52 protein-coding genes, 2 tRNA genes and 1 pseudogene (2 of these 55 running past the window's edge) are annotated in these 57,671 nt (G+C 41.4%); 21 read left to right on the top strand and 34 right to left on the bottom strand.

From position 1 onward, the window contains the following. Nucleotides 1-653 carry the 5' portion of a DUF4145 domain-containing protein gene (locus ACMVDV_RS03325; protein ID WP_416157182.1) on the bottom strand. The gene continues 163 nt to the left of window position 1, outside the view, so only the first 653 of its 816 coding nucleotides appear in the window; it begins with the start codon at nucleotides 651-653; its stop codon lies off the left edge, out of view. A 41-nt stretch (nucleotides 654-694) separates the two neighbouring features. After that, on the bottom strand, nucleotides 695-1,723 hold the full coding sequence (locus ACMVDV_RS03320; protein ID WP_416157181.1) for a hypothetical protein: 1,029 nt from the start codon (nucleotides 1,721-1,723) through the stop codon (nucleotides 695-697). A 139-nt stretch (nucleotides 1,724-1,862) separates the two neighbouring features. On the opposite strand from ACMVDV_RS03320, the gene ACMVDV_RS03315 reads away from it, so the two are divergent. Continuing rightward, nucleotides 1,863-2,075, top strand: a complete 213-nt coding sequence (locus tag ACMVDV_RS03315; RefSeq protein WP_416157180.1) for a hypothetical protein — start codon at nucleotides 1,863-1,865, stop codon at nucleotides 2,073-2,075. Between the two features lie 33 nt (nucleotides 2,076-2,108). On the opposite strand, the gene ACMVDV_RS03310 is transcribed toward ACMVDV_RS03315, so the two are convergent. The 10 genes and pseudogenes from ACMVDV_RS03310 to dapB all read right to left on the bottom strand — a co-directional run bounded on the left by ACMVDV_RS03310 (nucleotide 2,109) and on the right by dapB (nucleotide 12,314). Continuing rightward, nucleotides 2,109-2,582 (bottom strand): hypothetical protein, encoded by a 474-nt coding sequence (locus ACMVDV_RS03310; protein ID WP_416157179.1) that lies wholly within the window; start codon nucleotides 2,580-2,582, stop codon nucleotides 2,109-2,111. A gap of 184 nt (nucleotides 2,583-2,766) precedes the next feature. Beyond that, nucleotides 2,767-3,516, bottom strand: a pseudogene (locus ACMVDV_RS03305) (protein kinase domain-containing protein); the annotation flags it as partial. 10 nt (nucleotides 3,517-3,526) lie between these two features. Further along, nucleotides 3,527-3,796: a protein kinase domain-containing protein gene (locus ACMVDV_RS03300; RefSeq protein WP_416157178.1), complete on the bottom strand. Its 270-nt coding sequence runs from the start codon at nucleotides 3,794-3,796 to the stop codon at nucleotides 3,527-3,529. Continuing rightward, nucleotides 3,796-4,260: a hypothetical protein gene (locus ACMVDV_RS03295; RefSeq protein ID WP_416157177.1), complete on the bottom strand. Its 465-nt coding sequence runs from the start codon at nucleotides 4,258-4,260 to the stop codon at nucleotides 3,796-3,798. The genes ACMVDV_RS03300 and ACMVDV_RS03295 overlap by 1 nt, the downstream gene beginning before the upstream one ends. A 171-nt stretch (nucleotides 4,261-4,431) precedes the next feature. Next, entirely contained in the window at nucleotides 4,432-4,842 is a 411-nt protein-coding gene (locus ACMVDV_RS03290) for a LexA family protein (protein ID WP_416157176.1), read from the bottom strand. Nucleotides 4,843-5,234: 392 nt separating this feature from the next. Further along, the gene (locus ACMVDV_RS03285) at nucleotides 5,235-6,281 is read right to left on the bottom strand and encodes a S66 family peptidase (protein WP_416157175.1); all 1,047 of its coding nucleotides are present in this window, start codon (nucleotides 6,279-6,281) and stop codon (nucleotides 5,235-5,237) included. A gap of 128 nt (nucleotides 6,282-6,409) precedes the next feature. Continuing rightward, nucleotides 6,410-6,886 carry a transcription elongation factor GreA gene (gene greA / locus ACMVDV_RS03280; protein ID WP_192542128.1) on the bottom strand — a complete coding sequence of 159 codons (477 nt, stop codon included), beginning with the start codon at nucleotides 6,884-6,886 and terminating at the stop codon, nucleotides 6,410-6,412. Nucleotides 6,887-6,937: 51 nt separating this feature from the next. Next, nucleotides 6,938-10,156 carry a carbamoyl-phosphate synthase large subunit gene (gene carB, locus ACMVDV_RS03275; RefSeq protein ID WP_416157174.1) on the bottom strand — a complete coding sequence of 1,073 codons (3,219 nt, stop codon included), beginning with the start codon at nucleotides 10,154-10,156 and terminating at the stop codon, nucleotides 6,938-6,940. Nucleotides 10,157-10,172: 16 nt separating this feature from the next. Continuing rightward, on the bottom strand, nucleotides 10,173-11,309 hold the full coding sequence (gene carA, locus ACMVDV_RS03270; protein ID WP_304178565.1) for a glutamine-hydrolyzing carbamoyl-phosphate synthase small subunit: 1,137 nt from the start codon (nucleotides 11,307-11,309) through the stop codon (nucleotides 10,173-10,175). Between the two features lie 207 nt (nucleotides 11,310-11,516). Then, nucleotides 11,517-12,314 (bottom strand): 4-hydroxy-tetrahydrodipicolinate reductase, encoded by a 798-nt coding sequence (gene dapB, locus ACMVDV_RS03265; protein ID WP_304178567.1) that lies wholly within the window; start codon nucleotides 12,312-12,314, stop codon nucleotides 11,517-11,519. Between the two features lie 265 nt (nucleotides 12,315-12,579). Here dapB and ACMVDV_RS03260 point away from each other — a divergent pair, with 265 nt between their 5' ends. Next, on the top strand, nucleotides 12,580-13,893 hold the full coding sequence (locus ACMVDV_RS03260; protein ID WP_304178580.1) for a Na+/H+ antiporter NhaC family protein: 1,314 nt from the start codon (nucleotides 12,580-12,582) through the stop codon (nucleotides 13,891-13,893). An 89-nt stretch (nucleotides 13,894-13,982) separates the two neighbouring features. After that, nucleotides 13,983-14,759, top strand: a complete 777-nt coding sequence (locus ACMVDV_RS03255; protein ID WP_416157173.1) for an outer membrane protein OmpK — start codon at nucleotides 13,983-13,985, stop codon at nucleotides 14,757-14,759. 55 nt (nucleotides 14,760-14,814) lie between these two features. Here the strand turns inward: ACMVDV_RS03255 and ACMVDV_RS03250 are convergent, their stop codons facing one another. From ACMVDV_RS03250 to pssA, 3 genes are all read right to left on the bottom strand, one after another. Beyond that, nucleotides 14,815-15,351 (bottom strand): GNAT family N-acetyltransferase, encoded by a 537-nt coding sequence (locus ACMVDV_RS03250; RefSeq protein WP_416157172.1) that lies wholly within the window; start codon nucleotides 15,349-15,351, stop codon nucleotides 14,815-14,817. Continuing rightward, entirely contained in the window at nucleotides 15,352-15,804 is a 453-nt protein-coding gene (locus ACMVDV_RS03245) for a GNAT family N-acetyltransferase (protein ID WP_416157171.1), read from the bottom strand. Nucleotides 15,805-15,950: 146 nt separating this feature from the next. Beyond that, complete coding sequence (gene pssA / locus ACMVDV_RS03240; RefSeq protein ID WP_416157170.1) at nucleotides 15,951-17,276, bottom strand: CDP-diacylglycerol--serine O-phosphatidyltransferase; 1,326 nt, start codon at nucleotides 17,274-17,276, stop codon at nucleotides 15,951-15,953. 290 nt (nucleotides 17,277-17,566) lie between these two features. Here pssA and trxB point away from each other — a divergent pair, with 290 nt between their 5' ends. From trxB to infA, 5 genes are all read left to right on the top strand, one after another. Continuing rightward, nucleotides 17,567-18,517, top strand: coding sequence for a thioredoxin-disulfide reductase (gene trxB / locus ACMVDV_RS03235; RefSeq protein ID WP_138562378.1), 951 nt, complete (start codon nucleotides 17,567-17,569; stop codon nucleotides 18,515-18,517). Nucleotides 18,518-18,853: 336 nt separating this feature from the next. Beyond that, entirely contained in the window at nucleotides 18,854-21,667 is a 2,814-nt protein-coding gene (locus tag ACMVDV_RS03230; protein ID WP_416157169.1) for a bifunctional aconitate hydratase 2/2-methylisocitrate dehydratase, read from the top strand. A gap of 186 nt (nucleotides 21,668-21,853) precedes the next feature. Beyond that, nucleotides 21,854-22,570: a leucyl/phenylalanyl-tRNA--protein transferase gene (gene aat, locus ACMVDV_RS03225; protein WP_416157168.1), complete on the top strand. Its 717-nt coding sequence runs from the start codon at nucleotides 21,854-21,856 to the stop codon at nucleotides 22,568-22,570. Beyond that, a complete protein-coding gene (locus ACMVDV_RS03220) occupies nucleotides 22,563-23,267 on the top strand; it encodes an arginyltransferase (RefSeq protein ID WP_416157167.1) in 705 nt (234 codons plus the stop codon). Before aat ends, ACMVDV_RS03220 begins: the two co-directional genes overlap by 8 nt. Before the next feature lie 90 nt (nucleotides 23,268-23,357). Further along, complete coding sequence (gene infA / locus ACMVDV_RS03215) at nucleotides 23,358-23,576, top strand: translation initiation factor IF-1 (RefSeq protein ID WP_002962494.1); 219 nt, start codon at nucleotides 23,358-23,360, stop codon at nucleotides 23,574-23,576. Between the two features lie 176 nt (nucleotides 23,577-23,752). Here infA and clpA read toward each other — a convergent pair whose 3' ends face one another. Together clpA and clpS are read right to left on the bottom strand one after the other, a co-directional pair. Beyond that, nucleotides 23,753-26,017, bottom strand: coding sequence for an ATP-dependent Clp protease ATP-binding subunit ClpA (gene clpA, locus ACMVDV_RS03210; protein WP_304182107.1), 2,265 nt, complete (start codon nucleotides 26,015-26,017; stop codon nucleotides 23,753-23,755). Nucleotides 26,018-26,086: 69 nt separating this feature from the next. Continuing rightward, nucleotides 26,087-26,395, bottom strand: coding sequence for an ATP-dependent Clp protease adapter ClpS (gene clpS / locus ACMVDV_RS03205; protein ID WP_304182106.1), 309 nt, complete (start codon nucleotides 26,393-26,395; stop codon nucleotides 26,087-26,089). A 209-nt stretch (nucleotides 26,396-26,604) separates the two neighbouring features. On the opposite strand from clpS, the gene cspD reads away from it, so the two are divergent. Together cspD and ACMVDV_RS03195 are read left to right on the top strand one after the other, a co-directional pair. Continuing rightward, on the top strand, nucleotides 26,605-26,820 hold the full coding sequence (cspD, locus tag ACMVDV_RS03200) for a cold shock domain-containing protein CspD (RefSeq protein ID WP_016709271.1): 216 nt from the start codon (nucleotides 26,605-26,607) through the stop codon (nucleotides 26,818-26,820). A gap of 460 nt (nucleotides 26,821-27,280) precedes the next feature. After that, nucleotides 27,281-29,503: an NADP-dependent isocitrate dehydrogenase gene (locus ACMVDV_RS03195; RefSeq protein ID WP_304182113.1), complete on the top strand. Its 2,223-nt coding sequence runs from the start codon at nucleotides 27,281-27,283 to the stop codon at nucleotides 29,501-29,503. Nucleotides 29,504-29,640: 137 nt separating this feature from the next. Here the strand turns inward: ACMVDV_RS03195 and ACMVDV_RS03190 are convergent, their stop codons facing one another. The 3 genes from ACMVDV_RS03190 to ACMVDV_RS03180 form a co-directional block, all read right to left on the bottom strand. After that, a complete protein-coding gene (locus ACMVDV_RS03190) occupies nucleotides 29,641-30,882 on the bottom strand; it encodes an amidohydrolase family protein (RefSeq protein WP_416157166.1) in 1,242 nt (413 codons plus the stop codon). Nucleotides 30,883-30,894: 12 nt separating this feature from the next. Further along, a complete protein-coding gene (locus ACMVDV_RS03185) occupies nucleotides 30,895-32,277 on the bottom strand; it encodes an amidohydrolase (RefSeq protein ID WP_304182112.1) in 1,383 nt (460 codons plus the stop codon). A gap of 105 nt (nucleotides 32,278-32,382) precedes the next feature. Further along, nucleotides 32,383-33,168, bottom strand: coding sequence for a hypothetical protein (locus ACMVDV_RS03180; protein WP_304182104.1), 786 nt, complete (start codon nucleotides 33,166-33,168; stop codon nucleotides 32,383-32,385). A 347-nt stretch (nucleotides 33,169-33,515) separates the two neighbouring features. On the opposite strand from ACMVDV_RS03180, the gene ACMVDV_RS03175 reads away from it, so the two are divergent. Next, nucleotides 33,516-33,887 (top strand): DUF3718 domain-containing protein, encoded by a 372-nt coding sequence (locus ACMVDV_RS03175; RefSeq protein WP_416157165.1) that lies wholly within the window; start codon nucleotides 33,516-33,518, stop codon nucleotides 33,885-33,887. Between the two features lie 70 nt (nucleotides 33,888-33,957). Here the strand turns inward: ACMVDV_RS03175 and ACMVDV_RS03170 are convergent, their stop codons facing one another. Further along, nucleotides 33,958-34,653 (bottom strand): DUF445 domain-containing protein, encoded by a 696-nt coding sequence (locus ACMVDV_RS03170; RefSeq protein WP_304182102.1) that lies wholly within the window; start codon nucleotides 34,651-34,653, stop codon nucleotides 33,958-33,960. A gap of 131 nt (nucleotides 34,654-34,784) precedes the next feature. Between ACMVDV_RS03170 and ACMVDV_RS03165 the strand changes: the two genes are divergently transcribed. After that, nucleotides 34,785-35,645, top strand: coding sequence for a fructosamine kinase family protein (locus tag ACMVDV_RS03165; protein WP_416157164.1), 861 nt, complete (start codon nucleotides 34,785-34,787; stop codon nucleotides 35,643-35,645). Nucleotides 35,646-35,828: 183 nt separating this feature from the next. After that, nucleotides 35,829-36,032 (top strand): CPXCG motif-containing cysteine-rich protein, encoded by a 204-nt coding sequence (locus ACMVDV_RS03160; RefSeq protein WP_016709262.1) that lies wholly within the window; start codon nucleotides 35,829-35,831, stop codon nucleotides 36,030-36,032. A gap of 7 nt (nucleotides 36,033-36,039) precedes the next feature. On the opposite strand, the gene ACMVDV_RS03155 is transcribed toward ACMVDV_RS03160, so the two are convergent. Next, nucleotides 36,040-36,672: a riboflavin synthase subunit alpha gene (locus tag ACMVDV_RS03155; RefSeq protein WP_416157163.1), complete on the bottom strand. Its 633-nt coding sequence runs from the start codon at nucleotides 36,670-36,672 to the stop codon at nucleotides 36,040-36,042. A 162-nt stretch (nucleotides 36,673-36,834) separates the two neighbouring features. Between ACMVDV_RS03155 and ACMVDV_RS03150 the strand changes: the two genes are divergently transcribed. From ACMVDV_RS03150 to ACMVDV_RS03115, 8 genes are all read left to right on the top strand, one after another. Continuing rightward, nucleotides 36,835-38,190: an MATE family efflux transporter gene (locus ACMVDV_RS03150; protein WP_416157162.1), complete on the top strand. Its 1,356-nt coding sequence runs from the start codon at nucleotides 36,835-36,837 to the stop codon at nucleotides 38,188-38,190. After that, on the top strand, nucleotides 38,168-39,235 hold the full coding sequence (locus ACMVDV_RS03145) for a DUF3080 family protein (RefSeq protein ID WP_416157161.1): 1,068 nt from the start codon (nucleotides 38,168-38,170) through the stop codon (nucleotides 39,233-39,235). The genes ACMVDV_RS03150 and ACMVDV_RS03145 overlap by 23 nt, the downstream gene beginning before the upstream one ends. 111 nt (nucleotides 39,236-39,346) lie before the next feature. Next, nucleotides 39,347-39,423 (top strand) — tRNA-Val (locus tag ACMVDV_RS03140). A gap of 354 nt (nucleotides 39,424-39,777) precedes the next feature. Continuing rightward, nucleotides 39,778-39,854: transfer RNA gene (locus ACMVDV_RS03135), tRNA-Val, on the top strand. Between the two features lie 501 nt (nucleotides 39,855-40,355). Further along, nucleotides 40,356-42,926 carry a nitrite reductase large subunit NirB gene (gene nirB, locus ACMVDV_RS03130; RefSeq protein WP_416157160.1) on the top strand — a complete coding sequence of 857 codons (2,571 nt, stop codon included), beginning with the start codon at nucleotides 40,356-40,358 and terminating at the stop codon, nucleotides 42,924-42,926. Further along, nucleotides 42,913-43,269, top strand: a complete 357-nt coding sequence (gene nirD / locus ACMVDV_RS03125) for a nitrite reductase small subunit NirD (RefSeq protein ID WP_416157159.1) — start codon at nucleotides 42,913-42,915, stop codon at nucleotides 43,267-43,269. The genes nirB and nirD overlap by 14 nt, the downstream gene beginning before the upstream one ends. A gap of 14 nt (nucleotides 43,270-43,283) precedes the next feature. After that, a complete protein-coding gene (gene cobA, locus ACMVDV_RS03120) occupies nucleotides 43,284-44,147 on the top strand; it encodes a uroporphyrinogen-III C-methyltransferase (protein WP_416157158.1) in 864 nt (287 codons plus the stop codon). 283 nt (nucleotides 44,148-44,430) lie between these two features. Continuing rightward, a complete protein-coding gene (locus tag ACMVDV_RS03115; RefSeq protein WP_416157157.1) occupies nucleotides 44,431-45,702 on the top strand; it encodes a nitrate- and nitrite sensing domain-containing protein in 1,272 nt (423 codons plus the stop codon). A gap of 167 nt (nucleotides 45,703-45,869) precedes the next feature. Here the strand turns inward: ACMVDV_RS03115 and ACMVDV_RS03110 are convergent, their stop codons facing one another. The 12 genes from ACMVDV_RS03110 to ACMVDV_RS03055 form a co-directional block, all read right to left on the bottom strand. Then, entirely contained in the window at nucleotides 45,870-46,211 is a 342-nt protein-coding gene (locus ACMVDV_RS03110; protein WP_416157156.1) for a PDZ domain-containing protein, read from the bottom strand. 116 nt (nucleotides 46,212-46,327) lie between these two features. Further along, nucleotides 46,328-46,876 (bottom strand): hypothetical protein, encoded by a 549-nt coding sequence (locus tag ACMVDV_RS03105; protein WP_304184469.1) that lies wholly within the window; start codon nucleotides 46,874-46,876, stop codon nucleotides 46,328-46,330. Nucleotides 46,877-47,148: 272 nt separating this feature from the next. Then, on the bottom strand, nucleotides 47,149-47,610 hold the full coding sequence (locus ACMVDV_RS03100; protein WP_416157155.1) for a molybdenum cofactor biosynthesis protein MoaE: 462 nt from the start codon (nucleotides 47,608-47,610) through the stop codon (nucleotides 47,149-47,151). Next, entirely contained in the window at nucleotides 47,610-47,882 is a 273-nt protein-coding gene (gene moaD, locus ACMVDV_RS03095; RefSeq protein ID WP_304184473.1) for a molybdopterin converting factor subunit 1, read from the bottom strand. Before moaD ends, ACMVDV_RS03100 begins: the two co-directional genes overlap by 1 nt. Further along, nucleotides 47,860-48,330: a cyclic pyranopterin monophosphate synthase MoaC gene (moaC, locus tag ACMVDV_RS03090; RefSeq protein ID WP_416157154.1), complete on the bottom strand. Its 471-nt coding sequence runs from the start codon at nucleotides 48,328-48,330 to the stop codon at nucleotides 47,860-47,862. The genes moaD and moaC overlap by 23 nt, the downstream gene beginning before the upstream one ends. 2 nt (nucleotides 48,331-48,332) lie before the next feature. Further along, the gene (moaB, locus tag ACMVDV_RS03085) at nucleotides 48,333-48,866 is read right to left on the bottom strand and encodes a molybdenum cofactor biosynthesis protein B (protein WP_304184477.1); all 534 of its coding nucleotides are present in this window, start codon (nucleotides 48,864-48,866) and stop codon (nucleotides 48,333-48,335) included. Further along, entirely contained in the window at nucleotides 48,859-49,467 is a 609-nt protein-coding gene (mobA, locus tag ACMVDV_RS03080) for a molybdenum cofactor guanylyltransferase (protein WP_416157153.1), read from the bottom strand. Before mobA ends, moaB begins: the two co-directional genes overlap by 8 nt. 4 nt (nucleotides 49,468-49,471) lie before the next feature. Next, a complete protein-coding gene (gene moaA, locus ACMVDV_RS03075; protein ID WP_416157152.1) occupies nucleotides 49,472-50,455 on the bottom strand; it encodes a GTP 3',8-cyclase MoaA in 984 nt (327 codons plus the stop codon). 48 nt (nucleotides 50,456-50,503) lie between these two features. Further along, the gene (locus tag ACMVDV_RS03070) at nucleotides 50,504-53,200 is read right to left on the bottom strand and encodes a molybdopterin-dependent oxidoreductase (RefSeq protein WP_416157151.1); all 2,697 of its coding nucleotides are present in this window, start codon (nucleotides 53,198-53,200) and stop codon (nucleotides 50,504-50,506) included. Between the two features lie 9 nt (nucleotides 53,201-53,209). Further along, on the bottom strand, nucleotides 53,210-54,703 hold the full coding sequence (locus ACMVDV_RS03065; RefSeq protein WP_416157150.1) for an FAD-dependent oxidoreductase: 1,494 nt from the start codon (nucleotides 54,701-54,703) through the stop codon (nucleotides 53,210-53,212). Nucleotides 54,704-54,868: 165 nt separating this feature from the next. After that, nucleotides 54,869-56,641 (bottom strand): protein kinase domain-containing protein, encoded by a 1,773-nt coding sequence (locus ACMVDV_RS03060; RefSeq protein ID WP_416157149.1) that lies wholly within the window; start codon nucleotides 56,639-56,641, stop codon nucleotides 54,869-54,871. A gap of 10 nt (nucleotides 56,642-56,651) precedes the next feature. After that, a protein-coding gene (locus ACMVDV_RS03055; RefSeq protein WP_416157148.1) for a NarK family nitrate/nitrite MFS transporter crosses the window boundary here: on the bottom strand, nucleotides 56,652-57,671 show its 3' portion. It continues 450 nt past the right edge of the window; only the last 1,020 of its 1,470 coding nucleotides appear in the window; its start codon lies off the right edge, out of view; the stop codon is at nucleotides 56,652-56,654.

The following is a 57,671-nucleotide window of genomic DNA, read 5'->3' as shown; positions in this document are numbered from 1 at the left end:
GCATGAGTCGCCTCATTACCTACAAGCCGAAGGGATTGAAGCCAACGACCTTCTACAGGGAAATCTTTTGCCATAGTCTCAATATTTTGATAGAGATTTTTATATCGTGTATAACCCAACTCTAAGCATAGTTTTTCAACCGCCCTTCTTAGGCGATTACCCGAAGAACAAGTGTCAGAAAAAAAATGATTAAACGAACTTAATAACTCTTCATTTATTGAGTTCGGTGTTGTATCGCTCAATGGAAACAAGGGTAAAGGTGGGTTGAAGCTTTCAACTTTAATTTGTCTAACCGATGTATCATTATTTGGTATTTTAGCTAAGCCAGTAGAAGATACACTCTCTTTACACATACTACACTTGAAAAAAGCAATAAATTGTGAAGGTTGATACATTGCTCCATCAGCGACAGTAAGAACAAGCGCTGCTAACTTAAGGAAGCTATTATCTTCTTTATTTGCGAAATCCATTAATTCATTGTCTTTAAACTGTTCCTTATAGGCTTTTCTTGCTTGCCAAGATAATTTCCTAGCAGTAAAGCTTTCAGTATCTAAGTTAAGGTTCATACTTTTACAGTATGGGCATGGTAAGGCGGGGTAACTTTCCAAAATATGAAGCTTTGAAACATCGCCCCACAATTGCTTATTAAACATATGATTCCCTAAATATTTTAATGTACCAGTCAGGCTAATAATTATCTACTTGGAACACCCAACATTCTTAATATTTCATTTTTAACGCTTCGTAGCTCATGAGCTGGTAACGAGTTTGGCGCTTTGTTAAATATACTATACCCTTTAGCATATCTTTCTCTATAGCTATCATAAGAATCTGAGGTATAGCTATTCATCAAGTACATATTAGGATTACCCGTTAAACTATTAAAAAGCTTCAGCAACTCTTCTTGGGCTAATTGGTCTTTTTCTTGCTGTTCATAATAAAAATCTCTTCGCTCTTCATAATCATCAGCGCTTTCGTCAAACAAACTATAATAACCAGGGCTAAATGCATAGTCTGTTGAAACCGCAACCATCAATAAAGCGAATTTAGTTTTGCCATTTTTTTGCTCTGAGAATCTTTTAGCTAAATTTCTCAGGTTATAAAACGCTCTTACGTTGCGATCTTTAATCTCATTGATTTTCGCAGGCCCTATTATCAAATCAGGTTCTAAAACATCAAAATACTTTTCAGCCATCATAAAACCAATATCGATAAATACGAAATCATAGTTATCTATTATCGGCTTTAATGCTTTAGGAGAGGTAGAACAAGGCAAATTTACTAAGTCATTCGTAAAACTCAAATTATTTGAGCTTTCAACCTCTATCGTTCTTGGAAATGGATAGTTATGTTTAATAGACATTTCGCCAAACATGGCGCAACCATTACGCTCAGAGATTACAAGTACCTCATACCCATCTGCCATTAACGCGGTGCTAATATCAATAGTAAGTAATGTATGCCCTGCTCCACCTTGGCCACCATAAAAACTGACGAGTTTTCCTAATTTACCTTGCTTATTTGGCGGGTAAGGTAATCCATGCTTCAAACAAAACAACTCAAGTGTTGCTGGCGGTATGTTCAAGCTGCTACCAGCAGTCACCGGCGCTTCATACCTTTGCCATAATCGCCGGTTCTTATAAACACTATCTGCCGCTTGTTGACTCGATAAGCCTAATTTTTTACGTAACTCTCTTAAGTTTTCGGGGGTAATTCGCTCCATTTAATACGTCCTTTTAGTCTAAAATACCCAAATACGAACTTCACGACGTAATTTGTAACACAGGACGTATATCTTTTCACTTTTTAACAAACAAAATTACTTGTATCTTTTCCTCAACGAAAACAGCAGGAAATACCTAATGCAAAACAACAAAGCGCTACAACTTAAAAACGAACTAGATAAAAACATTTACCAAGCAGAAGCCGCAATTAACGCGCTGTGTATTGAAGACCACTTTGAAGCAATGGATAAAGACACCCTAGCAGGCATATTATGGGTAGTATCAGACAACCTTGAAAAGATAAAACGAAGTGTGAGGGGTATTACAATATATAAAAATCCGCTTAATTAGCGGATTTATAATGTAGTTTGCTACGCTTTGCTTTTAGATATAGTGAAGCTTACTATTAATAGCATCGATTTCTTCAACCCTCAACTTACGACTTTCTTCAACTACATTACCATTGATCATTTTTAAGTTAGACCAAGAGTACCAATTTTTAGAATCCATGCGGCCAGAATCCCTGCTGGTGTCTTCAATAAATAAAACCTCAGTTTCAATAATAGAATCACAGGGGGTGATATCGATTAGTTCACCATCTTTCTTCAAAACACAATGAAATTCGGCTTCAATAAATTGCTGTTTCTTACTCTCCCAGATGAGCCAACCATAAACAGCTTCTCCACCATTAACGGATATTTCATTTTCACAATTGTTAAAACAATACCCAAGTTTATAATTGTTATTTTTATGTTTATACTTTAAATATTTTGGTTTTCTATCTGATATACCCAATTCTTTAACTAACTTTTTTACTGCTGAATTAATTTTTTTAGGGGGTTTTGGTTTTAAATTCATAGCTCACCATTTCTAGGAATGCTCATATCTATGAAGCCTGAACAACTTGTATTAAAGTCTGGGAGATTGTCATATATTTCTTCTTTAATTTCTGGCAATTTATCCAAATACGAGCTACATCTTCTTTTACTAACAACTTTAGATCTGCTTAACAGTTCAGGTTTTGAGTTTGCCTTTACTTTTTTCATTTTTCTAAAAATTCAACTATCTTTTTATCTTCAATATCAGCGATACAAAAATCAGTCGCTCTTCTTACAGCAGATTTTGCATTGTGCTTGTAGGCTTTTGAGGTACCCTGACTACACACTTCAATCATTTTAACTATTCCATTAACTTCTTGTCGCCAAATTCTATTTCCTTTTTCAGCAATATACTCCCAGTCGAGAATTGTTCCATCAATGTCAGCAAGTCCGTTTACGATCTCTACAGGAGAATCAAAACGATCTCCAGGATTAGGCTTTAAACATTTATTTATAACTGTTTTTAATTTTTTAGGTATATGTAAAGGATATGCTTTTCTATCTGGAAAGTTGCCGACTCTGATAGCACGACCAAGCTCCGGCCACGCTTTGTACTTGCTATGCTGCCGATCAAACTCTTTATCTCCTACACACATACGATACATTGTTAATCCAGCTTGATAAATATCAAATCTATTGTCAAAAACAAATTTATCATTACCGAAATACTCTGGAGGAAGTTGTTTTGCATATAGCATAGGTTGGTGTGCTAGCCCTTCTATATTCATTGGTTTTGCTTGACCAAAATCGGCCAATAGTGCTTCATTTCTATCAGAAATGAGAACATTATCAGGCTTGATATCAAAATGAATTAATCCTTTTGAATGGACATTATGTAGGCCGTTTAAAAAATGCGTTGAGTATCGAATTATTTCTCTAACAGTAAGCCTCTTATGTGCCATCCTCTTTTTTAGAGAGCCATTGCTATAAAAAAGGCGAAGCTACATATACTTTTTTGTCATCTTCGCATGCATAGCAAATCTGCACTATATTAGGGTGCGTACTTTTATAAAGTGCCTGTGCTTCTTTGAAGTAATCTTTAGAAGAAAACCCATCTTTTATTTTTATTTCTTTAATAACAATCTCTGCATCTAAATTTTGATCGTGGGCTAGATATACTTTTGAGTTTCTTCCTTCTTGCCCAATTTCTTTTAATTTTTTAAAAGATACTTGCGCTTTTTGATATGCAAACATTAAGCTAGTGCCCCCATAGCTGTCAAAACCGACTCTCTTGCTGGCCTTGTCTTACAAATATCCCAGTTATCGATCAATTCAAACCCCTTATCTCCATTGAAAAAAGATTCTAGCTCTTTACATTTAATATTTAATTTCGAAGCGATTGAGTTTTTTCTACCAACAAAATATTGTTTAACATTACTGCTAGAAAATGCTTCTTGAATTACTCCCTCAATGTGCAGCCTTGTGACATCTAAGTTTTGAGCATTGCTCTCTGCAACCCTAATTCCTGCAATTGAAATATCATATTCACGCAAGATATCTAAAACACAATTTCGAATATATTTTAGTTTCTCAGGAAAATCTAATGCCGCTGGTATTTTAATAAGCTCAATGTTTACTATTTTGTGCTTACCATTATCTGTTCTAATAATCGAAAATGTTGTTTTTTTAGGTTCTACTCTAATTCCTAAAGTGTTCATAAAATTCCTTTTAAATGGATGGAAAGTCTGTCAGGGAAATAGCTCTCATTTTTTATTAAAGCCAAGAACAAAATATTACATACTAGCAAACGGTTACTAAATCACAAACCATGAATATTTATAAGCAAGCCTCCCACAAAGTATAACTATTTCTGTTGCAATACAATATTTTTAGGCGGTATATGCAAGCTCTGCACAAGGCTTATGTAGCCTAATACTTCTGGTAACCACTCCTTCTAAGCAGAAATCATCTTCAGGTGATATATATACTGGTGCATAGTCATCTGATGCAGACATCAACAAACGCTTTTCTTTATGGATTATTTTACAGACAAAGCAGCCATTGTAAGTGGCAACCACAATATCACCTGTACTTACATCAACAGCACGATCAACAATTAACAAGTCGCCATCAAATATCCCTACTCCCTGCATAGATTGCCCCGACGCTAAACCTATAAAGGTAGCATCAGGATGCTTAATAAGTAGCACATCCAAAGTTAAGCCCAGCTCTTTATATTGCGCTGCCGGCGATTCAAAACCAGTAATACCCGCCTCAATATAAATAGGAATAACAAACATACACACACCAAAATAAAACACTGTTTATTTGTACAGTATAAAGCTAGTGAGCGAGTTTGGAAAGGTAAAGTATCTTGCTAAGGAAAGTGAAGCTTTTGATTAAGATTTTCTAATGGGTTGTTTATATTGAGTTTTACTGATAACTTAAATACTCGATTTGTAACAAGCGCCCTAACCGCTTGATTTTATTGAATTGTAAAAATGATAAAAATTGCAAAATTAACTGTATATAAAATCAGTTAATTGCATTTATAATGTATAAATTACAATAACTTAACTCGATATAGCGTCACATCATGGGGTGGCAGGGGTCGAGAGTTCGAATCTCTCCATACCGACCATTTAACTGCCAAATCCTATAAAAATCAATCTCCGCTCAGGTTTTAAATAAATCATCCAAAATACGTTGTTATTTGCGCTTTACACACCACTCTATTTTCAAGCTTCGCGAGCATTTTTACTGTTGCACCATTCACTAAACATAAATTGGGTGCGACATGTCCGATATCAGCGTCGATAATAACTGGGAATAAGCATTCACCAAGGGATAACTCAAGTGCTTGGTAATAATCACTTTGTTGCTCTGGGTTATTACTTGCGCCGTTTCTGCCAATAATTAGGCCATTTATATCACTAAAAATACCATTCAATTTCAGCGCAATTAAAAACCGCGTTAATGCATTGGCATTAAGCTCGGCATTTTCTAAGTATAAAACCAGCCCATGCGGCGCAAATTGCTTTTTAAATTCATCCAGCGCTACAAAGGATGATGGCAGTAATACACCAAGGGTGTCTAAGCAGCCGCCAAATAACCGCCCAGATAGCTCTACTTCGCGGCTATCTTTGACGTTTAAACAACGCCATTGGCTCGGTTGCGTGAGTGAAAATAGCGCATCAGGTACTTTGGCGTAATTAATTGCATCAGCTTGATAACACGGCGCGGGTGTTTGCGTAAATTCACTGCCCGCTTCGAGCTCAAGCGTTTTAAATACTTGTAAGCAGTGAGTATCTTGCTCGTTTGGATGCAGTTGCATTAAGTTGGTACAATGTAATGTTGCCCAGCCGCAACGTGCGGTTAATACACAAGCAAGCGTACTAACGTCTGAAAAGCCAACGAGCCATTTCGGGCGAGCTTGTTTAATTGCATTAAAATCCAGGTATGGCAGCACTTCCATGGCAAGTTCCCCACCCCAAGGCGGCATAATTGCCGCGATGCTGTCATCAAGTAAAAACGCCATCAGCTCATCGGCGCGTTGTTTTGCTGGGCTGCTTTGTTGTCTTACACATTCGCCCTCCACTACTTGGTAACCACGGCGTGTTAAACCGCTAAGTACGCGCTCAAGGCGTGGCTGGAAGGCGCTATCAACACCGGATGAAAAGGCACAAATGGCGATTTTATCGCCGTTTTTTAATGCATCTGGAAAAGTAATGGCTGTCATCAACATCTACAAATTATCAATACGCTAGCTTAACGTACCCAATTTATTAAAGAATGTCGAGGTTGTTTGAGGCATAAAAAAACCGATGCTGGCATCGGTTTTTAAAAGCGTGAAAATGAGTAAAGTAATTAAATGTACTGCACTTCAATAACTTCGTATTCAACATCACCATTTGGCGTTTTAATGATCACAGCATCGTCTGCTTGTTTACCAATTAAACCGCGAGCTATTGGTGAGTTAACCGAAATACGGTGGTTTTTAATATCCGCTTCATCATCACCAACAATTTGGTAGGTTACTTCAGCATCGGTTTCAACATTTACAATCGTTACCGTAGTGCCAAAAATAACTTTACCGGTGTTTGGTAATTTAGTTACATCAATAATTTGTACATTTGAAAGCTTGGCTTCAATTTCTTGAATGCGGCCTTCACAAAAACCCTGTTGTTCACGCGCAGCATGATATTCAGCGTTTTCTTTTAAGTCACCGTGTTCACGTGCAACCGCAATATCGGATACAATTTTAGGACGGGTAACTGTTTTTAATTCGTTAAGTTCTTTGCGCAGTAAATCAGCGCCACGAACTGTCATCGGAATTGATTGCATACTTTTCTCACTTAATCCCAAGGCCGCACATAACGGCCTTGGCACATTTCCTTAGTTCAATCTCAGGTGTAGTTCTTGAACTGACGTTACTTTGCTACGGTCGTCTGCTTGGTTAGCAGTACAGTTAGCAAATGCCGCATTAAGCGTCGTCGTATAGTTAGTCTTGTGTTGCAATGCACCACGACGTAACACCTTCGAATCTTCGATCGCTTGGCGACCTTCGGTGGTATTAACGATATAGCTATACTCGCCATTTTTGATTCTATCAAGAATATGCGGGCGACCTTCAAATACTTTGTTTACACGGCGTACCGCAATTCCAGCATCTTCAAGGGCTGCAGCTGTGCCACCTGTTGCATCTAGTTCAAAACCAAGATCAGTCATGGTTTTAGCTAGTTCAACAATACGTGGTTTATCGCTATTACGCACAGATAGTAACGCGCGGCCACCGCGTGGTAAAGTGTTGCTTGCACCTAATTGTGCTTTTGCAAAGGCTTCAGCGAATGTATCGCCCACACCCATTACTTCACCGGTTGAGCGCATTTCAGGGCCACGGATTGGATCCACGCCTTGGAACTTAGCAAACGGAAGTACAACTTCTTTTACGCTGTAGTAAGGAGGAATTACTTCTTTAGTAATGCCTTGACTTGCAAGCGATTGACCCGCCATACAACGCGCCGCTACTTTAGCAAGTGCTACACCGGTTGCTTTTGATACAAACGGTACAGTACGCGCAGCGCGTGGGTTTACTTCGATTAAGTACACTTTGCCATCTTTAACAGCAAACTGAGTATTCATCAAACCAACTACGCCAAGCTCAAGTGCCATGTCAGTTACTTGCTTACGCATTACGTCTTGCACTTCTTGTGATAACGAATGTGCTGGTAATGAACAGGCAGAGTCACCAGAGTGAACACCGGCTTGCTCAATGTGTTCCATAATACCGCCGATGATCACTTGCTCGCCGTCGCAAATTGCGTCAACGTCAACTTCAATCGCGTTATCTAAGAAACGGTCAAGTAATACTGGCGCTTCATTTGATGCTGATACTGCTTCGGTCATGTAACGACGTAGGTCTTGCTCGTCATAGACGATTTCCATGGCACGGCCACCTAGTACATACGAAGGACGTACAACCAGTGGGAAACCGATTTCAGCTGATTTTAAAATCGCTTCTTCAGTTGACGTTACCGTTGCATTTTCAGGCTGAAGCAGGTTTAAACGCTCAACAAGTTGTTGGAAACGCTCACGGTCTTCTGCGCGGTCGATTGCATCTGGTGAAGTACCAATGACTGGCACGCCGTTGGCTTCAAGTTCACGAGCAAGTTTCAGTGGTGTTTGACCACCGTATTGCACGATAACGCCTTTTGGCTTTTCAACACGTACGATTTCAAGTACGTCTTCAAGGGTAATTGGCTCGAAGTATAAACGGTCTGAGGTATCGTAATCGGTAGACACTGTCTCAGGGTTACAGTTAACCATGATAGTCTCGTAACCGTCTTCACGCAGTGCAAGCGCTGCGTGTACACAACAATAGTCAAATTCAATACCTTGGCCGATACGGTTAGGACCACCACCGATAACCATGATTTTGTCACGATCTGATGGATTTGCTTCACATTCTTCATCGTATGTTGAATACATGTAAGCAGTGTCTGAACTAAATTCAGCGGCGCACGTATCAACGCGCTTGTAGACAGGCATGATGTTTAATTGATGACGCTTTTTACGAATTTCAGCTTCAGACACACCCGCGATCTCAGCGATACGAGGGTCTGCAAACCCTTTGCGCTTTAATTTACGTAGGAAGTCTGCATTTAAGCCGGCCATGCCAACGTCGCTAATTTTCGCTTCGTCTTTTAAGATGTCTTCAATTTGCACTAAGTACCAAGGGTCAATCTTAGTGAGTTCAAACACATCATCAACACTCATACCATGGCGCATTGCATCGGCAATGTACCAAATACGCTCTGCACCTGGCTCACGTAATTCGCGGATGATTTTTTCTTTCGCTTTCGGGTCATCAAGTGCCACAATCGGGTTAAAGCCCGTTGCGCCTACTTCAAGGCCACGTAATGCTTTTTGTAATGACTCTTGTTGGTTACGACCAATCGCCATTACTTCGCCCACTGATTTCATTTGCGTGGTTAAACGGTCGTTTGCACCGGCAAATTTTTCAAAGTTAAAGCGAGGAATTTTTGTTACTACGTAATCGATTGACGGCTCAAATGATGCTGGTGTTTTACCGCCAGTGATATCATTTTGTAACTCGTCTAACGTGTAACCTACCGCCAGCTTAGCTGCGATTTTAGCAATCGGGAAGCCCGTTGCTTTTGACGCAAGAGCAGATGAACGTGATACACGTGGGTTCATCTCGATGATAACCATACGGCCATCAGCTGGATTTACACCAAACTGTACGTTTGAACCACCGGTTTCAACACCAATCTCACGCAGTACTGCCATAGAGGCATTACGCATGATTTGGTATTCTTTGTCGGTTAGGGTTTGTGCTGGAGCCACAGTGATTGAATCCCCTGTGTGCACGCCCATTGGGTCAAAGTTTTCAATAGAGCAGACGATGATACAGTTGTCTTTTTTGTCGCGAACAACTTCCATCTCATATTCTTTCCAGCCAATTAATGATTCATCAATCAATAGTTCGCTAGTTGGCGATAAGTCTAAACCGCGTTCACAAATTTCTTCGAACTCTTCTAGGTTATATGCAACACCACCACCGGTGCCGCCCATAGTGAAAGAAGGACGAATGATACATGGCAAGCCAATGCGCGTCATAGTGTCGCGGGCTTCTTCCATTGAGTGCGCGATTTCAGCACGTGGACATTCTAGGCCAATGTTTTTCATCGCCTTATCGAAACGTTCGCGGTTTTCTGCTTTGTCGATTGCATCTGCGGTTGCGCCGATTAGCTCAACGCCGTGCTTAGCCAATACACCGTGCTTATCAAGTTCTAATGCACAGTTTAATGCAGTTTGACCACCCATAGTGGGCAATACTGCATCAGGCTTTTCTTTTTCAATAATTTTTTCAACAACTTCCCAGTGAATTGGTTCGATGTACGTCGCATCGGCCATATCAGGGTCAGTCATAATTGTTGCAGGGTTTGAGTTAACTAAGATAACTCGATAGCCTTCTTCTCTTAGTGCTTTACACGCTTGAGCACCAGAGTAGTCAAATTCACAGGCTTGGCCGATTACAATCGGGCCTGCGCCTAGGATAAGAATGCTTTTTATGTCGGTACGTTTTGGCATTGTTACTCCGGTATAATTAGTTGTTACGTGCTTGCATCAAGTCGATGAAGTGATCAAATAATGGCGCTGCATCGTGCGGACCTGGGCTTGCTTCTGGGTGACCTTGGAAGCTAAACGCTGGCTTATCAGTACGATGAATACCTTGCAATGTACCGTCAAATAACGATTTGTGCGTTGCACGTAGGTTATCAGGTAGGGTTGCTTCATCAGCAGCAAAACCATGGTTTTGTGCAGTGATCATGACTACATCGCGGTCTAAGTCTTTCACTGGGTGGTTACCACCGTGATGACCAAACTTCATTTTTACTGTTTTTGCACCTGAGGCGAGCGCTAACAATTGGTGACCTAAACAAATACCAAAAATTGGTGTGTCTGTTTCTAAAAAGGTTTTAATTGCATCAATCGCATAGGTACATGGCTCAGGATCACCAGGGCCATTTGATAAAAAGATACCATCTGGATTAAGTGCTAACACGTCGGCTGCCGAGGTTTGTGCAGGAACAACGGTTAATTTACAACCACGGTCTACAAGCATACGTAAAATATTACGTTTTACACCGAAGTCATAAGCGACAACGTGAAATTTCTCATCTTCTGCGTGCAAGGTTTTAAACCCTTCACCCAGTGTCCAGCTTGACTCGCGCCACTGGAAGTTTTCCTTGGTTGAGACTACTTTTGCTAAATCCATGCCTTTTAAGCCTGGGAAGGCTTGCGCAGCTGCGAGCGCTTTGCTTTCGTCGATATCATCACCTGCTATAATACAGCCGTTTTGAGCGCCTTTATCGCGCAAAATACGAGTCAGTTTACGAGTGTCGATATCTGCAATACCTAAGATATTGCGTTGTTTCAAGTAATCATCTAACGATTGCTCGTTACGGAAATTACTTGCTAGCAGTGGCAAATCACGGATCACTAGGCCTTTCGCCCAAATGTGACTCGCTTCTTCGTCTTCGCTGTTAGTACCCGTATTACCGATATGTGGGTACGTCAAAGTTACGATTTGTTCCGCGTATGAAGGGTCGGTCAGAATTTCCTGATAACCAGTCATAGACGTATTGAATACTACTTCACCGACTGACATGCCGTCAGCGCCGATTGCAGTACCGCGAAACACTGTGCCGTCTTCTAGAACTAACAGAGCGGATTTAGTCAAGTTAACCTCCTAACAGTAAAAAACGGGAGTAAAGTCATTTGCTTTACTACCCGTTTATAGCGATTGGAAACACGCAATTATGAATTTTTGGCAAATTGGCGCTATTTTATAGTAATTTGCCTTTTAGGTCTAACCCTATTTCAATAATTACTAAAAATAAGCGCTATTAGCTAAAAAAACCACCAAAGCGCCAAAAAACCAAGAAAACTACTTCAAGTCAAGCACATCTTGCATATCATAAAGTCCCACCGGCTTATTTTTCAACCAGCCTGCAGCTCTTACTGCGCCTAATGCAAAGGTCATTCGAGAACTTGCTTTATGAGTTAATTCAAGCCTTTCGCCAGAAGTTGCGAAATATGCGGTATGTTCACCAACTATATCTCCGCCTCTGAGCACCGAATAACCGATTTCATTTTGCGATTTTTCTGTTTCTACTTTGCTACGATCAAACACTGCAACTGCATCGTGATCCCAGCCTTTTGCAGCAGCAATGGCTTCACCAATGGCTAAAGCAGTACCCGATGGTGCATCAATTTTATGGCGGTGATGCGCTTCAAAAATTTCAATGTCTAAATCATCACCAAATTTAGTCGCGGCGGTTTGCACTAAATTCAACAGTAGATTTACGCCCACACTGTAATTACGAGCAAACACAATAGGAATGTGCTTAGCCGCCGCTTGTAACGCCAGCATATCGTCATCATTTAGGCCTGTTGTGCCAATTACCATCGGGATGTTTTCTGCAACGGCTGTTTTTAAATGCTCACGCATGCCCGCAGGAAGAGTAAAATCAATCAATACGTCAATATTGCCTACATTACGCTCATCACTGAAGTTAACGGTTGGAGGTGCGGCACTATTTAATTGATTAACAGCAATATTTAATAAAGGTGAACTGCTTCGTACATAGGCTGCTCCCAGCTCGGCATGATTATTTTTATGTGCGGCTTCAACTAATGCCAGCCCCATTCTTCCATTTGCGCCAAATACGCCGATTCGATTCATTTTAATTAACCTTTGCTTTTATGTTGGCTAGATTTTATCTAAAACTCATGTAATAGTCAGGTACGCCTTTTAAAATAATAATAACAGATACCCATAGACTTTAGCCATCTATACATTTAAACTTCTTTCTTTGCGCCGATTTGGTCTTTGGCTTGCGGGCGCTGTTGAGTTACTTATCACTTTGATAAGCACACAACTAAATGCTGCTAAAAGAAGGATGTTTTTGCTGCACTAGTTGTTTATGAGTTATCTAACGAGGAATATGATGCAGCCATCATTTAATAAAACTAATGCAAAGTTATCTTTGCTGCCGCTACTTACTTTTGTCGCCTTATTTTTAGGCGCGGGTTTATACCTGCAATCTCAAGGGGTTGATTACGCTTTTTATCAACTCCCTGCCCCTGTTGCGATTTTACCGGCGATTATGCTGGCGTTTATCCTGAATAAAAACACCATTAACCACAGTGTTGAAACCTTTATAAAAGGTGCAGGTCACAACAACATCATTACCATGTGTTTAATTTATTTGCTTGCAGGTGCTTTCTCCGCGGTAGCGGGTGCTACAGGTGGTGTTGACGCGGTTGTAAATGCCGGTTTATCACTTATTCCTTCAGCATTATTATTGCCTGGTTTATTTTTAATTGCAGCGGTTGTATCGACCGCCATGGGTACTTCAATGGGTACGATTGGTGCAATTGGCCCGATTGCTTATGCGGTATCGATTAAAACAGGCATTGATCCTGCATTAATGGCCGGTACGATTGTATCAGGCGCCATGTTTGGTGATAATTTATCTATTATTTCTGACACAACCATTGCCGCAACCCGTACTCAAGGTTGTGAAATGAAAGATAAATTTCGTGAGAATTTAAAAATCGCCTTGCCTGCGGCTATCCTGACTATTGGTTTATTATTGTTTTTAACCCCAGCAGCACAAGCGGTCGAAACCAAAGATTACGATATTCTATTAGTACTGCCTTATGCATTTATTTTAGTGCTGGCGGTCATGGGCTTTAATGTATTTGTAGTACTGTTCAGCGGTATTATATTTGCAGCATTGATGGGCTTTACTGGCAGCTATGAAGGCGCCAGCTTTGTGAAGGACATTTACAAAGGCTTTACGGATATGCAGGAGATCTTTTTACTGTCGATGTTTATTGGTGGCCTGTCTGAGTTTATTCGCATTAATGGCGGCTTAGATTACATAGCGCAAAAGATTCAAGCGATCACTAAAGTAATTGCTAAGTGGCACCGAAAAGTGGCTGATCAACTGGGTATTGCGGCATTAGTGATGACCAGTAACCTGTGTATTGCCAATAATACCGTGTCTATCATAGTTGCAGGTCCTATTGCTAAAAAGTTGGCTGATGACGGTGAGATAAGCGGTAAGCGCTCTGCCAGCTTACTGGATATTTTCGCCTGTGTTACGCAAGGCTCTCTTCCTTATGGTGCACAAGCGTTACTGCTTGGCGCGACATTTAAAATTAGTCCGTGGCAAGTATCTACTTCATCATACTACTGCTTTATATTGGCATTTACTGCGATTGCGGTGATTTGCTTACGTCGTAATAAAGCATAAATTTATTAAGCAGATACGCCAACTTTAGGCGTATCTGCTATAATCTCGTTTTTGGATTACTTAACAACCTTTAAATTCGAGATAAGACATTGAAAAAAACCGTCGTCTTCGCTGCCATTTGTTTGGCAAGCACCTCTAGCCAAGCGGCTAACTGGAGCAACACAGCATTACACCTTAACAATGGTGATTTTAAAAACCCATTCACAGGTCAAGAATCAAATACCACAATCGCATCACTGCAACATGCATCAGCCTATGATTATGGCGATAACTTCTTTTTTATTGATTATATTAATGACGCCACTGATGATGGTTATCAAGATAAAGACTTCTACGGCGAGTGGTACTCAACATTTAGCCTATCAAAAATATCCGGCAACGATATGTCTTATGGAGCGATTACTGATATCGGCCTAACGGCGGGTTTTAACGCAGCCGGTGATTCTAAAGTATTAAAATATTTACCGGGTGTAAAAGTAAACTGGCAAGCGCCGGGCTTTACCTTCTTATCAACCTTAGTGACGGCCTATATTGATGATAATGATGGCGTTGCTCGTGGTGGTGCGCCTATTGAGACTAACAGCTGGATGCTTGATGTGGCTTGGGGTTACCCGTTTTCGATTGGTTCGCAAAAATTTAATGTTACCGGTCATGTTGAATATATTGCTGAACGTGAAAATGAATTTGGTGAAGACGTAAAAGCGTGGATCTTAGCGCAACCTATTATTACTTGGGATTTAGGTCACGCCATCAGTATGAAAGAAAATACGCTATTACTTGGCCTTGAATGGCAATACTGGCATAACAAACTAGGCACTGATACCACAGAGTCGGTACCGCAATTTCATGTTGAGTGGACGTTTTAGCGAGTTAGCGAGAATAATAAAGCGCGATATCAATTGTATTGCGCTTTTTTATTACTTACGCCCTTAGCTTTATTTCATAAACACCTAAACGCTGATACTGATGCTGATTAACAAGGAAGATTGATGTCTCTTGTTGATAATATTTGAACTTCGCGCCTGCGCGTTGCACCACTTTGATACTTGCTAGGTTTTCCTCTAAACAGCAAAACTCGATGGCGTTTGCGTGACTATGCTTTTTTATATAAGGCACCATTTTAGCAAGCACTTGCGTGATGACTCCTTGCCCGCGTGCAAAATCAGCTAACCAATAACCGCATTCAGCAACTTTACTGTCAGGAGCAATGTGTTTAATGCCAAATACACCGCTTAAGCGCTGCTGAACATATATCGCAAACCACTGAGAACCGGCTTTATTGCTGTGGAGTCGTTCATATATATAACGTTTAGTTGAATTAACATCTATTACGTCATCCACCCAAGGTAAAAATTGACTCAGATTTTTCCGGCTACCGGTAATAACGTGGTAAAGTTCAGCGGCAAAACTGATATCTAATGGCTTTAAAGTTATTGCGTCTGAAATCACTAGTTCCATTTACTCAACCTCAGCTACTTTTGCTAAACGCATATGGATCAGCGGAAACGGCTTTCCTTGGCCGTCTAATTCTGAGCGCCCTATTTGCTCAAAGCCTTTACTTAAATAAAAACCATGGGCTTTAGGGTTTTGCTCGTTAACATCAACATGCGTTGCCGCTAAATTATCAATCGCGTAATTGATTAATAACGTGCCCACCCCCTTCGCAAAGAAAGTGGGCTCCACAAACAGCATTTCAATATTGCCGTTGGCAACACCAATAAAACCCATAATTTTATCATCTCGGTTTTTACAGCAATACAAAGTCACGGCATCAAAATAGTGCGCCAAAATCAGTGGTTTTAGTTCATCAATATGGTGTTGGCTTAAAAAATCGTGGGTTTGAGAAACCGAAGCCTGCCAAATATCAATGAGCGTTGGATACTCTTTTTTCTCTGCGGATTTAATAAGCATTGTTAGTTCCTTTGAATATTAAAATAATCGTCATCAATTTTGCAAAATATTGTAGCGGAATTGGGCAACAGCTCCGAGGCTAAATCAACAAAAAGCAGCGTAAACGCTACTTTTATAGTACTTACATTTTAGTCTCTAACTTTGCGTCAAATAAAACGCTTAATAATAAAATCAACTTTGACACGCTTTGCTTGGCCTAACAGCTTTTTAACTGCTGGCGGATAATCATCCATGGTTTCTAAATCTTCTGCACCATTTAAACGACGACAATGCTGTAATATCTCGGCTCTTTCATTATCAATTGCTGGCATGAGACTTTGCTCTGGATCTTCTAATAAAATACCGTTTTCGATATCTAAACCCCAGGCGCGCGGATTTAAATTATGACCACTTAATAAGTGATATTTACGATCAGAGCATATACCTTTTAAGTGAAACGAGTTGCTTTCGTGCTGCCACAGATAGACATTTAAATTACCGTTGTTGATGTGGCGTTTTTGTGATTTTAAAAATTTATGCAAAATCGTTTCATATAAATACGGTAGCGCACCAATTTTGCTAAATGGTTCGCTTGGCGGCAGGTAAAAATCATTTGCGGTTTTATCACCCACTACAATGGTTACTTGCTTGCCTTGCTTGAGTAAGCGCCGTAATGACCGCATTAATGGCGCAGGAAAATTAAAGTATGGGGTATACAGTACTAACTCTTGCTCGGTGGCATCAAATAACGATTTGATCACCCGATTGAGCTCATTATTACGACGGCCAAGTCCTAAAAATAGTCGTACGCCCAGTGCTTGCTCATTTTGCACAGTACTGTGAGCATAGCCCGCTTGTTTTAATGTACGCATCAATTGTTTTTGTACAATTTTAATATCATTAAACTTTGTTAATGGCCGCGTATCAATACGTGGTACAGCCTCAGAGCTCAACAGCTCTTGTTCAATAAAGTTAATGATAGAATCACATAACGAAGCCTGCTTAAGCAAAAAGTAGCGATCTAATCGGTAACGGTCTTGGTACTGTAAATACACATTGTTTAAACTCGCACCGCTATACAGCAGCGTGTCATCAATTACAAAACCTTTTAAATGTAGTACCCCAAATAGTTCTTTGGCTTTTACTGGCACGCCAAATATTTGTACATTGGATTGATACTTTTCTTGGTATTCACAATATAAGCTGGCGTTTCCGTCTGACTTTGCAGCACCAATTAAACCGCGTTGAGCGCGATGAAAATCAACCAACACTTTGACCTCTAATGCTGGATTGGCTACTGACGCCAAATGTAACGCTGCTAGCACTTCGCGCCCAGCTTCATCATCCTGCAGATAAAGCGTGGTTATATAAATGCGGGTTTTTGCCTGCGCAATTAGTGCCAATAAATGTGTGCGATATTCTTGTGCATTGGTTAAGACGTTAACGTCTTTTGAAGTCAACCCGTACGCGGGTTTTTCCTGCCAAAATAACATAGTTGCCTATTCACTTAGGTCACCCGATTATAGGGTCACAAATCAAAATTAGTTAAAACATATCAAAAAAACACAGTTTGGTCATGAATTAACGTAACATGCTTCGTTAATACTCAATTAATAGCTCAGATATCATACAAATCGTACACTTATCACAATTCTAGTACACAATATTTGACAGCTTTGCGATTTAGAAAAAAAAATAATCGTCGCTTTTATTTACTTCCCCCTTGTTTCTCTTAAAATCGAGCGCATTAATACGCTATTGAAACGTTTAGGATAGAAATAACATGAGTGAAGTAAAACATTGTAAGTTACTAATTTTAGGATCTGGCCCTGCAGGTTACACCGCAGCAGTATATGCAGCGCGTGCAAACTTAAACCCAGTATTGATCACGGGTATGCAACAAGGCGGTCAACTTACAACAACGACAGAAGTTGAAAATTGGCCGGGCGATGCTCATGGTTTAACCGGTCCGGCATTAATGGATCGTATGAAAGAGCATGCCGAGCGCTTTGAAACTGAAATTGTTTTTGACCATATTCATACTGTTGATGTGTCTAAACGTCCATTTACATTAACGGGCGATCAAGGCACTTATACTTGTGATGCGTTGATCATCGCAACGGGTGCTTCAGCTAAGTACTTGGGCCTGGAGTCTGAAACTAACTTCCAAGGCCGTGGCGTATCAGCCTGTGCTACCTGTGATGGCTTTTTCTACAAAGGTCAAAAAGTGGCGGTTGTTGGTGGTGGTAATACCGCTGTTGAAGAAGCACTTTATTTATCAAACATTGCTGATGAAGTTCACGTAATTCACCGCCGTGATAGCTTCCGCAGTGAAAAAATCTTAGCCGATCGCCTCGCTGAAAAAGCCGCAAACGGTAACGTAGTCATGCATTATAACCGTACGCTTGATGAAGTACTGGGTGACCAAATGGGTGTTACCGGTGTTCGTATTAAAGATGCAAACTCAGAAGCAACTGAAGAAATTGATTTAGCGGGCGTATTTATTGCCATTGGTCATAAACCAAATACTGATATGTTTGTTGGCCAACTTGAAATGAAAGACGGCTACTTAGTGGTTGAGTCAGGCCTAAACGGCAATGCAACACAAACTAGCGTGCCAGGCGTTTTTGCAGCAGGTGATGTGTCTGATCATATCTACCGCCAAGCAATCACTTCAGCTGGCACTGGCTGTATGGCTGCCCTTGATGCAGAGCGTTTCTTAGATAACCTATAAATTTATATATACTTGTATAATGGGCTGAATTTTCAGCCCTTTTTTGTGGGCAAAGATTAATTCAATGGTAAAGGCTCACCCAACGCCGAAAAGTACTCATTGCACTCGCACAAACATTCACCACACTTATACTCGAAATCAATCATATTTATACAATTAATGGCTTAGGTGCGATAGGATCTAAGTCCGAGCAATGAATATCGTCAAAGTATAGTAAGTAAAACTAGCTATAATTATAGTCAGGCACAAAAGCTTTATTCATTTAGGCATTACTAGAGGCTGTAAAATCAGTTAAAATGCTTAACTTCATATCAAGTAAAATACCGAGAGTTTTCTATGAGTTTGTATACAAAATATATGGAAGAAATCCAAACCCGTAAAACGGAGCTTGGATTAAACCCACAACCAATCGATAGCGCTGAACTAGTATCAGAAATCATTAATCAAATTAAAGATACTAATAACGAGCACCGTAAAGATTCACTGCATTTCTTTATCTTTAATACCTTACCAGGAACAACCAGTGCTGCGGGCGTTAAAGCACAGTTTTTAAAAGAAATTATTTTGGGTGAAGAGCAAGTTGCAGAGATCACTCCAGAATTTGCATTTGAACTGCTTTCACACATGAAAGGCGGCCCGTCAATTGAAATGCTAATTGATTTAGCATTTGCTGATGACGCAAAAATCGCAGCACAAGCTGCTGAAGTACTTAAGACTCAAGTATTCTTATACGATGCAGATATGGCGCGCATAAAAGCGGCATACGAAGCGGGTAACGCTATTGCAAAAGAGTTACTAGAGAGTTTCGCACAAGCTGAATTCTTCACAAAATTACCTGACATCGAAGAAACAATCGATGTAGTAACCTATATTGCCGGTGAAGGCGACATCTCAACTGATTTACTGTCTCCAGGTAACCAAGCACATTCACGTGCTGACCGTGAATTACACGGTAAATGTATGATCACTGAAGAAGCGCAACAAGAAATTGTTGAACTTCAAAAGAAACACCCTAACGCTAAAGTAATGCTGATTGCTGAAAAAGGCACCATGGGCGTAGGCTCATCACGTATGTCTGGTGTGAATAACGTAGCACTTTGGGCTGGTAAACAAGCAAGTCCATACGTGCCTTTTATCAACATTGCACCGGTTGTTGCAGGTACTAATGGTATCGCACCAATCTTCTTAACGACGGTTGATGTAACCGGCGGTATTGGTCTTGACCTTAAAAACTGGGTGAAAAAAGTAGATGCCAACGGTAACACGGTTACTGATGAAAATGGTGATGCAGTGCTTGAAGAAGCGTACTCTGTTGCTACAGGTACTGTGTTAACAATCAATACTAAAGAGAAAAAACTTTATAACGGTGATAAAGAACTAGTTGATATTTCATCAGCGTTCACCCCACAAAAAGTTGAATTCATGAGAGCCGGTGGTTCTTACGCTGTAGTATTTGGTAAGAAACTACAAACGTTTGCGGCTGAAACGCTCGGCATTGAAACCCCACTTGTGTATGCACCTTCAAAAGAAATTTCACATGAAGGCCAAGGTTTAACAGCGGTTGAAAAAATCTTTAACCGTAATGCGGTAGGTGTATTATCAGATACGCCACTTCACGCAGGCTCAAATGTGCGCGTTAGAGTGAACATCGTTGGTTCGCAAGATACAACGGGGCCAATGACAGCACAAGAATTAGAAGCGATGGCTGCTTCAACGATTTCACCACTTGTTGATGGTGCATATCAGTCTGGTTGTCACACTGCATCAGTATGGGATAGCAAAGCACAAGCGAATATTCCAAAACTAATGGCGTTCATGAATAAGTTTGGTTTGATCACAGCACGTGATCCGAAAGGCGTTTATCATGCAATGACCGACGTTATTCACAAAGTATTGAACGACATTACCATTGATGACCGCGCGATCATCATCGGTGGTGACTCGCATACCCGTATGTCTAAAGGTGTTGCCTTTGGTGCTGATTCAGGTACTGTTGCAGTTGCACTTGCAACTGGTGAATCAGCGATGCCAATTCCTGATTCAGTTAAAGTTACGTTTAAAGGCACAATGGCTAAGCACATGGATTTCCGCGACGTTGTACACGCAACGCAAGCGCAAATGCTGAAGCAATTTGGTGGCGAAAACGTGTTCCAAGGTCGTATCATTGAAGTACATATTGGTACGCTTATGGCTGACCAAGCGTTTACCTTCACTGACTGGACTGCAGAGATGAAAGCAAAAGCATCAATCTGTATTTCAAATGATGAAACGTTAATTAAGTCAATTGAGCTGGCTAAGAGCCGTATCCAAATCATGATCAACAAAGGTATGGATAACGAGGCGCAAACGCTGCAAGGTCTAATCGATTTAGCTGATAAGCGTATTGCAGGTATTCAATCTGGTGAAGAGCCAGCACTTTCTCCAGACGATAATGCTAAATACCATGCAGAAGTTGTGGTTGATTTAGACCAAATCGTTGAGCCAATGATTGCCGATCCAGACGTAAATAACGATGATGTTTCTAAGCGTTATACTCACGATGTGATCCGCCCTGTTTCTTTTTACAACGACAAGCCTGTTGATTTAGCTTTTGTTGGTTCGTGTATGGTGCACAAAGGCGATATGAAAATTATTGCTCACATGCTACGTAACCTTGAGAAGAAAAACGGTTCTATCTCATTCAAAGCGCCATTGGTAGTTGCGCCACCAACATATAACATTGTTGATGAGCTTAAAGCGGAAGGCGATTGGGATATCCTTGCTAAATACGCAGGGTTTGAATTTGACGATGCAAAACCAAAAACGGCTGCACGTACTAAGTATGAAAATATCTTATACCTAGAACGCCCTGGTTGTAACCTATGTATGGGTAACCAAGAAAAAGCTGAACCTGGTGACACTGTTATCGCAACGTCAACACGTCTGTTTCAAGGCCGTGTAGTAGCCGATACATCTGAGAAAAAAGGTGAGTCACTACTGGGTTCAACGCCAGTTGTAGTACTTTCTTCTGTGCTTGGTCGTTTCCCGACTATCGAAGAGTATAAGTCTGCAGTTGAAGGGATTGACCTTACATCGTTTGTACCTGTTGCAGAAGCGATGACAACTAAGTTCAACGCAGGTCAAGCAGTACCCGTAAAAGTGGTTAGCTAATTCGCCGAATTGACACTAATTAAAAGCGCGTTTCCAACGCGCTTTTTTTTGCCTATCAGAAACATTGCGTTAGAATGCACGCCCTGTACGGCGCTATGTCCTGTATACTCTTCATATTTGTTGTTTGTGAATTTAAAGCAACAGGTTACACTTTTCATCTGATCTTTCAGTTACTAAATCGGTGTTATGACTAAACAACTCTATCAGCTTTCTAAAAACCATTTCATTTTTCCTGATCCAACTCACGCATTAGATGATCCTGATGGTTTACTTGCTATTGGTGGCTGTTTATCCATAACGCGGTTAAAAAACGCGTATGGGCAAGGTATTTTCCCCTGGTTTAGCGAATACGAACCTATTATGTGGTGGTCACCCAGTGAGCGCGGCATTATCGAGCTAGATGAATTTCATGTCAGCCGAAGCCTACGTAAACATTTAAAAAAGAATCCAGTTACAGTTACAATCAATACAGCGTTCACTCAAGTGATTGCAGCCTGTCGCCAACAACGCTTAGCAACCGATGGCACTTGGATCACCAAAAAAATGCTCAATGCCTATAAAGATGCACATAGATCGGGCCTCGCTCATAGCGTAGAAGTTTGGTCAGACGATAAACTGGTCGGTGGCTTATACGGCATTATGCAACACGGTGTATTTTGTGGTGAATCAATGTTTCATCATCAAGCAAACTGTTCAAAATTAGCCATGTGGGCACTGGTTAATTGGTTAAAACGCCATCAGGCGCATTTTATAGATTGCCAGCTTGAGAACCCTTATTTAGTTACTTTAGGTGAAAAAGTGCTACCACGCTCAGAATTTTTAACTAAGCTTAAAGCAGCAGAAGATTTTATTATGCCAACAACAATGTGGCAACCTCAGGAGCTTATCGCAATTTATGACTGAACACTTACCTGCTCGTTTAGGATTAAGCCAACAATTTGATTGTAGCTACCTTGCTGATCGCCAAGAGCAATTATTAGTCATTTTGGATCCAAGTTGTTACACCCCAAATAAATTTGAGCAGTTACTGGCGCTTGGTTTTCGCCGCAGTGGTGACCAAATATACCGCCCACACTGCCCAGCTTGCAGCGCATGTAAGTCTGTACGTGTATTAGCTCAGGCATTTTTGCCGACAAAATCGCAAAAACGTAAACTTAATAAAGCAAAAAATACCTTTCGCGTGAAATACTCAGATCAACAGCGCCCCGAATACTTCCCGTTGTACAGTAAATACATTACCGAGCGCCATCAAGATGGCTCGATGTTCCCACCCGATCAAAGTCAGTTCAACAGTTTTATATTTTGTCATTGGTTACCCATTACTTTTATTGAGTTATGGGATCAAGAAAAACTCGTTGCTGTGGCGGTAACTGATTGTATGCACAAGGCTGTTTCCGCTATTTATAGTTTTTTTGACCCTGATTATGAGCACTACAGTGTCGGCACTATTATGATTTTAGAGCAGCTCAAATTTGCCAAGCAATACGATAAAGAATTTGTCTATTTAGGCTACCAAATAGATGAATGTGCAAAAATGCGCTATAAAACTCAGTTTTTACCGGCCCAAAATAGGGTTGCAGAGCAGTGGTTGGCTATTTAATTTGCAAAAAAGCCTGCTGTGGCTTTACTTATTGCAGTATTTTCGGCAGAATCTGCATCGTTTAACTATTAAAGAGGTGTTACGCTAAACATGGCGAAAGAAGACGTAATCGAAATGCAAGGGACGGTCCTTGATACTTTACCAAATACAATGTTCCGAGTTGAGCTTGAAAATGGTCACGTAGTTGTGGCTCACATTTCAGGTAAAATGCGTAAAAACTATATCCGCATTCTAACCGGCGATAAAGTTACCGTAGAAATGACCCCATACGATTTATCAAAAGGTCGCATCGTATTCCGTGCTCGCTAAGTTAGTGCGTTAACGAAATATCAAGTTTTTAGCTAAGTTGTCTGAGTAACTTAGTTACTTTCTACACTAGCTTGAAGCGTTTATTAAATGTAATTGATAGCTAAACTAACAATTACATTTAATAAACAAAAAGCCCAGCAATTGCTGGGCTTTTTGTTTTCTATTTAACGCTGCGATTATGCAGGCGTTAAATTCGTTTCATAATCAAAACATAATTTCTTATCTTTGATAGACACTTTCACTGTGCCACCGTCGATAAGTTGCCCAAATAAGATCTCGTTAGCCAGCGGCTTTTTCAATTGCTCTTGGATCACGCGGCCCATTGGGCGTGCGCCCATGGCTTTATCGTAGCCTTTATCTGCCAACCATTCTCGCGCTTTATTAGTAAGCTCAAGGTTAACTGACTTTTTATCCAGCTGTGCTTGTAGCTCAACAATAAATTTATCAACCACCAGTAAAGTAACATCACGATCAAGGTGATTAAACCAAATGATGTTATCTAGACGGTTTCTAAACTCTGGCGAAAATACTTTATTAATTTCACTCATCGCATCATGAGAATGATCTTGATCAGTAAAACCAATCGACTTACGAACGGTCTCTTGTACGCCCGCGTTAGTGGTCATCACCACCACCACGTTTCTAAAGTCCGCTTTACGGCCGTTATTATCGGTCAGCGTGCCGTGATCCATTACCTGCAATAAAATATTGTAGATATCAGAGTGGGCTTTCTCAATCTCATCCAATAATACAACCGAATGTGGATTTTTGATCACCGCTTCCGTTAGCAAGCCGCCTTGTTCAAAACCCACATAGCCAGGAGGCGCACCAATTAAACGGCTCACCGCGTGACGCTCAACATACTCAGACATATCAAAACGGATAAACTCAACGCCCATGCATTTTGCAAGCTGTTTAGTCACCTCAGTTTTACCGACACCGGTTGGCCCTGCAAACAAGAACGAACCGACTGGTTTATCTTCATTTGATAAGCCTGAACGTGATAAGCGAATAGCCGAGGTTAGTGCATCGATTGATTGATCTTGACCAAATACCAACATCTTCAAATTACGATCAAGATTTTTAAGGGTCTCTTTATCACTCGATGACACACTTTGCTGCGGAATACGCGCCATTTTCGCCACTATCAATTCGATATCTGCCACACCAATGGTTTTTTTGCGTTTCGAAATCGGTTGTAATCGTTGACTGGCACCCGCTTCGTCAATCACATCAATGGCTTTATCCGGTAAGTGACGCTCATTAATGTACTTAGCACTGAGCTCCGCTGCCGCTTTTAACGCTTTTTGTGTATAGCGAATACCATGGTGCTCTTCATAACGCTCTTTTAAGCCATTAAGAATTTTGGTGGTATCAGCCACACTTGGCTCAAGCACATCAATCTTTTGAAAACGGCGCACTAAGGCACGGTCTTTTTCAAAGATATTTTTATACTCGTTATAGGTTGTTGAACCCATGCAACGTAACTTGCCACTTGATAACAGTGGTTTAAGTAAGTTAGAGGCGTCCATAACGCCACCAGAGGCTGCACCGGCACCAATTATGGTATGGATCTCATCAATAAATAAAATCGCGCCTGGTTTCGCCTGAAGCTCTTTTAGTAAGGCTTTAAAGCGCTTTTCAAAATCACCGCGGTATTTAGTACCTGCAAGTAATGCCCCCATATCTAACGAGTACACCACAGCATCGGCAATCACGTCGGGTACTTGTTCATGCACAATACGATACGCTAAGCCTTCAGCAATGGCGGTTTTACCTACCCCTGCTTCGCCAACTAATAACGGGTTATTCTTTTTACGTCGACACAATACTTGCACCGTACGCTCAACTTCACTATCACGACCCACCAATGGGTCGATATTCCCTTCACGGGCGAGCACATTCAAATTAGAGGTAAAGTTTTCTAATTTACTTGGCTCTTCGCCTTGTACTGCTTGTACTTCTTCATGGATGTCATCAGCATCTTCACCGCCCATGTCATCGTCTGCTTTAGAAATACCATGCGAGATAAAATTCACGATATCTAATCGTGAGATATCAGCTTTTTTCAGCAAGTAAACCGCTTGGCTTTCTTGCTCTGAAAAAATAGCCACCAGTACATTAACGCCCGTTACTTCGTTTTTACCCGATGATTGCACATGAAATACGGCACGTTGTAATACCCGCTGAAAACCGAGAGTTGGTTGTGTTTCGCGTTCTTCTTCTAAATCAGGAATGACTGGAGTGGTTTCATTTATAAATTCTGATAACTCAGCTTTTAGTGCTGCCATATCAATCCCACAGGCATGCAGCGCTTCTCCAGCCGATGGATTGTCTAGTAGCGCGAGTAATAAGTGCTCTACAGTCATAAATTCATGACGACGTGTACGCGCTTCACGAAACGCTGCGTTTAAAGTTAGTTCTAAATCTTTGTTTAGCATTAGCAACCCCTTACTGAGATAAAATATATATACCGTTGTGATGGGTATTTTGATCACCCTACCTTGGTATTATTCCTGCTCACAACTACATAGCAGTGGATGCTGATTATCCCGTGCATAACGGTTAACTTGTTCAACTTTGGTATACGCTACATCGGCGCTATAAACGCCACATATTGCGCGACCATTTTGATGAACTTGCAGCATCACATCTGTTGCTCTATCGCTATCCATATTAAAAAACGTCGTTAGTACTTCTATCACAAAGTCCATAGGCGTGTAATCATCATTATTTAAAATGACTTTGTATTTTCGCGGTGGTTGCAGTTTTTGCTTCTCACTATCGCGAACTGTGTCTAAAACACCTGAATCTTTCATGCCACTCATAATTAAATATAGTCTTGTCTTTGGAACTCAAGCAAACTTGAATAAAAAAATAAATTAAATGTTAAAAAATAGTTTAAAACACTTGACTGATCGGCGAAATAAACTACAGTCAATTGTAGATTGATTAAACCTTAGTCAGTCTATCAAACTATACGGTTTAGAATAACTAAATTAGTCAACTTATAGAAGGATGTAGAAGTATGGCTTGTGGTAAAGTCAAATGGTTCAATAATGCCAAAGGTTTTGGTTTCATCGTAGAAGACGGCTGCGAGAATGATATATTCGCCCATTACTCAACGATTGTGATGGACGGTTATAAAACACTTAAAGCTGGTCAAGATGTAACATTCGAATTGCAGCAAGGCCCAAAAGGCATGCATGCGACTAACATAGCTCCTAACGAAGACTTAGTGTAGTTGTTTAGAGGTTCGACTAAAGCGAGCGACCTGTAAAGATCCTCGCTTAATTCCTTTGCTAATTACTACTTTGTAGTGCATTCACCTATACCCTCAACTTTTTGTTATCAATTAAATGTTCAGTATGAACAAAAACTGTCCTTGCTCTTGAAATTCTTTTTTAATACCCCAATCTTGTAAATGTTATATTTGTTATTAGCCCTTTTGTGCCAAGCTTGTTACACTCTTTGTGCTTAAAATTAGCTAACTACGGCCCTTTAAGCGGTAAAATTAGGCTAATGGCTAATTTACTTAGTTTATAAATAACATAAGATTAAATACAGTTCGTCAGGTGTGATTATTTAATCAACAGTATTAACACCTAACTGACTGATCATTGTCACGTCGTGCACGCATGATGGCGATGATATTTCTTTGCATTGTTGAATATGGCTCTTATGCCTACTATCTAGGAATGATGATGACATCAAAAATTATCTATACTAAAACAGACGAAGCTCCGGCACTAGCAACTTACTCTTTGCTGCCGATCATCCAAGCATACACTAATGCCGCTGGCGTTGAAGTTGAAACACGCGATATCTCTTTAGCGGGTCGTGTTATTGCTAACTTCCCTGAGTATTTAACGCAAGAACAACGCATTGGTGATGCCCTTGCTGAGTTAGGCGAGCTGGCTAAAACACCTGAAGCAAACATCATTAAACTGCCAAATATCAGTGCATCAGTGCCACAATTACGTGCTGTTATCAAAGAATTACAAGAAAAAGGTTACGCACTGCCAGACTACCCTGCTGAACCTAAAACAGATGAAGAAAAAGCAATTCAAGCCACTTACGACAAAATCAAAGGTAGCGCAGTAAACCCAGTATTACGTGAAGGTAACTCTGATCGTCGTGCGCCAGGCTCTGTAAAAGAATATGCACGTAACAACCCACATTCAATGGGCGCGTGGAGCAAAGATTCGGCTTCAAACGTAGCGAGCATGAGCGAAGGCGATTTCTTCGGCTCTGAGCTATCAGTCACCCTTGATGCCGCCACTGATGTACGTATTGAGCACGTTGCTGAAAATGGTGATGTGACCGTGCTTAAAGCAAGCACGCCACTACTAGCAGGTGAAGTGATTGATGCATCTTCAATCAGTGTTAAAAAGTTACAAGCTTTCTTAGCTGCTGAAATCGACGCTGCTAAAGAAAAAGGCATTTTGTTTTCATTACACATGAAAGCAACCATGATGAAAGTATCTGATCCAATCATCTTTGGTCATGCGGTAAAAGTATTCTATCAAGACGTTTTTGCTAAGCACGGTGAATTATTCGCTGAGCTAGGTGTCGATGTTAATAATGGTCTTGGTGATGTTTACGCTAAAATTCAAACCTTAGATGACGCTAAACGCGCTGAAATCGAAGCTGATATTGACGCGGTTTATGCAACACGCCCTGCAATTGCAATGGTTGATTCTGATCGTGGTATCACTAACTTACACGTACCAAGTGATGTGATCATCGATGCCTCTATGCCTGCAGCCATTCGTTCAAGCGGTCAAATGTGGAACAGTGAAGGTAAATTACAAGATACCAGCTTTGTCATTCCTGATCGTTGTTACTCTGGCGTTTACCAAGCAACTATCGACTTCTGTAAAGAACACGGTGCATTTGATCCAACCACTATGGGTAGCGTACCTAACGTTGGCCTAATGGCACAAAAAGCGGAAGAATATGGTTCACATGACAAAACATTTGAAGCACCTGCAAACGGTGTAATTCGTGTTGTTGATAGTGCTGACAACGTATTGCTACAACACAGTGTTGAGCAAGGCGATATCTGGCGCATGTGCCAAGTTAAAGATGCACCAATCCAAGATTGGGTAAAATTAGCGGTAAACCGTGCACGTGCGACTGGTAACCCTGCTATTTTCTGGCTTGACGAAAACCGTGCCCACGATGCACAGTTAATCAAAAAAGTGAATGCGTATTTACCAAACCACGATACATCGGGCCTTGATATCCAAATTTTAGCACCGCTTGAAGCAACTCTGTTCTCACTTGCGCGTATTAAAGAAGGTAAAGACACAATTTCAGTAACGGGTAACGTATTACGTGATTACCTAACTGATTTATTCCCAATTCTTGAGCTTGGTACGAGTGCTAAAATGCTATCAATTGTACCGCTTATGAATGGCGGTGGCTTATTCGAAACTGGCGCAGGCGGTTCAGCTCCTAAGCACGTACAACAATTTGAAAAAGAAAATCACTTACGTTGGGATTCTTTAGGTGAGTTCTTAGCACTTGCTGCGTCACTTGAGCACCTAAGCGTGACTACAGGTAACAACAAAGCACAAGTACTTGCTGACACACTTGATAAAGCAACCGGTACTTTCCTTGCTGAAAATAAATCACCGTCGCGTAAAGTAAAAGAAATTGATAACCGTGGTTCTCATTTCTTCTTATCTTTATTCTGGGCGCAAGAGCTTGCTAAGCAAAACGACGACAGTGAATTAAAAGCACAGTTCACGCAGATCGCCAGTGATTTAGAAAGCAACAAAGAGCAAATCGTTAGCGAGCTTAACGATGCACAGGGTCCAGCTGTAAACATCGGTGGTTATTTCCAACCAAATGATGATGCAGCATTTAAAGCAATGCGCCCTAGCACCACATTTAATGATATCTTAGCTAAACTAGTCTAAGTATCGATTTAAATTTAAAAGGCGCTCACTGTTACAGTGAGCGCCTTTTTTGTGGCTTTTAATCTTCACTGACACAAAAGCAAAAAGACCGCAAATGCGGTCTTTTCAATTGTTCAAGTTACTTACCTTGGAGCTGATTACTTAGTGTATGCGCGCGGCATATCTGAGTCAGTAGTATAACGTTTGCGGAGTTTATCTTGGCGTGCTTCGGTTGAAACCTCTTCGCCGTTAATAAACATTTTAGTTACGTGACTAGTAAAATCAAACGGGTCATCATTCCACATCACTAAGTCAGCGGCTTTACCTACCGCCACACTGCCGGCATTAATACCAAACACATCGGCAATGTTCGCGGTGATCGCTTTTAATGCACCTTGTTGCGTCATACCATAAGATACCGCATTACCCGCATCAAAACGTAATTGGTAAACATTGTGACTGGCATCACCCGCGATTGATAACAATACCTTCACGCCTGCTTTTTCAAGTTTGCCAGCATTGTCTAAACTCGCATGCAGCGAATCAAAACTACCTGGTAAACTTTCCATCGCGCTGACAATAACAGGAACATTTGCTTGTGCTAACTGCTCTTTCACAACCACGGCATCTTGAGCGCCTGCAATCACTAAATTAACTGAAAACTGCTGTTTAAGTTTGATTAGCTCAATAATGTCAGCGGCACGTGAAGCGGTAACTAGCAGTGGCATGTCACCCGCTAACACTTTAGTCAGTACTTTATCTTCAGTACTTGGTGTAGCATCGTCTTTTTTAGCTTTCATGTTGTTTTTTTGTTGCTGCGCTTCAAGCTTATCAACAAGGTTTTTCAGTGACATAGCACGAGAGCCTTTGCTCTTCTCGCCTAAATGCACCACCAGCGCAACTTGTGTTTGCTTTACACTGTCAAACTCACCGCTTAAATCAACGACGCTGGCAAGGCCTGCAAAAATGCTTTCTCCGCCATGAGGGGTGATCACATCACGGGTAATACCGCCTTTGCGTGCGTATGGGATCAAGCTTGAATGGGCATTAAATGCTAGGCTTGGATCAAAATCGATCCCTGCTTTATCATCACCACCATCACGAGAGCCTGCAACGGCGCCCACTTCAACTAGACCTAATTGATTCATGCTACCAATAAAGCCTGCAGTGACAATTTGCCCTTTGGCATCAATAATCGTATCCGCTGCAACTTTAGTAGGATTAATGGCGGTAATTTTGCCTTCATCCATAATAATGCTAGCGCCTTGTAAAATACCTTGCTCAGTTGAAGTATGCACAGTAGCATTGATGATCGCCACAGATTGGGCGTTCACCGCAGTACTTGCTAACAAACCAGCAGCAACTAGCGAGAGCGAAAATGAATGTGTTAATTTTGTCATCCTAGTTACTCCTTATTTTTGACCTAACATAAAATCGCTTTGCGCTTGGAATGTTTCATCGTAGCGATCATACACTTTTGCACCATCTACAAATACTTGCTCAGCTTTAGCATAAACACTAAATGGGCTTTGATTCCAAATTACCACATCGCCTTGTTTACCTGCTTCGAGTGAACCGGTTTTATCAGCGATACCCAGCGATTTTGCAGCATTTGAGGTGATCCATTTAATCGCATGCTGTTCTGAGATATTAAAACCATTGTCGTTGGCGCGGTACATTACTTTGCCGGCTTCTTGGTTTAAGCGCTGGATAGTGGTATCAGAATCAGAGTGAACAACAGCACAAGAGTTTTTCACCGCATCAACAATCGCTACGTTTTCTTGTACCATGTCATAGGCTTCCATTTTAAAGCCCCACCAATCAGGCCAAAGCGCAGCACATGAACCATTTTCAGCGAGTAAATCGGCAATTTTATATGCTTCAATACCGTGATGGAAAGTACCGGCGTGATAACCAAACTCTTTTGACAGGTCGATCATCACTGCCATTTCTTCAGCTTTATAGCAATGATTGTGGATCATTACTTCGCCTTCTAAGACACCACGTAATGTATCGTACTTAATATCGCGATGTGGTACTGCTGGGTTTTTACCTGCTGCATAGTCAGCGTCGTATTTATCCCATTCACGCTTATATTCTGCAGCGCCAATCCAAGCTGTGCGATAGCCAGCCACATTACCCATACGGGTTGATGGTAATACGCCTTTACGCCCATAAACGCGTTTCGGGTTTTCACCACACGCCATTTTTAAGCCGTACGGTGCATCAGGAAATTTCATACCTTGCATAGTGTGCGATGGGACATTTTTTAAAGTAACCCCACGGCCACCAAATAAATTCGCTGAACCAGGTAAAATTTGTAATGACGTGATGCCACCTTCGCGAGCGCGATTAAAACCTGGGTCTTGTGGCCAAACAGAGTGCTCAACCCATACTTCGGCAGTGTTTGGGCTGGTCATCTCATTACCATCTTGGTGAGATTCTACTGACGGACTTGGATAAGCACCTAAGTGTGAATGCACATCTATTAACCCTGGTGTTACCCATTTGCCTTGCGCATCTATAGTCAAATCAGCTTGCGCACTTAGGTCTTTACCCACTTGTTGCACTTTACCATCTACGAGCAATACATCAGCTTCTTCTAAACGCTCGCCAGTGCCCGTTAAAACGGTTGCATTAGTGATCAAGGTTGTCGTTGATTTAAGTGCTTTATAGGTACTTGGGTACGGGTTTTTATTAATTGTTACTTTTTCGTCTTGCGGGCCATTATCCTGGCAACCCGCTAAAGCGACGCCAAGAGCAACAACCAACAATGATGGAGCAAATTTTTGCATCATGTTAATCCCTGTTATTTTTTTGTTACTGTATATAAATACATTCTATAAAGCTAAAAAATAAGCCAAATCTGCATTTATACGAGATGAACGTAATTTACTAGGTTATTTCTTAATATAATTGTTATATAACTGTTCTAGTGCCGCTTCAGTAGTTAGACTGGGATCTTTAGTAATAAAGTGCTTAACAGTACGCGTTACAAAATCTGAATTTTGTTTATGCAATTTTGCAAAGTCTTTAATTAAACAATTACCGTCTTTCGCTGCTGTTACTTTATCGTGACGATGACGATACTGACTCAGCGCTTTATTAAAATCACCTTGATAATCTTCTACTAATATTTTGTAAAAATCACTTTTTTGTACTTTTAATACACCAATACAATGATTTAATGCTTCTTTAAAGTCAGTAAAAATGACGCCTTCAACATCAAACTCAGCGGTTTTTTCACGTACTGTTACTTTCGCTTCTTCTGTTGCATAGCTAAAACCACTAAACGCTAAACGCTCTGCGGCTTCTTTACCCAATACCATGCCTGCTTTAATACTATGCGCAAACTCATCACTCATATCGCTAAGTTCATTCTCATGCCACATGTTGTAAACGCGTAATGGTTTTGCGTATTTACTACCAAGTTTGTTTTTTAATTTCGTAAAGCGTTCATCAATGGTCATTAAACGCTCGTTATGTAATATCGCATGACACTCATAACAGGCTGGAATACTTATAAACTCGGCCTCTTCACCTAAATCAATAATGCTTTGTAGCATATGTAATGGCGGGCAATGATCGCGCTCAGTCGCTTCACAGCCACAATAAAAGCAACGATTAAAATTATGCTGTTCACAGGCGTAAGCTTGCTGATAATAACTCGCCAATGTTTTACTCACAGAGTCTCCTAATAGACAGGTATGTTTATAATCAAGGCGATCATAACAGGGTTAAAAAATATGTCAGCAATGCAGCAGCACAAAGTGTATTTACTCTAAAGTAAATAGCATGTAAAACCAATGAAAACAGATTGAAAAACAACCAAAATCAATGAAAAAAGTGAAAAATAAATATCTTTAAATATGTCAAAATACACATATCAATTCATTAATTATCAATTAGTTAAATTTAAAATGACACATTCACATACAGTGTTACATCTTGTCGATTTTGATTTACAGCTTTAATTAAAAATATAGCTAATAATGAATTCGTCAACAGGACAACACCCCCAAACCACTGGAGAATGATGATGAATACTTTAACGACGACACTTTGTACAACATTACTTTTAGGCACTGCGGCATTGACTACAACCAATACAGAGGCAGCACAATTTGTAGCGGCTGATAACAGCCCAGGCACACAGCTTTGTATGGCCGTGGTATCAAATAAACCATTGCAACTTTATGCAACAATGAAAGACTTACGTATTAATAAAAACACCACGGCCGATAAACTACACTGTAACAACATGAACATGGCAAAATTTGCTGGTACTTACGGTTTTGATAAAACGGCAAAGTACTTGGGCATTGAAACCACTATTGATACTTCAATTCAAGACTTAGCGAAATTAAACCAACAAACTATTATGGTTGTTGCAGGTTCTAAATAATATGCTAAAAATACGATTAATTTAAGCTGGCGAGTAGTTGGCCAGCTTAAATTAGCGACCTAAAAATAAATTAAATGATTGCCGCCACAAGACCAAATAAACCACCAAACACACCACCCCATACCACAAGCCATCCTAAATGCTCTCTGATCATGGTTTGTATAATATCCTTCACCATTTTTGGCGTCAGTTCATCTAAACGCTCATCGACTAAACCTGACACCGTTGTAAACAGTGAATCACTTGCCAGACTGGTCTGGGTAAGCTTGCTATTAACTAGCGTCTTAAATTCATCAGTTTGGCTCATGGCAATGAGTGAATCACGCATTTTTTCTATAAAAGATTCACGCATTGGCTCCACCGCAGCGCTGCCACCAAACATGGCTAACATACTGCCAAATTGAGAGTGTTCTATCACATCTAAAAGCGTGTCAAATGCGGGGTTTAAGTCCACTTCGCTGATCACTGGTTGCAAATCAATATCCATGGCTTTATTGCCGAGTAATTGCGATATTTTTTGCTCTGAAAAGAACTCAGTTAAAATAAGATTTTTAATCGCGACTTTAAACCCTGCAAATTTCAATTGGATCACACCGGAGCCATACAATAAGGGCACTTTTTCAAATAACATATGCACTGCAAGTAAATTAGTCACCGCACCAGAAAGTGCAAATAAGCCGATTGACAGCACAATTGCTTGGTTAAATAAAAAACCAGTAACCACTAAAACTCCCGCAATCACATTAGTAACAAGGCTTTTATTCATTCTTCCTCCAGTTGGGTTATTGTATAAAGCTGAGCATGCACTGCTAAAACATGAATTTTACTCTCAAGAGTTTGTTTATTTAACTACTTTTTGCCATAGTTTAGTTATCTGTATAAAAGGTGAACAATGCTATGTGGAATACGGTTAACGAACAAATCAGCCAAGCTATGCATTTTGACTTTAAGCACACCAGTAAACGCCAACTGCAAAGTCCAAATAGCGATAAACTATTTCAAATAAGCGATGGTGCTCATCAATACTTTGTTAAAGTTGCGCATCGTAATGACCTAGAACGCTTTGAAAGTGAAGCCCACAATTTACAGCTGCTTATCAAAGAGAGCTTATTTATGGTGCCAGATTGTATCACTACCGGCGCGAGTATTGAGTTTTCATTTATTGTTTTAGAATGGCTTGAACTGGATCAGCAACCTCATCGCAATTGGCATATTATGGGCAGCCACCTTGCCTGCCTACACCTAAAACATCGTCAGGCCATGTTTGGCTTTGATCACGATAATTTTATTGGTCCTACCGCTCAGCCCAATCGTTGGCATAAAAAATGGAATATATTTTTTGCTGAAGAGCGGATTGGCTGGCAGCTGCAATTACTGCATGAAAAAGGCATTGAGTTGGTAGATAAAGATTACTTTGTCGCATTTATAAAAGACATGTTACACAGTCATAGCGTGCAGCCATCGTTGTTACATGGCGATTTTTGGCGTGGCAATATGGGGTTTATTCACAGTGTGCCCAGCATCTTTGATCCCAGCTGTTATTATGGTGATCGGGAAGTCGATATTGCTATGAGTGAGTTATTTGCCCCGCTTCCGGATGCATTTTACATTGCCTACAATAAACACTATCCGTTAACGCAGGGCTATGAGCAACGCAAATTAATTTACCAGCTCTATCCTATTTTAAATCACGCCAATATTTTTGCAGGCCACTATCTTACTGAAGCAAAACAACAAATAGAACGACTGCTGAAATAAGACCATTTTTATTGTCAAATTGATGTCATAAATGGCTAAAGCAGACTATATTTAGGTATCGCCTGACATTGCACAAACCCAGTAATAGCGGGCGTTGCGTACAACTCTGTGGAGCATAACAATTTATCCGACACTATAAATAGTCATGCTTTATTAGCTCTGCTTTGTAAGGTTGGATCATTTATGCAAAATCATCTCTCACAACGGATCAGCTGCCCACACTGCGGCCACCATATTCACATTACCCTTGATGCCAGCGATGGCGATCAAGATTACTTTGAAGACTGCAGCGCATGCTGTAACCCAATCCACTTTAATATGCATATCGACTATGCTAATAGTAAAGTGGAGTTACATATAGACAGCGATGACGAGCAAATATTTTAGCTAAAGATTACTGTGATGACTGTTGGCGTAAGTAGTTTTCGACAGTATTAATAATGGTATAGGTTTGTTGATCAACCTCAATATTTAGCTCATCACCGAGTGATGCCTGACCAATATTGGTGATTGCTAACGTTTCTGGGATCAAATGTAACCAGAAACCTGACTCGTCAACTTCACCTACTGTTAAGCTGGCTCCATTAACACTAACAAACCCTTTATACAGCACATACTTTTGCCATTTAGTTGGTAGGCTTAGTTGTATTTTACAATTACCGTCTGTGTGAATAATATTTTTGACCTGTGCGACGCAGTGAATATGACCAGAGACGATATGCCCACCTAGCTCAGTACCAAATGTCATCGAGCGCTCAAAGTTAACGGTGCTGCTAGGGGTAAGCTTGCCTAAATTAGTCAATTGTAATGTTTCATCAATGACATCAAAATATACCTCAGCTAAAGCTTGCTCGGTTGTATGCTGAACTTTAACAACCGTTAAACAGCAACCATTTATGGCAATACTGGCACCTAACTCTAATTTAGCAATGTATTGTGGTACGACTGCAAGCACTAAACGCATCACACTGTGTTGATAATTATTTGAAATCACCGTTGCTTGTGTTTGCACAATTCCTGTAAACATAACTTAAACTGCCTTCTAAAACATGGATGTATTTTTACGCTTTAGTATAACCAATCCTATTCATTAAAACTGTAATGAATAGCTTTAACTCAGCGCTATAATTTTTTATTCTACGCTTTATCGATTACAATAGCGGCCTCTTCAGTTTACGTAGCAAGTGATATGACTTTTTGTAGTTGGGAAGCCAAACGGCTAGTTTCTCTGGCAATTCCCGTTTTTTTAGCACAAGTAACTCTCGTTTTAATGTCAGTGGTTGACACCATTATGGCCGGGCAAGTCAGTCCGACCGATTTAGCAGCACTGTCAATTGCAACAGGTGTTTGGAATCCAGCAATGCTTGCTCTGCAAGGTATCTTATTGGCCCTGACCGGCATTATCGCGCAATTTTCTGGCGCTAACGATAAAACCGGCATCAGTCATTATTTTCAACAAGGCTTGTATCTTGCGGGCGTATTAAGCGTGTTCGGCTTATCCATCGCCTACTTTGCCGACGTTATTATTTTAAAGCTTGATACCAGTCCTGATATTGCCAATATGGCCTATGACTACATTCACTTTGTAAAGTGGGGGATCATTGGCTTTTTAGTGTTCAGTGTATATCGCAATATCACCGAAGGCATGGGGATGACCAAGCCGGCTTTTTATATCAGCTTAATTGGCTTAGCGGTCAATATCCCTGCAAATTACATATTTATTTATGGCAAGCTAGGTATGCCAGCACTAGGCGGTGCGGGCTGTGGGATTGCCACGGCTTTGGTTTTCAGCGCAATGGCTATTGCACAAGTCATTTACTGCCAATTGAGTAAAAAAGTGGATGCCAAAACCCTGTTGGCCAACTTTAAAGCGCCGCAACTCAATACTATGTGGACCATTACTAAAATCGGCATTCCTATTTCTCTAGCGACTTTTTTTGAAGTCACTTTATTTGCCTGTATCCCATTATTTATTGCGCATTTAGGTGCCGTTGCAGTGGCCGGCCATCAGATTGCTGCCAGTGTTACAACCTTACTGTTTATGATGCCATTGAGCTTATCTATTGCGATCAGTATTCGGATTGGTAATTTATACGGCCAGCATCATTTTGAGCAATTAAAAAAAGCAATTTCAACAAGTTATATTCTTGCTATGATCATTGCGGCACTACTTGCGGCTATCACCTTCTTTGGTCGTGATATCATCAGCCAACTTTATACCGATGATGCTCAAGTCATCGCACTGGCAACATCCATTATGATCTTAGCCTGTATTTATCAACTCCCTGACGCTCTACAAGTAGCCGCCAACGGTATTTTAAGGGGTTTAAAACATACCGCTCCCATATCCTATATTACCTTTATATCTTACTGGTTAATTGGTTTTTCATTGGGGTTTGTTTTAGCACGTACCGATTGGATTGTGCCAGCGATGGGGCCGCATGGCTTTTGGGTTGGCATTATTGTTGGCTTAAGTGTCGCCGCTATTTTATTAATGCTTACTGTTGCAAATAGATTCAAACATGAGCCACTTAAAAACGCTTAAAAAACCCAACAGGCAAGGTAACCAAATCAAACGATTTGGTTACCTTTATAGTTTATTAACGTGTTTACTGTTAAGTGCCTGTAGCGATAAAGCAACGGATATTAATAAGCAGTATCAACAGCGACTCGCCACTGCACTAGACAAACCGCTGCCTGATACAGCAATACTCACTAATCTTAAACTATCAACTATTCGCAATACTGATGAGCCAGCAACGGCGCAGCAGTTAAGCATAGTGCAGCTCGCACAACTATCTCATTGCAAGCTCAATACCCTTATTGCTGAGCATAATAGTCAACTGGGAAAAGTTGCCACTACAGCCGGTCAACTAACTTATCAAATCCAGTTTATTCAACTGGCGCCCAGCTGCTTAGATAAATTAAGCCCTGAATCAAAAAGCTATCACGCAATAAAGCGGGAACTAGCCAACAAAAAACAGCAGCTATTAAAGCAGTTCAACCACTTACTTTATAATGATCCAGAGTTAAAACGTACTTGGCAACTCACCAGCTATGCACTTGATACAAACTTAGCTGGCCTTGTAGAAACAGAGCTTGCCCTGCAAAACTTGCTGACGTTAAAGCAGCAAATAATACAACAGCAATACGCACAAATAGACAGCCAAGCACTCTACCCGCTGCTATCGGTGCTACGGCAGTTTAACTTTAATCAAGCTTTGGTGAGCGCCGTGCGGCAACAAACATACTTTAATCACAGTACCAGTCGCTATTTAGCAAGCATTGAGCTCAATGAACTATGTAACCCACTAAAAAATAAACGCCAAGCGCAAATCGTCAGTAACGTCTTTAAAAAGTATTACTTAGCACAATTACAACCCTATCAAGCACAGCTATCAGGCGCTTTAGAGCGATTGATGCCGTTATATCAACAGCTTTGGCTCGGCTCGACGACAAATCAGCCTGAGCTTGCTGCACTGCTGCAACATCAGCCCAATAACTTACTCACTGTATTCAAAGATTCAGCAAAAACGCACGTTACTTGGTGGCAAACGTTTTATAAAACGTGTGAAATCAGCCCAATATGAATAAAAAAACGGCAAACAAACCAAAAATGCATAAACGAGCTTGATTCACTCAGGCGCACGCTATATATTAGCGTCCGTTGTTAAGTAATTAACACAACTTAAATTTATGATACGACCGTAGCTCAGTTGGTTAGAGCACTACCTTGACATGGTAGGGGTCGGTGGTTCGAATCCACTCGGTCGTACCAAATTTAAGCAAAATATTAAATAAAAGTACCATCGAAGGAAAAAGCACTACCTACTCTTGATCACCCGGTCCAAAGGTCAGTAGTTCGAATCCACTCGATCGTACCAAATTTAAGTAAAAAAAATTAAATAAAAGTATCATCGAAGGAAAAAGCACTACCTACTCTTGCTCACCCGGTCCAAAGGTCAGTAGTTCGAATCCACTCGGTCGTACCAAATTTAAGTAAAAAAATTAAATAAAAGTACCATCGAAGGAAAAAGTACTACCTACTCTTGATCACCCGGTCCAAAGGTCAGTAGTTCGAATCCACTCGGTCGTACCAAATTTAAGTGAAAGTACACTTCAAAAAAATTGTACGACTGTAGCTCAGTTGGTTAGAGCACTACCTTGACATGGTAGGGGTCGGTGGTTCGAATCCACTCAGTCGTACCAATCCTAGATATAAAACCTAAAGAAAGAACACTATCTATTCTTGATCACCCGGTCCAAAGGTTGGTGGTTCGAACCCACTCTGTCGTACCAATCTTCAGCAATGAAACCTTCAATGAGTAAACTACAGCTCAATTGATCAGAGCACTACCTACTCTTGATCACCCGATGCCATTTTTAGTAATGCAAATCTTCACTCGTAGTTAATTATTACCAGTCGCTTTTATGTTGATGCTGAATTAGATCCAATAAAGCTGCACTGTTAATGTGCTTGCACTGCACCATCGTTAAACATTTAATAAAATTACCAGACTTCATAAAACACAATTACAAATAAAAACAATGAGATAAAAATATGGCAATGATATTGCTTAGCTAGGTATATAAAAATAAAACTGCTTTTGCAGTAATGGCAACGAAGCCCGCACACACTAACCAAACGGTTTACTGTGGCGGGCTTTTTTATTGCCAAAATTTAAACCGTCAGCATGAAGGAAAAAACAAATGCCACAGAAAATTCTCGTTATTGGCAATGGCATGGTGGGGCACCATTTTGTTGAGCAAATGCGTGGTAGCGATGAGCATGCGCAGATCACGGTATTGTGTGGTGAAGCAAATCTTGCCTACGATCGGGTCTATTTATCAAGTGTGTTTAATGGTAAAACCGCTGCTGATCTAGCGTTAACGACACATGAAAACTACCAAAAACTCAATATTACTGTGCATACAAGCCAGTGGGTTGAACATATTGACGCTACGCAAAAGCAGCTCACCACTGCTGATGGCACAATCTATGACTATGATAAATTAGTGTTAGCAACCGGCTCATACCCTTTCGTGCCACCCATTAAAGGCAATGACCAATCTCACTGCTTAGTGTATCGCACCCTTGAAGATTTAGAAAAAATAAAAAAAAGTGCTGATGATAGTAAGGTAGGCGTTGTAATTGGTGGTGGTTTGCTGGGCTTAGAAGCGGCTAACGCATTAAAACAACTCGGTTTACACACTCATGTAGTTGAGTTTGCGCCGCAGTTAATGGCGGTACAACTTGATCAGCAAGGCGGAAAGCTACTCAGAAACAAAATTGCAAGCTTAGGTGTTAGCGTACACACAGGTAAAGCCACCAGTGAGATTGTTGCCGGCCAGCAGTGTCGTTACCGCTTAAACTTTGCTGATGGTAGCCACCTGGAAACCGATTTAGTGTTGTTCTCTGCTGGTATTCGCCCATACGATAACCTAGGTAATAAAGCGGGGCTTACTTTAGGTGAACGCGGTGGAATCGTGATCAATAACGCATGCCAAACGTCTAATAAAGATATTTTTGCGATTGGTGAATGTGCATTATGGGATAAAAAATTATTTGGTTTAGTCGCCCCTGGCTACAATATGGCACGGGTTGCAGCAAGTCAGTTGTCAGGTGGCGACCTTCAATTTAACGGCGCCGATATGAGCACCAAGCTTAAGTTATTAGGCGTTGAAGTGGGATCGATTGGCGATGCGCATGGCACGACAGCCAATGCGAAGGAACTGATATATCAAGATCCAATTCGTGATTGCTATAAAAAAATCGTCCTCAACGAAAGCGGTGATAAGTTACTGGGCGCAGTGTTAGTGGGTGACACCAGCGACTATGACACGCTGCTCCAGTACATGCTCAATGATATGGCGCTGCCAGAACATCCTGAATGCCTGATTTTACCAGACAGCGTAGGCGCGCCAACACTGTCAAGCAGTGCCCTACCCGATACAGCCACTATTTGCTCATGCCATAACGTCTGTAAAAGTGACATTATCAGCGCTATCGATAATGGCGCAAACGAACTTGGCGCAGTAAAAACTTGCACTAAAGCCAGCACCGGTTGTGGCGGCTGTACCGCATTACTTAAATCAGTGGTAGATGCTGAACTTGCCGAGCGTGGAGTTGAGGTCAATAACCATCTATGTGAACACTTTGCTTATTCTCGTCAAGAGCTATTGCACCTTGTTAAAGTTGAAAAAATCAAAACATTCGCTGAGCTGCTTAGCAGTCATGGTGAAGGCCATGGTTGTGAGATATGTAAGCCGGCTGTGGGTTCAATTTTAGCTTCAACATGGAATGACTATATCCTGAGTGAGCAACATGTCAGCCTGCAAGATACGAATGACAACTACTTAGCTAATATGCAAAAAGATGGTTCATATTCCGTGGTACCGCGCATTGCCGGTGGCGAGGTGACCGCTGAAAAGCTGATTGTACTGGGTGAGGTCGCCAAAGAATTTAATCTATATTGTAAAGTGACTGGCGGCCAACGTATTGATTTATTTGGCGCACGCCTTGAGCAACTGCCTGTTATTTGGCAAAAGCTGATAGCCGCAGGGTTTGAAACCGGCCACGCTTATGGCAAATCATTACGTACCGTTAAGTCTTGCGTTGGCAGCACATGGTGTCGTTATGGCGTGCAAGACAGTGTTGGTCAAGCAATTGCTATTGAAGATCGATACAAAGGCTTGCGCTCGCCGCATAAAATAAAAATGGCCGTGTCAGGATGTACCCGTGAATGCGCTGAGGCGCAAAGTAAAGATATCGGCATCATTGCAACCGAAAGTGGTTGGAATCTTTATGTGTGTGGTAATGGTGGCATGCGTCCACGTCACGCAGACTTATTTGCAACCGATCTAGACACAACCACTTTAATCACCTATATCGACCGTATTTTAATGTTTTACGTTAATACCGCAGACAAGCTTCAGCGTACCTCGGTATGGCTTGAGAACCTCGAAGGCGGCTTAAAGTATCTTCGCCAAGTCGTGATTGATGACAGCTTAGGAATTTGTGCTGAGCTTGAGCAGCAAATGGCGCATATCACTAGCACCTATGCATGTGAATGGCAGCGCACCATTGCAGATCCAAATGCAGTTAAACGCTTCCGTCAATTTGTGAATAGCCCAGATGCAGATGAAAACATTGTGTTTGTACAAGAGCGAAAGCAAATTCGCCCCGCAACTGAAGCTGAGAAAAGTGCACTTAAATACACGCAGCAACGCCCTATCGCAGTAACAGAAATTACACAGGAGCAAGAAGATGTCTTGGTATAAAATTGGTACATTAAATGATCTAGTTTTACATAGTGGTATCTGCGCACAAGTTAATAATCAACAAGTTGCCGTGTTTTATATTCCTAATGATAAGCAGTCTGTATTTGCTATCAGTAACTTTGACCCAATCGGCAAAGCCAATGTGTTAGCCAGAGGCATTGTTGGCTCACTACAAACGCGCTTAGTCGTTGCTTCACCCTTGTATAAACAGCATTTTTGCCTGAAAACCGGTCAATGCTTAGAAGCAGAAACAATTCGGGTACCTGTCTATAAAACAAAAATAGAACACGATCAGGTTTTTATTAGTAGCCAGCCTGTGTTAACGGCCAGTGCAATCAGCTAAAAAGTGAGATAACTATGAGCGTATTTTCATATTTTTCAAGCATCGAGAATAACTGGCTTGATAACATTTTTACTCGATACGGTACTGGTCAAAGCCGCAACAATAACACCGGGCAAGTGTATCTGATCGGCGCAGGCCCAGGCGATCCTGAACTTATTACCGTCAAAGCACAGCGTATATTAAATAGCGCAGATGTGGTTTTATATGATTGGCTGGTGGCCGATGAACTCATTACCTCACTACCAGCCAGCTGTAAGCGCGTATTTGTTGGTAAACGCGCTGGTAAACACTCAATGACGCAGCCGCAAATTTGCCAACAACTCGTTAAGTTTGCTCAACAAGGTTTAACCGTTGTGCGTTTAAAAGGCGGCGATCCGAGCATTTTTGCACGTATTTGTGAAGAAGCTGAGGCACTACAGCAAGCCGCCATAAAGTTCGCCATTATTCCCGGTGTAACAACCGCATGCGCCACGTCTGCGTATACGGGGATCCCGTTAACCAAACGTCACGTAGCGGCTAGTATCACCTTTATGACGGCTCAATTTAGCGACCCTAAAAAACAACCTGACTGGCAAAAATACCGCTATATGCCTAATGGTGATAATTCCACATTGGTGGTTTATATGGGATTAAATAGATTAGAGCAGTTGGTGTCGGGGCTGATTTCGGTTGGTTGGCCGAAAAATACCCCCATCGCGCTGGTTGAACAAGCAACTACCTTAGAGCAACGCGTTAATACATCAACCTTGGATAAAGCATACAAAATCCCCTCATCTGAGGCGATCCATGGTCCTACGCTGATTATTATCGGTGAGGTTATCAATCACACGATGCCAATTAGCCCCGAGTTATTAAATGTCACAGCCTATGGCGTTTAACGCCTATTAAAAACGAATCATACGCGCGCTTGCTCTCAATCTACAGGAGTAAAAATACTGAGCAAGCGCACTTTATAAGCATCGTAGCAGTGCATTACTTGCACCAAAATACATCATGTTAGCCTGTTCACTCGATTTTGCATAATTCAAAGCCTCACAATTTATTTTTAAGCTGTTGTTATTAATACATTTTAATTTTAATTTTTATAAAGCTATGGTTTATTTTTAACTGGAATGAAGGTTGCAACTGTTAGCATAAATAACAACCCAAAAATAACTATCTATGGCTCACAATAATTCGCTCACTAAAAAATTTCTATTAGCCGCTAAATACGAAGAGATCCATGCGTTAGAACAATTACAAAAAAGTTGTTACAACCTGATTAAACTCGGCCAGTTTGTGCATCAACTACAAAAAGAGCGAGCGATGAGTAATATTTACCTCGCCTCAAACAGAACGCTTTTTGAACAGCAACTGCAACAACAAATAAAGCACTCTAATGTATTACAACAAGCCTTGTTTGAGTCACTTGCGCAAACCTATTTATGTACCAAACCAGGGGTTGGTAATAGCCGCCTATATAATTTAATAACTATCAGCCTACAATCACTCGATACACTTTATTCATTACGTGAAAAAGTAGCCAAACAAGCACTCAGTGCGAGTCAAGCTACGCAGTCTTTTACGCAAATAATTACCAGCTTATTAAATGTATTTTTAGAAACCGCGGATGGTGCCAGTGATCCTGTGATCACCCGACTATTAGTTGCTTATTTTAACTTTATGCAAGGCAAAGAATACGCAGGACAAGAGCGTGCATATGGTGCAATGGCTTTTGCCAGTAATAAGTTTGATACTGAACAAAAAGCATTGTTAAGCCATTTTCAACACAACCAACAAACCAGTTTTGAATTTTTTAGCCAATATGCAGATGAGCAACTCACAGCAAGCTACAAGCTACTGTTACAGGATGAGTCAAACCAAGAAATAGACAAGTTACGCACTATGCTGCAGCAATTAGCGCCAAACAATAACCAAGAAGTGTCGCAGCTCAGTGAAGTTTGGTTTGACGTAGCTACCGCCCGCATCGATATTATGCATCAAATAGAGCAACAAATTTCTAAGCGTTTAATAGCAGCAGCAAAAGAGCAGATCATTGCAGCGAAACAAAGTTTAGACACCCACCAAGGCACGCTCGCTATACTGACTAAAGACAGCCCAGACTTTAGTATAGCAACCACCGCTACGCTTTTATCTGCTGAGCTAAATGGCTATGCAAACACTAATATTGCCGCCGAAAAACTCGCTGCAAATAAAACCATGTATGATTTGATAGCCGAGCAAAGTCAGCATATAAAACAGATCAATAATGCACTGAGTGAAGCCAGAAAAGTCATCAATGAACAAAAAATCATTAACCAGGCTAAGTTTATATTAATTGAACAGTTAAAATTAACTGAAGCCCAAGCGCATAAAAAATTACAAAAACAAGCCATGGATAACCACGTCAGTTTACATAAAGTCGCAGAGCAAATTATTACGCTGGTAGATTAAGTAGAATATTAAGCGCTGTAAACTCGCTATGATGATCGAAGTGGCTTTAGAGAAAAAGACCTAGCCGGCAACGCAATAAACGACTTTGTTTAGTGGTTTAGAGTTGACCATAAACGGTCAAAAAAACAATAATGCCTATTGGCTAAAGGCTCATATGTGTTAGCTTTTTACTCACCGACATGGATTTTTAACAAAACCTCACTACCATCTAAGTTTTTAACTAGTAATGGTAATATTTCACCTGTTTCTTTAGCCATTAGTTTTTTAGCTTTATCCGCTGGGCAGCCTGGGATTTTGCAACCATCCAGTTCAATAACCAATTGGCCAACTTTAATTCCAGCTTTTTCTGCTGGGGATCCAGACTGAACGTTATCAATTTTAAACTCGGTTATTTCAGGACTAAAGAATCCATCAACAGACACACCTGCGACAATGCCAATTTTACCTTCGGCGAGAGCAGCAAATGGTAAAAACAAACTAATTAATATTATCTTCCTAATTGAATTCAAACGCCTTACTCCTTTAAAAACCGAAACACAGCATTAGCTGTGCCAAACGCTTGCCATAGTTAAGCAAGCGTTTGGGGGTCCCCATAAGTGCTTTGTATGCTGTGGCTAATGTAATCCTATTTCCAACTCATCACACTATCGTAGCCTTCACAACTCTCGACAGCATCAGATGCATTCGTGATAAAAACTTGTTGCTGCTGCGAAACTGGATAACTTAGATATTCTGAGCATTGGGCGCTTTGACCATTACCTACAACAACTTTCGTTCCCGCCTTCAAGGTACATTTCACCAACTTATCGAGCGGTGACCATTGATAACAAATTTCATAGTCTTCTCTATATTTGGCTGTATTTCCTGACGGGAATTGAAATGACCACCACTGACCAAACTCACTCTGCGGGTTTGTACTGTTCCATGCACGATAGATTGTCACCTCATCTGTACTTTCATAAACAGTACCCTGACATAACTTGCCCTTTAAGGGCTCACCGATTGCCTGAGCAAGAAGCGCCGGGTCCTGAACCTGCTTAAATTGGTTACCTAAATCGCCTGCAATCACAGTGCTACCGATACAAGGTGCTGGGGGTAATTGCCCGGTGTCCTTAGGTACATTCGCACATCCTTGTATCACAACGAGCAACGCACCGATTAAAATCCTTTTCATTTCTTCACCTATATTTAATTAATAGCCGCTACGGCATAACGTTTATTCGATCCAATTTGGGGGGATTATAACCGCCAAAACGGCGTATATTACAGCGTAATATACTTCCACTAAATCATGTTCATGTAAATAACTTATTGCAAATGTTATAAAATAAACTTGTTGTTACATCCCAAAACGATTGGTAATCACGTTATTGGACAAAATAACAACCACGGTATATATAAATTTACGCTGATAGATGACTGCGAACTGTTTTATTGTGTATGGTTTCAATCTACTACCCATTTTTGTTGTGCCTGTACATCACTGGCTTTAAATTCAACCCACTGCGAAGAATGACTGAAATGTTCTTTTTTCCAAAACGTGGCTTGGGTTTTTAAATAATCCATAATAAATTGCGCACCATCAAAGGCGCTTTGCCGGTGTTTGCTACTCACACCCACAAATACAATTTGCTCGCCAAGGGGGAGATAACCAATTCGATGATAAATGCTAATTCTGCCCAGTTGCCAACGGTTTTGAGCTTGCTCGGCAATGCTTAAAAGTAGTTGCTCGGTCATTTGTGGGTAATGCTCAAGCTCAAGTGCCACCACGTTGTCGCCACGACTAAATTCTCTTACTAAGCCTGTAAAAGTAACCACTGCGCCTTGCTGGACGTTACCGATTTGCAGTGCATGATGCAGCACTGCAATATCAAAATCATCATGGCTGATGGTAATTTCAATACTCATTAGCCCCCCGTCACAGGTGGGAAAAAGGCCACTTCATCCCCCCCTTTTACAATGGCTTGCTGCTGCGCTATTTGCTGATTAACTGCCGCTATCAGTAAGTCATTATTAAGCGCTGCTTGCCAACTTGGCTGTAAGCTGACTAAGTGTGCTTTTAACTGTTCAATTGAAAGCGGTTGCTTAATAGCTATAGTATAGCTTGCACACTGTAAGCGCTCTTTAAGTTGACCAAAAAACAATAGCCTAACTTGCTCAGCGTCGTTGCCAGTCGCCATGTTGACCTCCTGATTTTTTTATCACCCGAATAGAATGAATTTCCATATCAGGATCAGCGGCTTTGCACATATCAAATAATGTCAGTGCGGCTACTGATACTGCGGTGAGTGCTTCCATTTCAACCCCAGTTTTGCCTGCGAGTTTACATAAACTGGTTATTTTTATGATGCAGTTTTGCTGATCTAGTTCAAAATCAACCGTCACTTTGGTCAACGCCAGCGGGTGACACAGAGGTATCAGATCCGCGCATTTCTTTGCCGCTTGAATACCAGCAATACGCGCAACCCCGATCACATCGCCTTTTTTATTCTCATTGGCAACAACCTCTGAAAATGCCAGTTTAGACATCGATATCATCCCTTGTGCCATCGCTTCACGGGCGGTGATTTGTTTTAGTGAAACATCAACCATATTCGCTTGGCCGTGCTCATCAATATGACTTAACATGCTTACCCCCGAGCTTTACAGCGACTGCCAATGCTAATATGTGGCACAAAATTACAGGGCTTAAACGTTGCGCTTAATTGCTGCTCAATAATGCCCGTCCACGCTGTTTTGCACGCCCCAGTGGAACCTGGCATACAAAATATAACGGTGTTATTTGCAAGCCCCGCAAGCGCCCGAGATTGAATCGTCGAGCTGCCAATTTCGCTGTATGAAATATGCCTAAATAGCTCGCCAAAGCCGTCGACGGTTTTATCAAATAACGGCAGCATTGCCTCCGGCGTTGAGTCTCGCTCAGTAAAACCTGTGCCACCGGTCACTAAAATGGCTTGAATAGTTTCATCTGCAATCCATTGCGAGGCAATTGCCCGCATTTGATATACATCATCTTTAACGATTTTTTTATCAAGCAATTGATGCCCTGCATCTTGTAGCGCCTGTACTAAATAATGCCCTGAACTATCGGTATTTTCATTGCGCGTATCACTGACGGTTAGAACCGCGATATTAACCACACTGTTATCTGTTGTACTAGTCATGATTTATTACTTCTTTTTTAAATTGATTGATACCGTGCGTTTTACATAATTGGTTGTATTGCACTGGGGTATTAATATTACTAAATGCGTCGGTTTGTGAGCTGGCAAGCGACTCACCGTGGCATGTTTTTATAAACTGTTTAATGGAGCAATTACTGTCAATTGCGCTGAGCGTGGCGCGTAAATAATGCTGTGTCACTTGGTTATTGTTAATATAAATGGGCAATGGAAACTGACTAAAATGCGCTAGATTCATGGTTTTATTGTGTATTTTCTGCTGCTCATAAAAATTCAGTAAACGCGTTAATAACGCGCGATTAAGTAATGGCATATCAATCGCCACGACCAACAAGTCGTTAGCTGTGTGTTTAAGGGCGCTATAAATTCCCCCAAGCGGCCCCCTATTTGGATATATATCAGGCAGATAATCTGCATTTGCATGACATCCGTTACGACTAATTAATACATCACTCAGCCCCACACTGTGCAATAAATCAACACTGCGTTGTTGCAAGGTTTTATCGCCAAACAGCAGCTCGGCCTTATTGGTTTTCATGCGTGAAGATTTACCACCAGCGAGCACTAACCCAGTCACAGCCATTGTTCTACCCTCCTAACATCGCTAAATGCTTGGTTGCGCCAGTTAAGCGCTTATCAAGCTCGTGACTAATGGTTTTGTTACTCATTGCGCTGCGGATCAGTTTAATCGTTTGCTCAGCGGCGTGTTCAGTGCTGCCACTATTTAATGCACTGCGTAAGTCGATACCTTGATCAGCAAATAAACACAAATGTAATTTACCCAGTGCCGAGACACGTAAACGATTGCAGCTTTGGCAAAAGTCTTTGCTGTAAGGCATGATCAAGCCAATACGACCTTGATAATCGGGATGCCAAAACTCTTGCGCAGGGCCATTTAACTTGCCCTTCACGACTTGTAACCAGCCCGCTGCTAGCAAACTATCTTTAACGCCTTGACCGCTTAAATGATTTTGTTCAAAAAATTGCGTGCCATTACCGGTTTCCATCAATTCAATAAAGCGCACTGTTACTCTCTGGTGCTTTATCCAAGCAAGGTAATCTTTTAGCTGGTTATGATTAAATGCTTTCGCCAATACGGCATTAACTTTAATACGCTTAATGCCAATCTGCTGAGCTCGTGCAATGCCGTTTAAAATATGTTGTAGCTTGTCGTGGCCAGTTATTAGTTTAAACATTTTCGGATCTAAGCTATCGATACTGACATTAATGGCATCAAGCCCTGCCGCTTTATATTCATCAACATTGTTTAATAAGTTAAACCCATTGGTTGTCAGCGCCACTTCGCTAATTCCGCTGGTGGCTTTACAACGTTTGATGATCTCAGGCAAATCTTTACGTAGGCATGGCTCGCCGCCCGTTAAGCGAATTTTTTTAGTGCCTAGCTTGGCAAAAGCACTCACTACAGTGGTAATTTCTGCTTGTGTTAAGAACTCACGCGGCGTATCACATTGGTAGCCATTCGGTAGGCAATAGCTACAACTAAAATTACAGACATCGGTGATCGAGAGTCTTAAATAATTAAAGCGACGTCCAAATTTATCTTCAAGCATAAACTGTTCTACTTATTATTTTTATATACATTAGCTGTGGCATAGCAATTACACCGTGATCAGCACATCAATTTGCTGCCCTTTATCAATCACTGCGTGGCGTTTAATAAGCTGACTTAACTCAGTTTTACATGAGCCACAATTAGTCCCGCACTGCAACTGCAAGCCCAGTTCATCAACCCGATGAGCTCCGGCTTTAATCGCCTCGACAATTGGTTTTTCTCTAACTTTAAAGCAGCTACAAATTTGTCGCCCTTGGCTAAACTCTTCGTCAGGTGTGGCCGTTAATAATGACTGCAGTTGTGCATAGTTCAGTGCCGATTGGCTAAACAAGTGATTGATCCACTCAATTGACGTGGTTACTTGCACATCAGTTATCATCGCCACAAACACTAATCGACCATTGGCAATACATTGAATACGTTGCGTAGCGCCTTCATAAAAACCTGACCACTGCCCTTTGATGCCACTGCTTTGTTGGCACCAGTAAAGTGCATCTGGCACAACTTCGTTAAAAGCGAGCTGATATTGGCTGCAATTGCTGGCATTGATTTTTAGCCAATAGTCACTTTGCGCCGTTATGTCAGCCTGGCAGTTGCTTTGCTTATTAACGAATACATCCATATATTGGCTAAACTCTACCGGTTGCAGCTTTATGGCCGTAAACTTCGTTTCTGGTTGACCTGAAATAGGATCAGCAATGGATGAATATAATTTGCCAACATTAGCTGATGATGCAAATTGCTGATTCCAATGGATCGGCATAAAGCATTCACCCGCTCTGAGCGAATCGGTAATTTTGGCATTCGCTATCACTTCGCCCACCTTCGACTGCGCTCGCACTAGGTCATCATTGTTGATGCCAAGCCGGCTCGCATCTTGTGGATGAAGCTCAATATAAGGGCGGGTAATATGGGTTGAAAGCGTGGCTGATTTGCCCGTGCGCGTCATGGTGTGCCATTGATCGCGGATCCGCCCAGAGTTCATCACTAATGGATATTCAGTTGAGGTAACTTGCTTGGGTAGTTGTGGCGTAATGGCAATAAAACGCGCTTTTTTATTCATTGTGCTGAATTGATTTTGGCTGAACACTTGCCCATGCTGGTAGTTATCGCCTTTAATACACGGCCATTGGATAGGCCTCAAGGCATTATATTCGCGACTGCTCATGCCCGCTAAAGCAGATAAATTAAGCTGCCGTGACCCGTTATTTTCAAAGCTCGTTAAACGTGCCCACTCATCAAAAATTTCACTTGGCTGGGTAAAATCAAAACCACTAAAGCCCATGTTTTTAGCTACTTCACAGAGTATCTGCCAATCGTTTTTTGCGCCAGCGAACGGCGCGATAATTGCTCTTTGGCGAGAAATACGGCGCTCTGAATTGGTCACTGTGCCTTCTTTTTCTCCCCAACCAGTGCTGGGCAGTTTGACATGGGCATAATCAAGGGTGTCGTTACTTGCCACGCAATCCGATACCACCACCAGTTCACAGGCTTTCAGTGCTTCTGCTATCGCATTGGTATTTGGTAGGCTAACCATCGGGTTGGTCGCCATGATCCACACCGCTTTGATTTTACCAGCGCGGATCGCAGCAAACATATCCAGTGCTTTCGCGCCTGCTTGCGTGGCGATCGTTGGTGATTGCCAAAAGCGCTTTACTAACGATTGATGTTGCACGTTCTCAATGTCCAAGTGCGCAGCGAGTTGATTTGCCAGCCCGCCTACTTCACGTCCGCCCATGGCATTGGGTTGACCAGTAATAGAAAACGGCCCAGAGCCTGTTTTTAATAATTTCCCTGACGCTAAATGGGCATTAATAATCGCATTACATTTATCAACCCCTGACGATGATTGATTAATGCCCATTGAGTAAAAGCTAATTGCTGAGGCGCTATTGGCAAACTCGCTATAAAATTGGCTAACTTCGTGGCGACTTAGTTCACAATAGCTGGCAACCTCATCTATCGTCCACGACTGCGTTGCTGCTAATGCAGTTGCAAAATCATCGGTGTGCTTTGCAATAAAATCATTATCAAGCAGTTGGTTATCCGCTAAGTAACGTAATAAACCGTTATACAGTGCGGCATCTGTGCCTGGCTTTATTTGTAAAAACGTATCGGCCAGCTCTGCACTATCGGTTCGTCTTGGATCGATAACCACCACTTTCATGGTCGGGTTTATGCGCTTTGCTCGGGCGATACGTTGATATAACACTGGGTGCGTCCACGCCGCATTAGAGCCAATTAAAATAAGCAGTTCGGTGTGCTCTAAGTCTTCATAATCACAAGGCACTACATCTTCACCAAAAGCGCGTTTATAACCCGCCACCGCAGAAGACATACACAAGCGTGAATTGGTATCAATATTGGCCGAACCAATATAACCTTTCATGAATTTATTGGCGATGTAATAATCTTCGGTTAACAACTGCCCAGAGACATAAAAAGCCACCGCATCTGGGCCGTGCTCGGCAATTATTTTGCTGAATTCACTCGCCACGTAATTACTCGCCACAGACCAGCTTACTTGTTTATTGTTAATTTCTGGTGCGCTAAGGCGATTATCATTGCTAATAGTATCTAATAAATGGCTGCCTTTTACGCATAACCGCCCGTAGTTTGCAGGGTGCTCTGGCATCCCTTCTAGCTGTGTCGGTTGATTGCCCGCTAAGGCAACGTCCACGCCGCAGCCCACACCACAATACGCACATGTTGTTTGAATTAAACTCTCTTTTAAAGGGGTCATGGCGCTCTCTTATGCAAGTTCGGTTACGGGGATCAATGCGTCATCACTGAGTCGCTTAGGCTCTGCTTGAGTGATGGCTAAGCTGTGTTCGATAATACAATTTACTCGGCTTTCGCAACTGCCACAGCCGGTGCAGGCTTTGGTGACTGTTTGTACACCAACTAAATCATTGGCGCCGGCTAACACGGCTTGTTCAATCGTGTGTTTAGTTACTTGGTGACAACTGCAGATCAGTGCATCAGCAGCTAAATCTGCGATTGAAATCGTATCTGGTGTTGGCGCAAGCGGTAAAATAAGTGATTCAGGGGCAATATTAAGGGCTAAGTCGTGCAAGTGATATTGTAGTAAGTTGTCATAATCGCTGGTATCGCCCACCAGTACTGCACCAATCACCTGAGTGCCTGCTTGATTGGTGACTATTTTTTTGTAAACACCGCTGAGTTGATCGTCAAAAACATAACTACGAGCGCCTTGCGTCCGTGCATGAGCATCACCAATGGAGCCCACTTCAACCCCCATTAGTTTTAATTTAGTGCTCATATCAGCACCATTAAATGCATCATCAGTGTTGTTAAATAAAATATGTTTCGCTGCGATTTTAGCCATCGCGTAACCCGGTGCCACTAAACCAAAGATAAAATTACACCACAGCGCACATTCGCCAATAGCGTAAATATTTTGATCTGACGTTTGGCAATAGTTGTTAATAACAATGCCGCCACGCTCACCAACAGCTAAATCAAATTCTCGGGCTAAATTGTCATAGGGGCGGATCCCTGCGGAAAATAAAATCAGATCCGTTTCAAGTGTCTCGCCACCTTTAAAACACATTTTGTAACGACAGTGTTCGCCATCGACTATTGCTTCTGTGGCCATTGAGGTATGCACCTGCACACCTAATGCGGTAATTTTATCTTTCAGTAATCGTCCGCCGCCGCCATCGACTTGCACGCCCATTAGTTGTGGGGCAAACTCTACAACATGGGTTTCAAGGCCCAGCTGTTTAAGTGCATTCGCGGCTTCTAAACCGAGTAAACCACCACCAATCACCACCCCCACTTTACTGCTGCTGGCAGAGTGTTTGATCGCGTTTAAATCAGCAATGGTGCGATACACTAAGCAATGTTCACGGTCTTTACCTGGAATGGGTGGTACGAAAGGAAATGAGCCGGTTGCCAATACCAGCTTGTCATAATCAAAGGTTGCACCTTCACTGGTCGTTACTTGCTGCTTTAGCCGGTTTATATCGGTGACTTTTGCATTGGTGTAAAAACGCACTTGCCAATCCGCATATATTTGCTCGTTAGTTAACGCAAGGTCGTTGGCTGTTTTGCCAGCAAAAAACGCTGATAAGTGCACTCTATCGTAAGCTAACCGCTCTTCGCCACTGAGTACAGTCACTTCGACACCCGTATTAGGGTTGATAAGACTGGTAATTTGCTCTACGAAATGATGCCCAACCATTCCATTGCCGACGACAACGACTCGTTGTTTGCGGTTCATCAGTTCACCTTACTTGCTATGTATTTATTGTTATTAACAATTAAAGCAAGGGCTATACCAAACATTTAAATATAATATATACAACAACTTAACTTTTAAAAAAATATTGAAAGTTAGGTACAGCACCACTAGGATCCATTACTTGCACCACAGTGATACTGCTAGTTATTTAATGATCAGCACCGTGAGTAAGCAAAGGAACAAACAAATTGCGATCACTTGCCATACCATCACTGGGTTACGCTGATAAAAAGCGGGGTTGTCTATTACCGTCATACTCAGCTGTGAGTTAGGGGTGTTGAGGTCGTTAATAAACTCTGAAAATGAACTATAGCGATGCTCAGGCTTTACCGCCGTGGCTTTCATTAACGTTTGATCGAACCAAAAGGGGATATCACTACGGTAGTCACGAATGCTGCGATAATGCCAAAAAGTGCTACCTGAAGGTGTTTGTTGAGTAGAAGATAACGATTTATACGGTAACTGCCCAGATAATAGTTCGTAGATAATCACAGCAAGTGAAAATAAGTCACTTTTAAAATCGGCGTTTAAAGTGAGCAGTGTTTCAGGGGCTGTGTAACCGAGTGTGCCTTGCGGACATTCATCCACTATTTGATTAATATCATCATGCATGGCGGCAATTTTTACGGTGCCATAATCAATCAAAGTTACGTTACCGTGCGCATCAATCATCACGTTATCTGGCTTTAAATCACGATGAACCATATCGAGGCGCTGAAAAGCGCGCAAAGCTTGCACGATTTGCAAGGCAATATTTCGCACTTGGCTCAGTTGTGGCTCGGGTGTGTCTGCTTGCCATTGTCTTAGAGTTTGGCCATCCATGTATTCACAAATATGATATAAAAAAACACTGTCGTCGGCAGTGCTAAGCACTTTCATAACATTGGGATGGTTAATACGCTGGCCAACCCACCCTTCACGCATAAACCCTTGCAAGTAATGGAGGTCTTCTGCAAAGTTTATAGAGGGCGTTTTTAATACTACCGGTGCGGCATACTCGTTACTTTGCACTAAGTAAATATGTGAACGAGTGCTGGCGTATATTTGCCGCAGTACTTTGTACTGATCAAGCTGCTGACCAACCTGTAATACCGCTGGAATTTTACGTTTCGTAAGATCGCGGTATCGTTCATCTAAACATTTTTTGGGGATCTGCTGCACTTTCACCAGTAAACAACTCACGTTGTCGTCACTGCCTTGTGCAATCGCACGCTGTGTGATTGCTTTAGCCACAGCTTCTAGATCATGGTTATTATTAATACACTCTATAAATTGTGTTTGAGTAACAAAGTCGTGCACGCCATCACAGCTCAATACATAAATATCATGCTGTTTTAGCTCAAACTGATAAACATCAACTTCTTGGTGTAGCTCTGCTCCTAATGCCTTGGTTAAATGCTGATTAACTTTATGATCCCGGGTTAATTGAGTCAGTTCACCATCGCGTAATTGCGCTACTCGCGTGTCACCTAAATGAAAAATATAGCCGCTGGTTGATTTTAATATCAGTGCACTAAAAGTCGTCATCCAATGGGCTTGACGGTGCATTTGTTGACTATTGGTCGGCGTTTGCGAATAAAGCCACAAGTTTAAACTGGCCAGCACTTTAGAGACTGATTTTTTTACCGCCCAACTAGGCTCGGTAGCTAAATATTCATTAATAAAGTGACTGACCGCTAAATTAGCCGCTTCTTTGGCAAATTTAGCGCTTGAACAGCCATCCGCAATACACGCAACAATCCCTTTGTAATCACGCTCATGTCCTTTGGTATGCAGGGCTGCAAAAGCGTCTTGATTATCGGCTTTATTGCCTGGCGCTGAATGCCCGCCAAATGACACCTGTAGCTCATTTATAGCATGCTCATTAACGATGCGTTTATTAACTTGGCTGCTCGCTTTGGCGGTTTCAGCTATCATCTAATTCGCCTTATGTGACAGAAATTAATTCAACCGAGCCGTCTTCATTCACTTCTGTGATATGGCCTTTTGGTTCTTGCATAAACATTAACGCTATCAGCCCCACTAATGCACTGCCCGCAATAACAAAAAAGAACGTTTGATAGTCAACCATTGATAATACGGTTAAATACACCACCGCCCCGACATTACCATAAGCGCCTGTCATACCGGCAATTTGCCCAGTTAAGCGACGCTTAATAAGTGGCACCGCCGCAAAAACAGCGCCCTCACCGGCTTGCACAAAGAACGAGCACGCCATTGCAGCCACAACAGCTAACCACAGCGGCCAACTCGCATCAACCAGCCCCATCACTAAATAGCCTACCGCTAAACCCATGGTTAGCACAATTAAGGTTATTCTGCGTCCGAGTTTGTCGGAGATCCAACCACCACCTGGGCGCGATGCAAGGTTCATAAAAGCATAAGCAGAAGCAAGTAATCCGGCATAAACCATATCAAGGGCAAAAACCTCACTAAAAAATAGCGGCAACATAGAAATAACCGCCAGCTCTGAGCCAAACGTTGTAAAATATAAAATATTCAGCACAGCAACTTGCTTAAACTCATAGCGCTGTGACTCTGGTACTGGGTGTTTAAAAATGGCTTTATTGATATCGTAGGTTTTATATACTTCATACAGATAAAGTGCAATAAGTAGTACATAAACGCCTGTTACAAAGTTAGCAGAAATAAGATTGGCACCACTGGGCGAAAGTTTCCAACTCAATAATGCCATAGCCGCATACATAGGAATTTTCATGATCAACAGTAAGACAAAATCGCCTTTACTGGTTACTTCCATTGCGCCTATTTTTTTCGGTTTAAAATAGGTTGCTCCCTTTGGGGTATCGGTCACATTAAAAAACCAAATAAGGCCAAATAGGATGCTAATTACCCCCGTAACAGCAATCGCATAACGCCAGCCATCTTCACCGCCAAATAGCAGCGCAATCGCAGGCAATGACATCGCGGCTGCGGCTGAACCAAA

Source organism: Pseudoalteromonas sp. ASV78 (genome assembly GCF_047806705.1).
In the GTDB taxonomy this organism is placed as follows: domain Bacteria; phylum Pseudomonadota; class Gammaproteobacteria; order Enterobacterales; family Alteromonadaceae; genus Pseudoalteromonas; species Pseudoalteromonas prydzensis_A.
Note: the sequence above shows the minus strand (reverse complement) of the source record. Positions and strands in the feature narration are given on the sequence as shown.

What these genes read in the sequence shown, in the direction of transcription:
- mobA (WP_416157153.1), bottom strand. Translation starts at nt 49,467, where the DNA reads ATGGCTGTGACTGGGTTAGTGCTCGCTGGTGGTAAATCTTCACGCATG.
- nirB (WP_416157160.1), top strand. Translation starts at nt 40,356, where the DNA reads ATGCCACAGAAAATTCTCGTTATTGGCAATGGCATGGTGGGGCACCAT.
- ACMVDV_RS03185 (WP_304182112.1), bottom strand. Translation starts at nt 32,277, where the DNA reads ATGCAAAAATTTGCTCCATCATTGTTGGTTGTTGCTCTTGGCGTCGCT.
- nirD (WP_416157159.1), top strand. Translation starts at nt 42,913, where the DNA reads ATGTCTTGGTATAAAATTGGTACATTAAATGATCTAGTTTTACATAGT.
- ACMVDV_RS03160 (WP_016709262.1), top strand. Translation starts at nt 35,829, where the DNA reads ATGCAAAATCATCTCTCACAACGGATCAGCTGCCCACACTGCGGCCAC.
- ACMVDV_RS03100 (WP_416157155.1), bottom strand. Translation starts at nt 47,610, where the DNA reads ATGAGTATTGAAATTACCATCAGCCATGATGATTTTGATATTGCAGTG.
- ACMVDV_RS03065 (WP_416157150.1), bottom strand. Translation starts at nt 54,703, where the DNA reads ATGAACCGCAAACAACGAGTCGTTGTCGTCGGCAATGGAATGGTTGGG.
- clpA (WP_304182107.1), bottom strand. Translation starts at nt 26,017, where the DNA reads ATGCTAAACAAAGATTTAGAACTAACTTTAAACGCAGCGTTTCGTGAA.
- aat (WP_416157168.1), top strand. Translation starts at nt 21,854, where the DNA reads ATGACTAAACAACTCTATCAGCTTTCTAAAAACCATTTCATTTTTCCT.
- carB (WP_416157174.1), bottom strand. Translation starts at nt 10,156, where the DNA reads ATGCCAAAACGTACCGACATAAAAAGCATTCTTATCCTAGGCGCAGGC.
- trxB (WP_138562378.1), top strand. Translation starts at nt 17,567, where the DNA reads ATGAGTGAAGTAAAACATTGTAAGTTACTAATTTTAGGATCTGGCCCT.
- ACMVDV_RS03290 (WP_416157176.1), bottom strand. Translation starts at nt 4,842, where the DNA reads ATGTTTGTTATTCCTATTTATATTGAGGCGGGTATTACTGGTTTTGAA.
- ACMVDV_RS03285 (WP_416157175.1), bottom strand. Translation starts at nt 6,281, where the DNA reads ATGACAGCCATTACTTTTCCAGATGCATTAAAAAACGGCGATAAAATC.
- ACMVDV_RS03070 (WP_416157151.1), bottom strand. Translation starts at nt 53,200, where the DNA reads ATGACCCCTTTAAAAGAGAGTTTAATTCAAACAACATGTGCGTATTGT.
- ACMVDV_RS03310 (WP_416157179.1), bottom strand. Translation starts at nt 2,582, where the DNA reads ATGAATTTAAAACCAAAACCCCCTAAAAAAATTAATTCAGCAGTAAAA.
- cobA (WP_416157158.1), top strand. Translation starts at nt 43,284, where the DNA reads ATGAGCGTATTTTCATATTTTTCAAGCATCGAGAATAACTGGCTTGAT.
- ACMVDV_RS03115 (WP_416157157.1), top strand. Translation starts at nt 44,431, where the DNA reads ATGGCTCACAATAATTCGCTCACTAAAAAATTTCTATTAGCCGCTAAA.
- moaA (WP_416157152.1), bottom strand. Translation starts at nt 50,455, where the DNA reads ATGCTTGAAGATAAATTTGGACGTCGCTTTAATTATTTAAGACTCTCG.
- moaD (WP_304184473.1), bottom strand. Translation starts at nt 47,882, where the DNA reads ATGGCGACTGGCAACGACGCTGAGCAAGTTAGGCTATTGTTTTTTGGT.
- ACMVDV_RS03145 (WP_416157161.1), top strand. Translation starts at nt 38,168, where the DNA reads ATGAGCCACTTAAAAACGCTTAAAAAACCCAACAGGCAAGGTAACCAA.
- ACMVDV_RS03245 (WP_416157171.1), bottom strand. Translation starts at nt 15,804, where the DNA reads ATGCTTATTAAATCCGCAGAGAAAAAAGAGTATCCAACGCTCATTGAT.
- ACMVDV_RS03195 (WP_304182113.1), top strand. Translation starts at nt 27,281, where the DNA reads ATGACATCAAAAATTATCTATACTAAAACAGACGAAGCTCCGGCACTA.
- ACMVDV_RS03060 (WP_416157149.1), bottom strand. Translation starts at nt 56,641, where the DNA reads ATGATAGCTGAAACCGCCAAAGCGAGCAGCCAAGTTAATAAACGCATC.
- cspD (WP_016709271.1), top strand. Translation starts at nt 26,605, where the DNA reads ATGGCTTGTGGTAAAGTCAAATGGTTCAATAATGCCAAAGGTTTTGGT.
- pssA (WP_416157170.1), bottom strand. Translation starts at nt 17,276, where the DNA reads ATGTTATTTTGGCAGGAAAAACCCGCGTACGGGTTGACTTCAAAAGAC.
- ACMVDV_RS03315 (WP_416157180.1), top strand. Translation starts at nt 1,863, where the DNA reads ATGCAAAACAACAAAGCGCTACAACTTAAAAACGAACTAGATAAAAAC.
- dapB (WP_304178567.1), bottom strand. Translation starts at nt 12,314, where the DNA reads ATGAATCGAATCGGCGTATTTGGCGCAAATGGAAGAATGGGGCTGGCA.
- moaC (WP_416157154.1), bottom strand. Translation starts at nt 48,330, where the DNA reads ATGTTAAGTCATATTGATGAGCACGGCCAAGCGAATATGGTTGATGTT.
- greA (WP_192542128.1), bottom strand. Translation starts at nt 6,886, where the DNA reads ATGCAATCAATTCCGATGACAGTTCGTGGCGCTGATTTACTGCGCAAA.
- ACMVDV_RS03105 (WP_304184469.1), bottom strand. Translation starts at nt 46,876, where the DNA reads ATGAAAAGGATTTTAATCGGTGCGTTGCTCGTTGTGATACAAGGATGT.
- infA (WP_002962494.1), top strand. Translation starts at nt 23,358, where the DNA reads ATGGCGAAAGAAGACGTAATCGAAATGCAAGGGACGGTCCTTGATACT.
- ACMVDV_RS03170 (WP_304182102.1), bottom strand. Translation starts at nt 34,653, where the DNA reads ATGAATAAAAGCCTTGTTACTAATGTGATTGCGGGAGTTTTAGTGGTT.
- ACMVDV_RS03175 (WP_416157165.1), top strand. Translation starts at nt 33,516, where the DNA reads ATGATGATGAATACTTTAACGACGACACTTTGTACAACATTACTTTTA.
- ACMVDV_RS03295 (WP_416157177.1), bottom strand. Translation starts at nt 4,260, where the DNA reads ATGAACACTTTAGGAATTAGAGTAGAACCTAAAAAAACAACATTTTCG.
- ACMVDV_RS03250 (WP_416157172.1), bottom strand. Translation starts at nt 15,351, where the DNA reads ATGGAACTAGTGATTTCAGACGCAATAACTTTAAAGCCATTAGATATC.
- ACMVDV_RS03320 (WP_416157181.1), bottom strand. Translation starts at nt 1,723, where the DNA reads ATGGAGCGAATTACCCCCGAAAACTTAAGAGAGTTACGTAAAAAATTA.
- ACMVDV_RS03155 (WP_416157163.1), bottom strand. Translation starts at nt 36,672, where the DNA reads ATGTTTACAGGAATTGTGCAAACACAAGCAACGGTGATTTCAAATAAT.
- ACMVDV_RS03190 (WP_416157166.1), bottom strand. Translation starts at nt 30,882, where the DNA reads ATGACAAAATTAACACATTCATTTTCGCTCTCGCTAGTTGCTGCTGGT.
- moaB (WP_304184477.1), bottom strand. Translation starts at nt 48,866, where the DNA reads ATGACTAGTACAACAGATAACAGTGTGGTTAATATCGCGGTTCTAACC.
- ACMVDV_RS03150 (WP_416157162.1), top strand. Translation starts at nt 36,835, where the DNA reads ATGACTTTTTGTAGTTGGGAAGCCAAACGGCTAGTTTCTCTGGCAATT.
- ACMVDV_RS03260 (WP_304178580.1), top strand. Translation starts at nt 12,580, where the DNA reads ATGCAGCCATCATTTAATAAAACTAATGCAAAGTTATCTTTGCTGCCG.
- ACMVDV_RS03230 (WP_416157169.1), top strand. Translation starts at nt 18,854, where the DNA reads ATGAGTTTGTATACAAAATATATGGAAGAAATCCAAACCCGTAAAACG.
- ACMVDV_RS03165 (WP_416157164.1), top strand. Translation starts at nt 34,785, where the DNA reads ATGTGGAATACGGTTAACGAACAAATCAGCCAAGCTATGCATTTTGAC.
- ACMVDV_RS03220 (WP_416157167.1), top strand. Translation starts at nt 22,563, where the DNA reads ATGACTGAACACTTACCTGCTCGTTTAGGATTAAGCCAACAATTTGAT.
- clpS (WP_304182106.1), bottom strand. Translation starts at nt 26,395, where the DNA reads ATGAAAGATTCAGGTGTTTTAGACACAGTTCGCGATAGTGAGAAGCAA.
- ACMVDV_RS03300 (WP_416157178.1), bottom strand. Translation starts at nt 3,796, where the DNA reads ATGTTTGCATATCAAAAAGCGCAAGTATCTTTTAAAAAATTAAAAGAA.